Raw genomic sequence first — 57,671 nt, forward strand, 5'->3', positions numbered from 1 at the left:
GTAGCCCGGTATACTGGATCGATCCAGGTCTGGCAGATAATCTGGATACTAGCGCATATGATCCGGTTACAATGGGTCAAGATCCTTATCAATCATCTAATTCCAGTATCCCTAGCTTTTATGAGCGTGATCCGCGTAACGAGCTTGTTCCATCCAAACGCGGAACACTGACACTGTCTTACTCCGATAACGTGGCTGAAGACGCGGGTAAACTGATCACCGTATTCTTCTTCGACCGCTCGCTGGGTAACAGCTCTGGTCAATGGGAAGATATCGGTGGCGTAGTAAACGCGAAGAGTCATACTGTAACTGTGCCGTTTGATCGTTTCGGTTACTATGTAGTTGCTAAGCTCAGCTATTCTTATGCAGATATTGTTCAGCACAGCTATGCGCGTGACTATATGGAAGCTCTGTTTGCTAAAGGCATTATGAAGGCGACAGATCCAGATAGCTCCTTTGGTGCAGACCAATATGTAACACGTGGTGAGTTCACTCGTGCAATTGTAAGAGCGAAAGAAATGCCGTTTGACTTCCAGGGACCTAAGCACTTTATTGATGTGAGTAGTAATGATTCACAGATTCTCCCTGATGCATTATATGATTATCGTTATATTGAAACAGCAGCCCGTGCCGGCTTTGTTCGTGGTACACAGCCACAGGTGTTCAGCCCAGGTGAAAATATCAGCCGTCAGGATGCGGCAGTTATTATTGCCAAAGCATTGAACCTCAAGCTGGAAACCGATCAGACCAAAATCGATGCAGGTCTGCAAAAGATCTTCAAAGATGCTAGCACAGTTGATCGCTATGCAAGAGCTTCTGTTCTAGCTGTAGCGAAAAAAGGCTTCATCAACGGATCCGCGATTGATGGCGATTCGACAAAAGGCTTCAACTTTACTCCGACAGCCAAAATGCTGCGCTCTGATACAGCTGTAATTTTAGCTAAAGTCATGATCAGCGATAAAAAGCTGCCGAAGATGTAAAGGATAAGATATAACTTCGATCAAGTGATGGAGTTAAATAAAAGAGCGTTCATCTATAAAGGTGAACGCTCTTTTTATTGTTTCAGAAGATTTCGGGAATATATTTTGATAAAGGCGAGAAATGAAAAAACGCTGTTATATCAAGGGTTTTGGGCATTTTTTAGATTTTTATAATCACTAAATTTATAAAAAATCAAAAAAACTTTAAAAACGCTGCAACCTTTTTGCAACACCCCGCGTCTATAAGTTTGGAAACAGCGAGAGCAGCACTAAAAGTTCTCCTGAGCCCAAGTGTTTAAAGAACAACAAACCTGTTTAGGTACTACTTAGAGTTATTAAAAAGTAGCTTGCAGTTACAGGTGAGTGGGCGAAGTTGGTAATCTCTTTAAAAGTATAGTAAGATTAATAAGGTTGTGCTAAAAATTTTTTTGAAGGCACTGCAACTTTTAAAGAAACCCTGCGTCTATATATACGAACCTGATGAAATGACGGCAAAAAACATGCTAACAGGTTGTTGAATGACAATGAACCCTAATGGAATATTCAACAATCCCGATGTGAAAAAATGTCTTTACGGCATCATTGGCGCAAGTGTATAATACCATTGGACACTGCGGTCTTCTGATTGGCGAATGTTCCGGTTACGATTTTCTGTGATTTTCACAGATATCATCATACAATGGGATTTGCTTATACTCGGGAAGGGGGTGTAACAACATGAGTAATAAAATCCATAACAAACAAACAAACAAAAATAATGTTTATGATATTCAAGGAGGAGAAAAAAAGGTTATGAAAAAGTCTACTAAAAAAGTTATTAACGTAGCAGCAAGCGCAGCTCTGCTGGCTGGTATCGCTCCAGTTGCAGGTGTACTGGCTCCAACAGCAGCACATGCATCCGGTTCTTTCGATGTTATCAGCGTTCCAACTCTGAGTTCTTCCACTAGCGGTACTGCAGTTGATCTGGGCCGCGTAAACATCAACATCGATCGCTACACACTGAACAACAGCGCAACTGATGCAACTTACCTGACAGTTACTCTGCCTTCCGGTTTTGAGTTTGCATCTAACGCATTTGCAACAGGTGCTCCTACTTCCGTTTCTATCGTTGATGGTACTTCCCAACCAGCTGGCGTAACAGCTACTCGCATCAACGCAACTAGCGCACGTCTTGCTATCACTGGTTCTAACCAAGGTGATGATATCACTCTGGGTCTGATCCTGAACGGTATCGTATCTACTGGTCCTAGCAGCGGCGACGTTAACGTTACTTTCTCCGCAGACCCTACAAGCGGCCTGCCAACTGGTAACGTAAAAGTTGCTACAGTAGTATCTTCTGGTCAAGTAGCTCTGGAAGCACGCGATGTACAATCCAGCAGCGACAACTTTACTTTCAACCTGCGTGTTACTGAGTCCGTAGCTAACTCCCTGAAATCCGGTAACGCAGTAAAACTGAAACTGCCTAGTGGTTTTGAATGGTCTGCAGCTGGTGCAGTAACTCCACTGTACGGCACACTGTCTTCCAACAATGTAACAGCAACAGTTAATGGCGACACTTTGACTATCGCATCTAACGGTGCTTCCCGTTCTGCTGCTTCTGCATTTGATCTGGCTCTGAACTTCACAGTTCAAGACGAAGACAAAGCAAAAGATGGCGACGTAACTGCTACAGTTAGCGGTAACTCTTCTATCAACGTATCTTCTCTGGTAGTTGGTACTTACGGTCAATACGGTGGTGGTGTAACAGTTGCTTCCCCAACTACTGTAGTAGCTGGTCAAGATGAGCAAAAAATCGGTAATGTTGTAGTTAAAGAAGCTGTAGCAGGTTCCTTCATCGGTGGCCGTACAGTAACACTGCAACTGCCGGAGGGTGCTCGTTGGCAGTCTGTTTACACTGGTGGCGAAGGTACAACTGGTACAACTGGTTCTATCGACACTGCTAACGGTCTGCGTACACCAGATCAAATCAGCTACACTGGTACAGACGGACGTACACTGCGTCTGACTTGGAACGGTACTGGCGCTGTTAACACTTCTAACAAAGCTGGTTCTATCACTTTGAAAGACGTTGAAGTAGCAGTTCAACCAGGTTTCACTGGTGATCTGAACGCTACAGTAGCAGGTAGCCAAGGTCTGACTGGTACAGTTAAACTGGCAACAGCAGTATCTGGCGTATCCCTGACTGCAACTAACGCAACTTACAACATTGCAATCGGTACTGACAATGCTTCTATCGGCGATCTGATGATCAAAGAAGGCGCTGCTGGTGCACTGACTGACGATGGTACTGGTCTGGTTGAAGTTCTTCTGCCAGCAGGCGTAACTTTCGGTTCGACTCCAACTGTATCCGTAACTGGTGGCGACCTGCGCATCCGTAACGTATCCGTTGACACTTACAACAACAGCGGTACTCAAGGCGTTCTGCGTTTCTACGTAGATAGCGAGAGCACAACTGCAAGCACAATCACAGTTAGCGGCGTTAACCTGCGTATCGACCGTACTGTACCACAAGGCGACATCGTTGCTAAAGTACAAGGCGACGGCGCAGCTTACACTGCATACCATGGCTTTGGTGATGTAGCAGACGTTTGGAACTCCAGCTACAAATACGCAGCTCAAGCAGCTATCGCTACAATCGGTACTGCACCAGCTGGTGAGACTGACAACGCTGTAACTGCTATCTACACAATCGGTAGCACTGCTTACACTGTAAACGGTCAAACTCGTACTGCTGAAGTTGCTCCTTACGTTGAAAACGGCCGCACTTACCTGCCAGTTCGTTATGTAGCAGAAGCTCTGGGCGTATCCCAAGCGAACATCCTGTTCGACAAAGCAACTTCTGTTGTTACAATGATCAAAGGTGATCGCGTAGTTCAGCTGAAACTGAACACTAACCAACTGACAATTAACGGTTCCACAATCAACATGGACGTTAAAGCAGTAACTAAAGCTAACCGTACAGTACTGCCAATCGCATGGGTTGGTAAAGCTCTGGATGCAGTAATCCAATACGATGCTGCAGCTAAAACTGTAACAGTAAACAGCAAGTAATATCTCTGATATTACAAGCTAAACCATAGAAGGTAGTCATACCTTCACTGAGATACCTCGGAGTAGGCAACTGCTCCGGGGTATTTTTTATTTTCTAATTTGCTTATAAGTCTGATTCGTTAGTATGATATAGTGAGAGAAAACATGCTATTCAAGGATGAATGAAAAGTAAAAGGTTTCGTATTACAAGCAATGAGGAAGTATGAGAGATTGTCATATATACAATGGCCATTTATTTATCGAAAATAATACCAATTTATAATAGAACTTAATCTTGGAGGTACATGTTATGGGGAAAAGATCAACATGGATGCTCGCAGTAGCAACCATTGGCATTGGGGTATGGGTAGGAAGTTCGTTCACAACGGTTAGTAATGCGAGCAGTCAACTAGGTTCAGCTGATGATCCGGTGGTAACTAAAAGCTATGTCGATCAACAAATTCAGAAAGCACTGGGTGGTAACTTGAATTCTGGAACTTCGAATAGTTCTTCAGGCAGCTCGGCAAATAATAACTCCAACACATCCAGTGGAACAAAAAATAATTCGAGCTCTTCCTCCAACAATTCATCTTCTAGCTCCAATACGTCAAATTCGAATACTGGAGCCGCTATAGGAAGCTCTAGTAATTCAGCTTCGACCTCAGCTACCGCCAAAATTGATATTGTTGAGCTACGACCTGGCAAAACATTAATTGCAAAAGCAGGTACACAGATCATTGTGAGACATGGTAATGCTACTGTATATAGCGATGGGACCAATGGTATTGTCGATGTAACGGATGGAACGGATTTGGGTGGTAATCAGGCCATTGCTAATAATCACTTATTGCTATTTCCCCGTGATGGTCGTGGTGTGATGGTGACTGCTAACCAGACATCTAATGCAACACTGATGGTTATTGGAAGCTATGATGTACAATAATACAATTTGATTTACGGGTACCTTTCTTAGTTGAGCTTCTCTGTACAGTAAAGGTATCCTACATAAGTGAATGAATTTCATGCATAGAATGCAATAAATATAAAAATATTTCCTTTAATGAAGGCATAATCTCATACGCAATATATTGTAATTTTTTGGTAGTTCGTTTACTTGAAGTGTTTTTAATGGATTGTATTCTTTATGTGATTATGCAGGATATATAATGGAATTAATATTAAATAAACAATACCGACAGGATTAATTGGTTATGATGGTTTGACACCTCTAGCTAAATGGTTTATCATGACCTGTAAGGCTTGTAAAGCGACCTTTTCCATATGGGAAGGGTTCATTTTTTGTGTGGGAGCACTTTGAAAGGCTGTAATGCAATACGCATTGGTCTTACTATCCATATGGGAGGTTGAGTTTGTGTCGACAATTAAAAAGCATTTATTTACATCAGAGTCTGTAACTGAAGGACATCCCGATAAAATTTGTGATCAAATTTCTGATGCAGTTCTTGATGCGTTTTTGGCTAATGACCCTAATGCGCGTGTAGCGTGCGAGGTAGCAGTAGCAACAGGTATGGTACTCGTTATTGGTGAAATTAGTACGAAATCGGAATACGTTGATATTCCTTCAATTGTACGTAATACAATTAAGGAAATAGGTTATACACGTGCAAAATACGGTTTTGATTACAATACATGTGCTGTTCTGAGTTCCTTGAATGAGCAATCTGCTGATATTGCACAGGGTGTAAACTCAGCTCTGGAAACTCGTGATCCAGAGCAATTGAAGCTTGAAACTGAAAATATTGGTGCAGGCGACCAGGGCTTGATGTTTGGCTTTGCAACGAATGAAACGCCAGAATTAATGCCATTGCCTATCGCGATGTCTCACCGTATCGCGCGTCGTTTGTCCGAAGTACGTAAAGATGGTACGCTTGATTATCTTCGTCCAGACGGTAAAACACAGGTGACGGTAGAGTATCAGGATAATAAGCCTGTACGTATCGATGCGATCGTCGTATCTACTCAGCACGCAGAAGAAATTACGCTGGAGCAGATTCAAAAGGATATTCGTGAGCATGTTATTGCTCCTGTAGTGCCAGCGGATCTGTTGGATGCAGAAACAAAATACTTTATCAACCCAACTGGACGCTTTGTTATTGGTGGTCCTCAGGGGGATGCAGGTCTGACAGGTCGTAAAATCATCGTAGATACATATGGTGGTTATGCTCGTCATGGCGGCGGTGCTTTCTCAGGCAAAGATCCTACAAAAGTAGACCGTTCCGCAGCCTATGCTGCTCGTTATGTAGCGAAAAATATCGTTGCTGCGGGTCTTGCTGATAAATGTGAGATTCAGCTTGCTTACGCGATTGGTGTAGCTACGCCGGTATCGATCAATGTGGATACGTATGGCACAGGTAAGGTAAGTGAGGATAAACTGGTAGAACTAATCCGCAAGCATTTTGACTTGCGTCCTGCGGGTATTATTCGTATGCTGGATCTGCGTCGTCCAATTTATCGTCAGACAGCAGCTTATGGTCATTTTGGTCGTACCGATCTGGATGTACCATGGGAGAACACTGATAAAGCAGAGCTGCTGAGAACTGAAGCAGGTCTGTAAACTAGCGTTAAGGCAGAAGGTTACCATGTTTTAGCTTGAGTGCGTAATATGGGATTATACATTTGAATTCTATGTTACGACATCATGCTGTGAGACTAAACGTTAGTCTTGTATAAGCTTGATTGGTATAAAATAGTGTGTATACGTTTGTACGGAGAACGTATCGCATACAAATCTACAATTACTATATCGAAGCGATACAATTAAATAGTTAGCGAGACGAATCATGGCATGATCCATGTTATACCTCATTCCTACACACTAGCCGCCTGCAATATGCAGAGCGGCTTTTTGTGCAAGATACTATGATTGGTATGAGTATAGTATAAAGCGTATACTATAAGGATGAAAAACAGTGTATGATCATGCAAAACGAAATGTATAAAAACATATGCTAACCGTAACTTTTATGCTAAAGAGTAGTCTAATTGTATAAGGTATTTTCATTGATGAATACGTAGGTTAGTCGCATATACAAACAAGCACCACACAGGCAGCTGGAGTGAACCAGCCTGCTCGAGGAATTTTAAGGACAGGGGCGTTTTATTAATGACTGGCAAAACAAAAACAATGCGCAGATGGATTGTATTCACTCTCGCAGGTACACTTTGGATTCAGCCTGTAGTGGAGTTGGGTCTTCCAGCAAGCTCATTGTTGGCAACGCAAACAGCAGCGGCAGCATCGACCACCAAGCTGGATGAAAGCTACATTACATCCGGTGCCAAATTGCTGCAATATCGATATAAGACAACACGTTCTGGCAGAAGCATTAATGTTCTAGCGGATGTCGTTCGAGTGGATTTGCAAAATCCTTATGTGAATCTCGATGTGATGACAGGCAAGGGTGGTAAATTTACGACCCGTCAATCGGTTGAAGGCATGGCGCAGGAGACAAAAGCAGTTGCCGGCGTGAATGGTGACTACTTCAATACAAGTGCAGAGGGCGTACCGATGGGAGCGCAGGTATCTGACGGTGTGCTGATGTCGAGTCCTTCGCAGTTAACAGGAATGTATGCATTTGGCGTGACAAAGAGTGGAACGCCGATGATCGAGCAATTTACATTTGAAGGTAAGGTTACGGCTCAGGATGGCTCTACCTTTGACCTGGCTGGTATCAATCAGGCCTCCTATATGACAGAGCCGGATAAAACCTACAGTCACATGAATAAAATGTATATTTATACTGATGCCTGGAAAGCGACAGAACGTCCAGCAAATAGCTCAACCACGCCAACAGAGGTGTTGGTAGAGAACGGCGTGATTACACAGATCTCTGCGAATAAAACGATTCAGGAAGCAGTGCCTACAGGTGCATATATTTTGCGTGCGCATGGAACAGCTGCGAAATACATTCAGCAGCATATGGCAGTCGGGCAAAAGGTGACAACCGATTATTCCCTACGGGTCAAATCAACTGGTAAAACGGTAGACCCGTCCGATCTGAAAATGATGATCGGTGGTCATACCATTCTGGTTGATGGTGGCAAGCCATCCTCGTTTTCTCGTAGTGTAAGCTCCATCGGGGGTAACCGTGCACGTACATCGGTCGGTTATTCTCAGGATGGACGCTATGCGTATGTCATTGCTGTGGAGGATAATGACAATAGTGCAGGTATGTCGCTGTCCGAGCTGCAAGACTTTATGACATCGATCGGTGTATGGAAGGGTCTAAATCTCGATGGCGGTGGTTCAACGACGCTCGTAAGCCGTCCGCTTGGCGAAGATAAGGCTACACTAGCGTTTGAGACGGAATATGGCGGTACAACACAGCGTAGCGTAGTAAATGGACTCGGTGTATACACAACAGCGCCTCAAGGCAGTGTGAAGGGCTTTAGTATTAGCGGGCCAAAGCAGCTATTACTAGGTCAAACGGCAACCTATTCGGCGAAGGGCTATGACACGTACTATAACCCGATCAAAAACGATGCGATCAAGCCAACCTGGAAAGCAGGCAATAGCAATATTAAATGGACAGGTGACCAGTTCCAGGCTGTAAAATCAGGTACTGCCAAGGTCACAGCGACAAGCAATGGTATCAGCACAAGTATGAATGTAGAGGTTGTAGGCGCAGAAGCGATTCAAAGTCTGACACCAGCCAGCAAAACCGCTTCATTACAAGCAGGAACAACGATTTCTGTACCGGTAACTGCGACATTGAAAAATGGCTCCAGTCTGACGATTGCACCCGAAATGCTAAACTGGCAGTTCGTCGGCTTTAAAGGTACAGTTAAAGGTGATCAATTGACGATTAACTCGGTCGACAAGGATGCTAAAGTGGGCTATGCGATTGCTCGCTATGATGGCTTTAGTACGATGATCGTACTGGGCACAGGTGGCGCACAGGCAAGCACATGGGAAGATTTCGAAAATACAGGCTATAATATTAGCTTCCTAGGCAATCCAAGCAATGTTACAGGCTCGGCTAGTATTGTACAGGGCGCAGATGATCATGCAAGCTCCAAAGTATTGCAGCTAAGCTATGATATGACAGCTGGAACAGCGAAGAAGTATGCCTATGCGCAATTCAACGGAACCTCTGGTAAAGCATTGACAGCAGGCTCGTCATCGATGTCTCTCGATGTATACAGCGATCAGAGCTATAACTGGCTGCGTGGCGAGGTTACGGATGCAAATGGCAAAACTGTATACATTGATATTGCCAAGAGTCTGAACTGGAAGGGCTGGAAGACACTGAATGTGGATCTGTCCGGACTGAATATTGCGTATCCAGCCAAGCTGAAACGTCTGTATGTGGTGAATGTAGAAGAAGGTCAGGATGAGCGTGCAGCGACAGGCATGATCCAGATTGATAATATCAAGCTGACCGGTGCAACACAGGCGCCAAGCTTTGCGAATCCAACCGGTTCACTGGCGATGACAGTCGGCAAAAAGACGGCGACTTTGAATGGTCAAGCACAGTCAATTGATGCAGCACCAATGCTCAAAGACAGTGCCACGTATATTCCGGTAAAATACATCGTAGATGCTTTTGGTGGACAGGCAAACTGGGATCAATCGAATCAACGAGTGACGATTTTGCGTGCAGGACAATTGATCGATTTGACGGTTGGACAAAAAAATTATGTACAAAATGGTCGTTTGCAGAGTTCATCGGTTGCACCAGTTATCGTTTCTGGTAGGACTTTAGTCCCTCTAAGACTCGTATCTGAGCAGCTTGGATTGAATGTAAAATGGGATCAAACAACCAAGACGATTACTATCCAATCATGATAAGTTATAATATGATATAAAAGTATCATATAAATGACTTACAGAAATGGAGAAGATCAAGTGGAGTTCCACGCTGATGCGATAGATCACGTCATTAAGAACGCAACAAATGTAATGGAAAACAGCAAATATCAGATCTTCGAGATTTTGGACACTTCGCGGCGTGAGCTGTTGTCCCTGAATACTGAGCTTGAACTGGTATTGCGTGAGACAGCGGAGACGATCGAGAAGGTAGACAAGCTTGAGGTCGGTTATCGCAGTTCCCGAATCAGACTCACTGAAGTAAGTCGTGACTTTGTGCGGTATAATGAAGAAGATATCAAACAAGCCTACGAGAAGGCGACTCAGCTACAGCTTGATCTGATGATATATCGGGAAAAGGAAATGTATTTGAAGGCACGCCGTGACGATTTGCAGAAGCGAGTGAAGAACGTAGAAAACTCCATTGAGCGAGCTGAAACGATCGGCTCGCAAATGGGAGTTGTGCTCGAATATTTATCGGGTGAGCTGAATCAGGTCACCCGTATTATTGAATCTGCTAAAAATCGTCAGCTGATCGGCCTTAAAATTATTTTGGCGCAAGAGGATGAACGCAAGCGCATTTCCCGTGAAATTCATGATGGCCCTGCACAATTACTGGCAAATCTAGTTCTTAGGACCGAAATTGTAGAAAGAATGATCGCAAAGCAGGATTATGCGATGGTACGGGACGAAATAATAGATTTGAAGGGACAGGTGCGTTCCAGCCTGGAAGAAATGAGAAAAGTCATTTTCAATTTAAGACCTATGGCCCTCGATGATCTGGGGCTTATTCCAACTCTGCGGAAGTATGTGCAGGATTATGAGGAAAAAACTCGAATCCGTTCTATTTTTGAAACCAGAGGCAAGGAATACCGGCTCAGTTCCGCGATGGAGGCTGCCATCTACCGCCTGGTACAGGAGGCACTGACCAACGCAGCAAAACATGCCGAACCGACGTATGTCACTGTCATCATTACGTTTCAGGCTCAGATTGTGAAGCTGACCGTAGAAGACAACGGCAAAGGCTTTAATCTGGAAAAGGTAGATCAGCGTACCAAAGACCATAATAACTTCGGTCTGATTGGCATGCGCGAACGAGTCGAATTGCTTGACGGCAGAATGGAAATTGAATCTGCTGAAAATCAGGGGACAAAAATTGTCATTCATATTCCAACGAATGTGGAAAAGTGAAAGGAGTAACAGGATGGAAAACCATGATTACGGCTCTAAAAAAATTAAAATACTGCTGGCCGATGATCATCAACTGTTCCGCGAAGGGCTAAAGCGCATCCTCAATATGGAGGATGATCTGGAGGTCATTGGCGAATGTGGAGATGGTATTCAGGTACTGGAGTTCTGCAATCATACTCCACCGGAAGTTGTATTGATGGATATCAATATGCCAGTTGAGAACGGGGTAGAAGCGACTGAGAAGCTACGCGAGCTTTTCCCTGACATTAAGGTTATCATTCTGTCGATTCATGATGATGAAAGCTATGTGTTTGAGACACTGCGCAAAGGCGCTTCGGGCTATCTGCTCAAAGACATGGAGGCAGAGTCTCTTGTTAATGCGATCCGCTCTGTAGTGGAAGGGCATGCTTACATCCATCCAAAAGTAACAGGGAAGCTCATTCAGCAGCTTCGCCGGATGACGTATGTAAACGAAACAGGCACGCTGGCTGATAACAATAATAACGGCGACACTGGTGTGAAATTTGTAGCCGGTGATGATAATCCACTGACACGACGCGAGGCTGAAGTGCTGCGTCTGATGGCAGAGGGCAAGAGCAACAAAATGATTGGTGAATACCTGTTCATTAGTGAGAAAACGGTTAAAAACCACGTGAGTAGCATTTTGCAAAAAATGGAGGTTGATGATCGTACACAAGCGGTTATCAACTCGATCAAGCATGGCTGGGTTACACTGTAACTCGAATTTTGATCTGAACTAGACGTGAGTGATATACTACAATAGTAAAGTCAAAGTGAAGCACACTTTCCCTCAAACGGATAAGTGTGCTTTTTTGTTTTGCGTACTTTATTATGACTGAACGTATCTAGCTTTATACGTAGAGCTTTTTAAAGTCAGGAGCATATAGCGTAAAACAAACATATATGATAACGAGAGTAGACCGACCAACCATTACATTCATAGTATAGATTGGAGGAAATAGAGTGAAGGTAGATTTATATGCGACAGAGCATGAACAGGGCTGGAGACTACATGTATCGCTGGATATGCGTATTGATAGCTTATGGTGGACAGCTACAAATAAAAGAGGCTATTCATGTCGAAGCTTATGGCATATCGTTAGTGACTTGCCAGTGGGCTGGGCATTTGCCTGCGTACGCCATTTTAATGGTCGCTTACAGCATCAAAAAGAAGCAACTCATCCAGCCACATCCTTTGAGCAGAATAATAAAAGACATTATACCAGCGCAGCAGAAGCTACTATTGTAAATGCTTCTGCGATGATCGAGCAGATCAGACAGTGGTTGAGTGAATACATAACAGCAAGACAGTCCATTGCTAACAAATTCTACAGTAGAGGTCATTCTTTTATAACGTCTTCAGTTGGCCCGTTTGCCTCTTCCAAGTCTGCGCCGACAAGCACGCAATTACAGCTCGTCTTTCCATGTACATTATGGACGCGAGAACGAGGCTGGACGGGCAGCGGTCAATATGTGCTATCGAATCAGGGAGCAGGCCAGCTTCAAGGCGATATGCAGCAGATCGATCGTAAAAAGCAGCTCACCTGTGGAGCGATCGCGCTTACAGGCTTATTAAATGGTCGTTCGTTATTATTACCAGAGCTGCATCATTTGATGGATGAACAGCAATCACCATATGCAGCAGGCTGGAGAAGCTATCTACAGCTAGCCTATCTGCAAAAGCATATTCGTTTGCTGGATAGTGTGTATGTTAGCAGTGAAGCCTCAACAGAGGATCAACAATCGGATAGCAGCTGGTCTTTCGTGAATGCAGTTAAACATAGTATCGGATTATCTTCCTATCAGCATACAGCTTGTCGTCGCTGCGGAAGTACAAGCATTCGTTATACCTCATGTGCAGGCTGCGGCTCGTCTGCCTGTGGATATTGCGAGGAATGCTTAATGATGGGCAGAAGTCGTGAATGCGGTCTATTATTGCAATCTGTCCGTCCACCTATTGCTAGCCGAATAGCGGAGCAAACAGAGCAGAAAAGGATCAGCCAGCCCAATGTAGCACAGCCATCGCGAACGGCACATACACTTTTTGTGGTGGCGCCATTTGCTGCGCAATCGGCTAGTGCAGGTTTGCAGGGAAAACAGCAGAGTTCTCTAGCATGTACAGAAGGAAAAAAGGATATACAGGCGCGTTGGGGATTGAGTAATGCACAGACAGCCGCAGCTTTGCAGGCTCTTTCATTTTTACAGACAAAGGTGGAGTTTGTATCTTCGCAATTTACTCCATCATTACTATGGCAGATAAGCAAAGCCTACTGGCACAGATGCAAAGCGACTTTAATAGAAACAAAGGGTCATTTACAGCTGGGTTCAGATGATTCTACGCAGAGAACGAGAGCGAGTACAACGGAAATGTATCAAGAACATATTATAAATGATCAGTCTGCATACTCTATTTCCCATTCCTATTCTATAGAAGATGTTGATTCACCAGCTATTCAAGATGGTCTTATACAAATGGACAAGCTTCCACGCTCACGTCGATTTTTACTGTGGGCGGTGACCGGAGCCGGGAAAACAGAAATGATTTTCCCATTGATCGATTATATGCTTCAAAAAAAGCAACAGGTTTTAATCGCAACACCAAGGCGCGATGTGGTGCTGGAGCTGGCTCCGCGACTACGACAGGCATTTCCAAATGAGCAGGTCGTTGCTTTATATGGTGGGAGTGACGAGCAATGGACACAAGGAGCGATTACGATTGCTACAACACACCAGCTACTACGGTATCATGCTGCATTTGATCTCGTAATTATTGATGAGATTGATGCATTCCCGTATGATGGAAATCCAATGCTAGCCTATGGAGCCTATACAGCCTGTCGTCCAGACGGGAAGTTTGTCTATTTATCCGCTACTCCCTCAGACGCGCTACAACGGGCGATTCGTCAAGGACGACTGGCGCATGCAAAGGTACCTGTACGCTTTCATGGGCATCCTTTACCTGTTCCTAAGCGCATCAAGACGCCATCCTTTGTAAGCTGGTATGGTAGCGGCAAGCTTCCTACGGAGCTACTACAGCAGGTACAGCATTCGATTGAACGAGGCGCACAGCTATTTTGGTTTATGCCACGTATCGCCTGGATTGAGCCGATGGTGACATTGTTAAAAGAGCATTTTCCCATGCTTCATATTGCCGGTACTTCTTCCGAGGATGAACAGCGTGCTCAGAAAGTATTACAATTTCGCGAACGACGGATTCGTATTCTCGTAACGACTACGATATTAGAGCGTGGCGTGACAGTTCCAGGGAGCGATGTGTACATTATTGATGCGCATGACCATGTATATCATGCGTCTGCGCTTATTCAGATGGCAGGTCGAGCGGGTAGATCCAAGCAAGACCCGGCGGGAAAAGTTGTCTTTACCGCATCTGAATACGGTCGTAGCCAGAAGCAGGCGATTGGACAGATTCGTTTAATGAACCGCATTGCACGTAAACAGAACTATATTGTATCGTCTGTGGAAAGGAAGTGAATCGATGAGTCACTTTCTTCATGCACCCAGTTGGAGCAAGCTATGGCGATATCTGTACCCTCACCATCAGCAGTGTATCAGCTGTGCCCATTCGATTATAGCCTCATCCGTCTATGATGGGCTTTGCCATGCATGCGCTAGCCGTATTCCATGGATTATGAAGCCGCAGTGCAAGGTATGTGGACGAAGCATTTATTGTGAGGATTGTCAGCGTCAGGCGATGCAACGCCGTAGTTTTTTGCTTAATCGTAGTGCTGTTCGTTACAATACTGATATTCGTAGCTGGCTAGCAGCATATAAATATAGGGGCAATGAGCGGTATGAAGGTGTATTTGGGCAGCTAATGGTGGAAGGCTACTATCGTCTACAAGCAGAGCTAAGTACTCATTTCGGGTTTGAATGGTCTCCTGCCTGGATTACATCTGTGCCAGCAAGCACGAATCGATTACAGGAACGCGGCTTTGATCAGGCAGAGCAGATGGCTCGGTGGCTGGCAGCGGATATAAAATTGCCGTATCTCCCCTTATTAGAACGTACCCGGCAAACGATGAAGCAGAGCGAGCAAGGAAGACAGGAGCGCATTCGTAGTATGGCAGGAGTTTTTTCCTATTCGACTATGGCTGGCTCCCTGGTGCAGGATGTGCTACAACGACATCATGAACCGTATGGATATATAAATAGGATATCTTCCTATATAGCCTCTCCAGCTGTTCCTATGCAGGCACCATCGCTACAAACTAACCAGTCGCTTCGAGTACCTGTTCAGCTGGAGGATGAACGAGACGCTAATCGGGTGATTCCGATCCTGTTAATTGATGACATTTATACAACGGGAAGTACCATTCATAACTGTGCATTAGCCTTACATGAATTAGGCGCTCAATGTTGTGTAAAATTTCAGGTGATCTCGCTTACCTGTGCACGCTCCTAATTCTCATATCGCTGAACCAACGATCTATATACTAAATACGCTTAAGGTAAAGCCGGATTGCCCGTGAATATGACCAAATCATAAGCAAATTGTTAACAAAACGCTTAATTTATTAAGTAATGCTAACAAAATGCGTGTTTGTTTACGATATAAATAAAGACATCTTCATTTAAATAACCTTAGAGCTTGGACAACATAGATGGGATAACACTTACAGGAGGCGAGCAGTTTATGAATTTAGGAAATTGTCCTCAATGCGGGAAACTGTATGTACTTAATCTAAAAGGCATGTGCAGCGATTGTATCAGGGATATTGAAAGACAATATGAAGACTGTAATCACTATTTAAAAGAGAACAGAGGAACTACAATTACGGAATTGTCCGAAGTAACAGGAGTATCGATCAAGCAGATTACGACCTTCATTCGAGAAGGACGAATCTCCATCGCGAATGCACCAAATATGGGATATGCATGCGAGGTGTGCGGAACGCTTATTCGGGACGGCAATATGTGTGATTCCTGTCGTGCGCGTTTAACAAAAGATATTCGTAACGCATATAACGATGGGGATGCTGGCAAAAGTAATCAAGCGGAGAAGACGCAGGGGGCCTATAGAATTGTCGACAAATTCCGGGATAACTAGGAACACTTCCTATTCCTAGTCAAATAACGACAATTCCTAGTACATTTTGAGTGTTAAAACTTGCATAGCTGTGCAGGTTTGGGACTTAAGGAACGAAAAAAATTACTACACAATTAACCACTTTAAGACTATAAAAAATAAGGAAAAAGTGGTCGATAATCTTAGTAACAACAATTCGGTTGCCTTAATGATACCAGGAAATGCAATATTCCGAATATCACCCAACATTCCTGTTATCTCAAAAAGGACTTCCTAATTTTGAAAAGACGATCTATCTTCCCGAAGCAAATGACTCTAAGGAGTAGGAACTCTTTCTCAAATTTACTAAGGAGTGTGTAAAAAACCATGAAAATTAACGATACACAACGTGTAGGCGCTGTTAACCCATACCAACGTACAAACGAAGCAAAGGCCGTAACTGGCGAAAAGAAAACAAGTCGTAAGGACGAAGTGTCCATCTCTCCAGAAGCTATGGAAATGCTGCAAGCGAACACTGCACAAGCAACTGCTGATGCAGAGCGCGCTCAAAAAATTCAAAGTCTGAAAGAGCAGGTAGCTGCAGGCACATACAAAGTCGACGCTGGTGCGCTGGCTGACAAGCTCCTGCCTTTCCTAAAAGGAACGGGGAATTAATAAATGAATGGAACTGTGCAGCCGCTGGTGGCTAAGCTAAATGAACTGAATGATAGCCATCTGCAATTAATCGAACTGGGCGAAAGCAAAAAGCGAGCCGTTATTGACAATCAAATCAATGAATTGATTGCCGTCATGAATCAGGAATCCAAGCTGGCCAAACTGGTCGAGCAATTGGAAAATGAGCGCGAGCAGCTCGTTTACGAATTCCTGCTGGAACGGGGCATCAAGTCCAAGCTGCGGCTTAATCTGACTGAGCTGGCGCGGCTGGTGTTTGATCCCGATGAGAAACAGCAGTTGCTTGACGCTCGCTCTACTCTGTTCGATACACTGCAACGGTTCCAGCAACTTAATGACCTGAACAAACAGTTGATTCAACAGGCTTTGGAATACGTAGACTTTTCATTGGAAATGATGGCGCTTGTTCCAGAACAGGAAGCGACCTATCAACATCCGGCTGAGAAAGCTTACGGTTTTACTCGTTCCGGATTGTTTGATACAAGAGGCTAATATTTAGGAGGTTCCTATGACATCAACATTTCATTCCATTGAAACGGCTCGCCGGAGTCTGGCTACAAATACAACGTCACTGAGCACTGTCTCTCACAATATCGCTAATGCCAATACAGCAGGATACTCGCGCCAAGTGGTACATACCAGTGCCACGAATCCATTGGAAGCCGTGGCTTTTCGTAATTCGACAAACTCCGGACAACTGGGTACAGGCGTCGAGGCGACTTCGATCAAACGTGTGCGTTCGATGTTTTTGGATACACAATATCGCGGTGAGAATTCTTCACTTGGAAGCTGGACCGTACGCTCAGACACCCTGGGCAAGCTGGAGAAGGTAATTAACGAGCCTTCCGATACAGGGATGCAGACCGTAATGAATAAGTTCTGGAGTGCATGGTCAAACCTGAGTAAAGACCCTCAGAGCACGACTAACCAGAAGGTCTTGAAAGAAACGACACTGGCATTAACTGATGCAATGAATCAGACCAGCCAGCAACTGGATGCATTGAGCACGGATCTGACCTCCAGTGTTTCGTTGGATGTATCCACAGTAAACTCCTTGTTAAGTACAGTAGGCACCTTAAATCAGAATATTATGAAGATCGAAGCGCAGGGCAATGATGCGAATGACCTTCGCGATCAGCGCGATTATGCGATCGATCAGATTTCTAAATATGGTAATGTCACTGTGACTGAGCTGAATACAGGCTATCAAGTGAACTTTGGCGGTCAACAGGTCATTACTGGCGGTACCGTTACTCCTCTTACAGCTGCTGGCGTACAGACAGCATTTGAGGGTGGAACGTTGAACAGCGGAGAAATGTATGGTCTTATGTATTCCCGTGATGTTCATGTTGCAGGTCAAAAAGCACAGCTCGATCAGCTGGCGAATACACTCGCTAACGGCGAATTCAATGTCACATTGCCAGCCGGCTCAGTTATTCCAGAAGGAACCGTGTTAAACGGTGTAACCTACTCGGATGCCGCTGGTAATCGTACGTTAACGTCCGATCTGACCACAACCGTTAAAGGGATTAATGGTCTGCACAAGCTGGGCTACAATAGCTCCAGCCAGCAGGGTGGAGATTTCTTTGGTACCTCGGATAATAGTGGCACGATTACAGCCGGCAATATTACGCTGAACAAATCGTTACAGGATGATCCAAGTAAAATTGCATTCTCTTTGCGTACTTCCGGTACAGGCAGTGGTGAAAAGGTCGTAGCTGGTAACGGCGGACTTGCTCTGATCATGTCTGAATTGAAGGGTACAAAAATGGACTTTGGTGGCGTAACGCCAACGACAGTTCAGGATTATTTTAACGGTATTGTTGGTCAGCTTGGTGTAAGCTCACAGGAAGCGAGTCGTCAAACAGATAACTCGCAGACACTTACAGATCAAGTGGAAGCGAACCGTCAGTCGGTAAGCGGCGTATCCCTTGATGAAGAGATGTCTGATCTTATCAAGTTTCAGCACGCCTATACTGCATCTTCCCGTTTCATGACTACGATGGATCAGTTGCTCGAACGTTTGATTAACAGCACAGGTCGTGTTGGACTCTGATAAATGAGGAGTAGATAATAATGGCAATTCGTATTACTTCAAATATGGTGTCCAATCAGACACTTAGCAATCTGAACAAAAACAGAAACACGATGAGTGACCTGAGCATGCAATCCTCTACAGGTCGCAAAATCAATAAAGCATCGGATGATCCAGTAGGAACAACGTATGCGCTCCGCTACCGTGCGGAGCTGGCTGCTACGGATCAATACAAAACAAATACCGATGCAGCGCAGAGTTGGCTGGATTATTCAGATACGGTTATGGGGCAGTCAACCGATATTATGAAGCGCGTCAAAGAGCTTGTTATTCAGGCAGGTACAGGTACAACTGATGGTAGCGGTCTGGAAGCGATCAAAGATGAGCTTGGTGAATTGAAAAGTCAAATGGCCGATATCGGAAATAGCCAGCTGACAGGTCGTTATATTTTTAACGGCGAGAAATTCGATGAGCGACCTTACGAGCTTAATGCTACAACAACAAGCTATGGTGATGTGGTGACTGATACTGGAAAAGTCACTTATGGAATCAGTGAAAAGGTTTCGATTGGCGTAAGTACAGATGGTAACGAATTTTTTGGTAAGCCATCAGATAATGATAATGCATTTAAAATTTTGGATCGCTTGACGAGTGCGATTGATGGAGCGATTGCTGCAAAGGATGGCAATTATTCCGCAATTAGTGGTGAGCTGGGTAATATCGAGTCTCGTATGAGTACGATGGGAGCAGCACGTGCGGAAGTTGGTGCCAAAACGAACCGTGTTGAATTGGTAAACAGTCGGTTAGGTGATCGTGAGCTCAATGTAAGTGACCTGCAATCCAAGGTTGAGGATGCTGACATTTCTGAGGTTATGATCAAGGCAACAACAGCGCAAACCATCTATCAAGCTGCTTTACAAACATCAGCTTCCACAATGAAGCTGTCCCTCGTTAACTTTTTGAGTTAAAATGGAAATATAAAGGAATCATAATAAATTTAAAAGGCTATGGACTACCTCTGTCCGTAGCCTTTTGCTGAAAATAGGGAGGAATATGTACCATGTCCGATTCACAGCCCAATCCATCTATCGTCTCTGAGCATGATGAAAAAGTATTTACATTCGCTAAAGGTATTCCCGGGTTCTCTGAAATAACAAGCTATACGTATGTTCAACAGATTTCCCCATTCAGCATTTTACAGTCAGTGGAGCAATCTGATATTAGCTTTATCCTGCTAGATCCTTTTTCGTATTTTCAGCAATATGAGGTTGAGATTCCAGAGGATGTTATTGACGAGCTTGGAATCACGAACGAAGAAAAGGTGGTCGTCCGTAATATTGTGTCGTGGAATAAAGTACCGCAGCATCGTACTGTGAATCTAGTAGCACCGATTATTTTTAATCTGGATACGATGCGAGCAAAGCAAATTATTCTACAAAATACAGATTATACGATTCGTCATCCACTACAACCAGCAAAATCGGAAGGGGATGAAGGCTAATGCTCGTTTTATCACGCAAAAAAGGCGAATCGATTATCATTGACGATCATATTGAAGTTACGATTCTATCAACGGATGCAGATACAATCAAAATCGGCATTAGTGCCCCGAAAAATATAGACATTTACCGTAAAGAGATCTATCATGCCATTCAATTGAGTAATCAAAGCGCTGCTGTGAATGTAGCGGATATTCAGGATTTCCTGAACGAGAAGCAAGAGTAGGATCAATAAGCAGATTGGTTTTATCATCCTAAATTTTGTTATTTATTTTAGAAAAAATATCAAAATGCTATAAAGTAAACCAATCATATGGTCGATATATATTTTAGAGCAAGAGCAGGTAATTACTTCTAGTATAAATACTTGTTAATCGCTCAAAAAAACCACATGGATGTGGAATAAACAATTTCAGGGAGGAAACACCAATGATTATCAATCACAACATTCCAGCACTGAACACTCAACGTAACTTGAATCTGAACAGTGCAGCAGCAAGTAAAAACATGGAGAAATTGTCTTCGGGTCTGCGTATCAACCGTGCAGCGGACGATGCAGCGGGACTGTCGATCTCCGAAAAAATGCGTGGTCAGATTCGTGGTCTGGAGCAAGCACAACGTAACGTTCAAGACGGTATCTCTTTCGCACAAACAGCAGAGGGTGCAATGAACGAAGTCAGCTCCATGCTGGGACGTATGAAAGAACTGAACGTACAGAAAGAAAACGGTACGTACAGTGCTGGCGACAAATCGAACATCAATGCCGAGTTGAACCAACTGGGTAAACAGATCGATTCGATCATGAGTAACACAACGTTCAACGGTATCAAAATCACTTCTTCTGTAACTGTACAAGCAGATGATTCTAAATTCCAGATCACTGTATCCGGTGTAAGTACATCTGGTTTCAGTGCACTTGATTCTTCGAGCAGCCTGTCCAGCATCAGTACAGCAATCGAGAAGGTAGCAACACAACGTGCGAACCTTGGTGCGGTACAAAACCGTTTGGAATACACTTCGAACAACCTGGGTACAACTGTAGAAAACCTGACAGCATCCGAGTCCCGTATTCGTGATACTGACATGGCGAAGGAAATGGTTGCTCTGTCCAAGAACAACATCCTCGTACAGGCTTCCCAATCGATGCTGTCCCAAGCAAACTCTGCGCCACAAGGCGTACTTTCCCTGCTGCGTTAATCGTAAGCCTGGAAATCTCAAAAAGGACCCTGATCCAATCAGGGTCCTTTTTATTTTGCATAAATAGATAATGGATCAATATATACTATGTTCAATATTGTAGAATATATATTTATCAATATTTAGAATTAACTATACATAATCACGAGGATACAGACGATATATTATTTAGGAAAAGAAATTCAAAGCGCGGCCGGCTTTGAATTCTTAATCCGTACACTAACCACATGGATGTGGAATAAACAATTTCAGGGAGGAAACACCAATGATTATCAATCACAACATTCCAGCACTGAACACTCAACGTAACTTGAATCTGAACAGTGCAGCAGCAAGTAAAAACATGGAGAAATTGTCTTCGGGTCTGCGTATCAACCGTGCAGCGGACGATGCAGCGGGACTGTCGATCTCCGAAAAAATGCGTGGTCAGATTCGTGGTCTGGAGCAAGCACAACGTAACGTTCAAGACGGTATCTCTTTCGCACAAACAGCAGAGGGTGCAATGAACGAAGTCAGCTCCATGCTGGGACGTATGAAAGAACTGAACGTACAGAAAGAAAACGGTACGTACAGTGCTGGCGACAAATCGAACATCAATGCCGAGTTGAACCAACTGGGTAAACAGATCGATTCGATCATGAGTAACACAACGTTCAACGGTATCAAAATCACTTCTTCTGTAACTGTACAAGCAGATGATTCCAAATTCCAAATCACTGTATCCGGTGTAAGCACAGCTGGTTTCAGCGGCTTGACTTCTACGAGCAGCCTGTCCAGCATCAGTACAGCAATCGAGAAAGTAGCAACACAACGTGCGAACCTTGGTGCGGTACAAAACCGTTTGGAATACACTTCGAACAACCTGGGTACAACTGTAGAAAACCTGACAGCATCCGAGTCCCGTATTCGTGATACTGACATGGCGAAGGAAATGGTTGCTCTGTCCAAGAACAACATCCTCGTACAGGCTTCCCAATCGATGCTGTCCCAAGCAAACTCTGCGCCACAAGGCGTACTTTCCCTGCTGCGTTAATCGTAAGCTATGTATTTTCGCGAAAGACCCTGATTTTATCAGGGTCTTTTTGCTTATTTTAGGCGATAGAAGTTAAAGAAAGCGTACAGCTAACCGATAATAATAGTACATAGTTGAATACCAGCGTGAATTTCACGTATACCATCCATACTCATACATCAAGATTGAAGGAGGTTATGAAATGAATCCTATTAACAATACGAGCAGTATTGCGGCTACGAATTCATACTCCAATGTTCTCAAAGATAACACTCCCAAAAATACAGATACTCCTGCCGAGCTTATTGCTGCTGCGAATACAGGTCCTCAAAAAATGGCCGATTCTCAAGCTGTTTTACAAGAATTCCAAAAAACAGTGAATGCAATTCAAGGCCCGGCAAAGTCGTTGGAAATTTCGATGCATAAAGAAACACATTCGATCATGATCAAAGTAAAAAATAAAGATACCGGTGAATTAATTCGTGAAGCACCTCCAGAAAAAGTTTTAGATGCTTTAGCAAAACTTATGGAAATTACCGGTCTAATTGTCGATAAAAAGGTATAAGGGGATGAAGAAATGGCAGTTACAAGAATCTCAGGTTTAGCAAGTGGATTGGATATCGATGCAACAGTCAAAAAATTAATGACTGCTGAGAAGGCACCGCTAGATAAGCTGAATCAACAGCGACAGCTGGTATCCTGGAAGCAAGAAGGGTATCGTGATGTCAGCTCCCAGCTCGTTACATTTCTGAATGACAAGCTTGCTAATCTGAGCTTGAGTAGTGCAATCAATGCTCAAAAGGCAACGGTCAGCGGTGATACAAACTCTGTATCGGCTACTGCAACCGGAGCATCCGGTGGTTCAAGTATGAATGTGACGGTATCGCAGCTGGCAACAGCTACACGCGTCACTTCCAGTGCAGGTGTTTCTGCTACCGATGCAAATGGTGGTAAGGATGGATCCTTGCTCAAAATGTCAGACGTAACAGGCAGTAGCAGTGATGGATCTGTATCGATTAAGCTTGGAAATGGTTCAGCGGTTACAGTCAACTACAGTGCGACTGATTCGATCAATGATTTCGTGCAAAAAATTAATACCAGCAAAGCAGGGGTTACAGCGATCTATGACTCCGGCTCAGGCAAAATGTCAATCACAAGTAACGCTACAGGTAGTAGTGCCATCAACTTATCCGGTGCAGCATTTGGTAACTTTAATATCGCAAGCTCTACCGCTAGCGATTCAGCGAATAGTGTTCTTGGTAAAGACGCTAAAGTAAATATCAACGGTCTGGATATGACCCAATCATCGAACCAGTTTACAGTTAATGGTGTTCAATTATCACTTAACGCTGTAACTCCTGCTGGTCAATCTTCCCAGATTAATATTACTTCGGATACCGATAAACTCGTTAGCTCAGTACAAAGCTTTGTCGATGCATACAACAGTGTTCTCTCCCTGATGAATGGTAAAATAGGCGAAGAGCGTTACTCCAAATACCAGCCACTAACAGATGATCAGAAAAAGGATATGAGTGACGACGAGGTGAAGCTTTGGAATTCTAAAGCAAAAAGCGGGATGCTCAAGGGAGATAGTATTCTCGAGCAAACCATTTCCAATATGCGTACAGCAATGGTTCAGGGTGTGAAGATGGATAATGGAACAACGATCAACTTCGCACAATTAGGAATTAGCACAGGCACGTATGAAACAAAAGGTAAGCTCATTCTGGATACGAATAAGCTTAAAAGCGCTCTGGAGCAAGATCCGAATATCGTTAATAACTTCTTTGGTACGAACAACTCAAAAAGTACGCTGGACAATAAGTATACCGAAAATGATGGCATTCTCGCCAAAATGAAAAAGATAACTCGCTCTTCTCTAGAAAGTATGGCGAGTACAGCCGGTACATCAAAGGTCAGCAGCGATACCAATGCTTCATTCCTGGTTAACAGCTTGCTTGGAGGCCAGTTAACTACGCTGGATCGCCAGATTAGTGATATGAACAGCCGACTCAACGACAAAGAGACGAATTATTATAAGAAATTTACTGCAATGGAAACCGCCATGAACCGATATAATAGTCAAGCGTCAGCACTTGCAAGTTTCAGCTAGAAATAAGGGGGCAATAAAGTGATTCAATCACCTTACCAAAAATATCAACAGGCACAGGCGCAAACTGCTTCTAAACCAAAACTGCTTATCATGTTATATGATGGTGCCATTCGTTTCGTAAAAGCCGGCATAGAGGGAATTGAAGAACGTAATTATGAAAAAGCCAACAACAATCTGTGCAAAGCACAAGCGATTGTACACGAATTGATTTCGGCTTTGAACTTTGATTTTGCGATTGCAGGCGACCTGCTCATGATCTATGAATATATGCTGCATTGTCTGATCGAATCCAATGTGAAAAAGAACCGCGAGCTGGCTGAAGAAGTTCTAGTTCATCTGAGTGATCTGCGCGAAACCTGGATAGAAGCGAGCAAGCTTCCTGACGTGGCAACAAGCGTATGACGCATCCAAATGAAGAAAGCATGTCCTCCCTGCTAACGCAGCTGTATGCGTTAACGATCAGCATAATAGAGCGCTTGAATATCATAAGTGATGAAGAGTTATTCACCTTTATTGACGAGCGCGGTATGATTCTTGAGAAGATGGAGCTATATCGCTCAGAGCTTACAGAACAGCATAAAGCGCAAATTGCTGAACTGATGAATATGGATCCGATCATTTTGAACAGAATGGATCAGATCAAGCAGGAAGCAGGCCAATGGCTGGAACGACAAGGAACGATCCGTAACCAGCATCATGCTTATCATCAGCATCATGTGACAGATAGCTTTTTCGTAGATCATCGTAAATAAAAAAGCATGTGATCCTAAATTGGGTCACATGCTTTTTTTATGAAGTAGGTAAATAGACTAGTTTTTTACAAAATACTTATAGAAGCTTTGGTAAATCCGATATATTGTGTATAAGAAATACCAGTCTTGTCTATATACTAGGGGGATATAACATTGAACGTAGCTTTGTACGGTGCAAATTTTTCGGGATATTATGCTATTGAAGCAGCAAAATTACAAGATCATAATGTGATTTTTATTCTAGACCGACAGCCTGAAAATAAGCATGCTCAGATTAGTGATCAGCTTCCTATTTTTAAGGATATTGATTCGGTTCCAGAGCATTTAAAGCAAAGTATCGATCTGATGCTGATCGCACTGGGAGACGAGCAGTCTGCACAGCAAAAAAAGCTGGAGCTCGCTGAGGAATTAAGCTGTACTATCCAAACGGTGCATGAAGCACCTTATGCCTCATTATATAAGCTATTTAAAAAGACACAATCGCCGATGGTATATCTTGAAGAGGAAGGCTATTACCGTAGTGCAGATGAAGGCCAATCTGTTGATCAAGAGGGGAATGCGATTCCGTGGGTTAACTATGGAATGATGCATTTTTTGAGAAACAGAATTCCATATAATCTGGTTGTGTTCGAATATGGAGCAGGACATAGTACATTATGGTGGAGCACACATGCAAAGCGGTTGATGACCGTGGAGCATAATAAGGAATGGTATGAATATATCCTTAGCAAAATAGATAAGGATAACACCGAGTTAATTTATCAGGAATTGGAGTATGATGGTGCCTATTCCAAAATGGTGAATCGCTTAGATGATATCGATATCGTCTTTATTGATGGTAGAGATCGTATAAATTGTGCGAAGCAAGCAGTAGAACGCTTAAATGAAGCAGGTGTAATCATCTGGGATAATACAGACCGAGAAGATTACAATCAAGGTTATGAATATCTCATCGATAAAGGATTCAAACGACTTGATTTTAAAGGTGCAACAGCTTTTATGAATCAGGCCTCCTGCTCAAGTATCTTTTATAGAGAGCAGAATTGTCTTGGATTATAGACGAATTGGAAGTAAAATATAATTCTCGCTAAGTGGTAAAAAATAGAAAGCGCGTATGACCGGTAATTTGCTGGAATACGCGCTTTTTGCTGTAAACTAGGCAAAAAGACTGGTTTTTTTACAAAACATTCATAGAAGTTACCAGAAATCCGATATACTGATAGAAGAGATAATAGGAAACTGGACTAACCAAAGGGTGGTGTAATTGTGTCTACGTTACAAGCGAATATAAATTTCTTAAATAAAAAATTCCCTCATGTTGTTCAATCAATTACAAATATGAAGGCTGATGAATCTAGCGTCTATACAGAACGTGTGGAGAAAGACGAAGCATGGTTAGAGGCTGTAGAAGGATCAGTTGGAAGCTTCAAGCTTATTTTTATGTACGGATTTGGGCAGGGGCTGGCTTTGATCGATTTATTAGAAAAGTATCCTGATCGCTGGATTTTTGTATATGAGCCTAATGTAGCAACCTTTTATGATACGATTGAAAAATTTAATTTTGTCGAGTTGTTTCAGCATCCTGGATTTAAAGGACTAGCTGTTGGCGAAGAGCACTTGAAAATGCTATTTTCCTCGATTCTTAATTATATGGAATCGGATTTGGCATTTGTTGCACATCGACATTATCTGGAGCAGGATAGCAATCAGCTATATGAGTTGAAAGAGGAATTTTTGAAATATAATCAGACTTTTGAAGTCAACCAACAAACAATGAATCATTTTCGTGTGCAATGGATGCAGAATAGCATGTATCAGCTAGCAAATGTATTGACTTCTCCATCTATTGAAAATCTGGCAGGATCACTTCCTGGCTCTACAGCTGTCGTTGTAGGCTCGGGTCCTTCTCTGCAACAGGATATCGAATGGTTACAGCGTATGAAGCCACATGCTTTGATTATTGCGGCAGGCTCCAGTATTCAGGTATTAGCTAAGCATGGCATTGAGCCGCATTTAACAGTAGTGATGGATGGCGGGGAAATCAATACGACAATCTTCAATAATCCAGAGACATTGGTAGCACCACTTTTGATCACTTCGACAGCTTATCATGGTATTAACCCGCAGCATGAAGGTCAGACCATTTATAGCGTATTACGTAATGATTTTGTATCTCAATATTGTATAGACAAGCCGAAGGAAGCCTTTTTGATTGAGCCTACTTCGACTGTAACAGGTACTGCTATGCAGGCTGCCATCGCGCTTGGAGCGAAACGTATCATTATGATGGGACAGGATTTATCTTTCCCTAATAACCAGTTCTATGCGGAAGGTGTCAATCATGCATATTTACCTTATTTGCAAATGAAGGTAGATGAGGCTGTGTCCAATCAGCTAAGGGTCGAGAATGTACATGGCTCATTGAATACAACCACAGCAAGCTTTATGTTTATGAAAGAGGGTCTGGAAGAATTGATCGCCAGCTGCCCTAATGTACAATTTATCAATTCGACACGTAATGGTGCTAAAATCGCAGGCTCGATTTTTATGCCTACAGAAGATGTATGGCCGCTGCTTGAAAATGAGAGTATGGAAGAAGCCGCTATTCGCAATTTGATAAACAACCAAAAAGTATCTGTTCAGTCACAAAACATCGTAGAGATACGAGAACGGATTACCGATACAGTAAAGGATTTTGGTGTCGTGAAGCAAGAATTGCAGGCGCTTAAGAAGCTGCTGGCTAAAGCACAGGATCTAAGCCGCTCCAAACCGTTAAAGGCACAGCAGGTCACAGAACAAATTGAACTTGCCTGGACGAAGATTGTAAATCGGAGCTGGTTTGAGCCTGTAGCTGATTGTATGATTCCAATTGAGCTATCCCAGTTTGATAAGCAATTGCCAGTCATCGTAACTGAGAAAAATATCGTGACTAAAACTAGATTGATCTATGTTCATCTAGGTGAATTGGCGGATCGCATTTTAAATATGCTAACTGAGATCGAGGATATTTTCTATGTGTCAATTGAGCGTCTTGAAAAAATAAGCATAGCTTGATACGGACGGGAGGCCAATCCTTAATGGGGATATATCACAATAAAAAAATACTTGTTACTGGCGGTACAGGAACGATCGGTAATCATTTGATCAAGCATCTGCTCAAAGATAATCCTCAGGTGATACGCGTTTTTAGCCGGGATGAGTATAAGCAATATGAAATGGGGTTGCAATTCAAGGAGCATTCCTCAAAATTACGATTTTTGATCGGTGATGTAAGAGATCAGAGTCGACTGATCCGAGCAATGGAGGATATTGATTACGTGTTTCATCTAGCTGCGATGAAGCATGTCCCTTTTTGCGAATACAATCCCTTTGAGGCTGTGCAAACAAATGTGATTGGAACGCAGAATGTCATTCAGGCAGCGATTATGAACAATGTTGAGAAGGTGTTGTTCACAAGCACAGATAAGGCGATTTCTCCGACGAATACGTATGGTGCAACCAAGCTTACAGGAGAGCGTCTGATACTGGCTGCTGAATATCAAAAAGGCTCAAAAAAGACTACCTTTTCCGCTGTACGCTTCGGTAATGTAATGGGGTCTAGAGGCTCAGTTATTCCGTTATTTCATAAGCAAATCAATGAAGGACAGAATATTACGATTACCGATCCGAAAATGCTACGCTATATGATGACGCCAACACAGGCGATCGAATTGATTTTGGAAGCAAATGAAATCGCGAAGGGTGGCGAGGTATTTGTACTTAAAATGCCTGTTATCCGTGTAGGTGATCTGGCAGAAGGCATGATCGAGCTAATGAATGAGAAGAGCGGCGGTCGTGTTTGTTCCAACATCGAATATATTGGTTTACGACCTGGTGAAAAGCAATTTGAGGAGCTCATGACATTGGATGAACAGACGATTGTACTTGAAAAAGAGAATATGTACATCATCCCATCCATCTTCAAATTCCGAAATGCTGAGGAAAGTAAACCTCTTATTGATCTGGAGATGAAGCCTGTAAGTAAGGAAACAATCAAGCAATGGTTGGTAGAGGAAAGCTTGGTCTAAAAATTGTGATAGGTGAGTGAATATCATTGGAATTTATCAGGTTGCGTGAAACGCATTTGGAGCTGGTTATGCATTGGAGAATGCAACCACATGTAACAAAATATATGTTCAGTGATATTCAGGCAGATATGGACAGGCAAAAACAGTGGTTTGAAGCAGTTTCTAAGGATGATACACAGTGCTATTGGATCATTATGGTGAAGGATAAGCCGGTTGGCTTGCTCTCATTGAATGATATAAACAGGGTACATCGACGTTGTAGCTGGGCTTTTTATATTGGAGATGAGAGTGCTTCAATGATCGGTATGATGCTAGCGCCTTATGTGTATCATTATGTGTTTGAAGAACTCGGTTTTCATAAGATAACTGGAGAAGTAATGGAGGGAAATGATAAGGTTCGAAAAATGCATGTGAGCTATGGCTGTACGGAAGCAGGCTGTCAGCGTCAGCATATTTTTAAATATGGAGTATTTCATGATGTGTATGTGTATGAAATGCTGAACGAGCAGTGGCAGCAGCATAAAGGCAGATTTGCCCGCAAGCATGCACGATTCGAGTAACGGGGGAGATTTAAAATCATGAATACCATCGTTATCATTCAAGCACGAATGGGATCAACACGTCTTCCAGGCAAGGTATTGCTGCCCTTAGGCGATAGTACAGTACTGGATTACGTCGTATCCAGATGTCGTAAGATTCAAGGTGTGTCGCATGTTATTGTAGCTACCTCGGATTTGACAGAGGATGATCAGATTGCACACTGGTGTCAGGAGCATGAAGTGGATGTTTTTAGAGGCTCACAGCTGGATGTTCTAGAACGATATTACCGATGTGCTCAAGCATATCAGCCTGAATATGTCATCAGAGTCACCTCGGATTGTCCCTTTGTAGACTATAAGCTGGCAGAGCAAACCATTCAAGCAATGAAGACACAGCCGTCTGATATTGTTATAAATGATGGACAGGAGCAATTAACGAGAGGCTTATCGGTGGAAATGATCTCTTATACTGCACTTGAAAAAATATATCAGCAGTCATCAGAGCTAAGACATCGTGAGCATGTTACCTATTATGCGTATGAGTATTCAGAGCAATTTACAAGTACGACGATCATACCTCCAGCAATATTATTACATCCACAACTAAGAATGACAGTTGATACAATGGAGGACTACGAGCTTTGCAGAATTTTGGCTAATCGTATTGAGGATAGTAAAAATGCACCGTCTGAGGCTTACATTGATTACCTGCTTCAGCATCCAGAAGTAGCTAGCATCAATGCGCATATTCAGCAAAAGCCTGTTCAATAATAAAAAGGCTGTGTTGCGCGATGAACACAGCCTATTTGATATATTATGCTCTCATGGCTGATGATGAAGGGGAAATAAGATGTCTACGAAGCAACTTGAAACGCCAGTTGTATTGATTATTTTTAATCGGCCAGATACAACACAAGTCGTATTCGATGCGATCAAGCGAGCACAGCCACAGCAATTATTTGTGATAGCTGATGGACCACGTGCTGACCGTACGGGAGAAGCAGAGCGATGCGCTCAAACGCGTAAAATTATCGAGGATATCGATTGGCAATGCGAGGTATACACTGATTTTTCTGATACTAATCTAGGCTGTAAGCAACGCATAGCCTCAGGCCTGGACTGGGTATTTGAACAGGTAGAAACAGCAATTATTCTGGAGGATGATTGTTTACCGAATGCTTCATTTTTTGAATACTCTCAGCAATTATTACATGAGTATTACGATGATGCGCGTATTATGGGGATATCGGGAACGAAAGCATTACCAGATGCCATTGGTACAGAGAATAGCTACTACTTTTCAAGATATGCCTACATTTGGGGATGGGCGACATGGCGTCGAGCTTGGAAGCTATTTGATAAGGATATGCAGGCATGGCCAGCCATGCGCGCTCACAACGGACTGTTGCCGATTTTAAATGATATCGATATGGTCAAATATTGGGAGCGTATGTTTGGAGAAACCTATGAAGGTAAAATTGACTCTTGGGCCTATCCATGGCTACTTTCCTGCTGGGTGCATCGCGGTCTGTTCATCATTCCAGGTGTTAATATGATCTCTAATGTCGGGTATGGCGAGCAGGCAACACATACGACCGAGGTAGACCATCTTGCGAATATTCCAGTAGAGGAGATAAGATTTCCACTGACGCATCCTACAGAGGTGCTTCAGCATACGGAGCTTGATCATCGCCTCGACTACTATCAGTACAACGTCAAAACTACGCAGCAACTAATGACGGAAAAATTAAATGGCTATTATAAAGAACAATGGCTACAGCGTCTGCTATTAGAAAAGCAGGGAATTACCTCCCCTTTGAAAAGTAGAAATATTCAGAAGGTGTGCATTTTTGGGACAGGGACGATTGGTAAGTATTTATTGGAAGATATGAAGCTGGAGCAGCTGCACGTTGTAGCCTTTATCGATAATAAATGGTCGGATAAAAGAAAAGAGCAATTTGAAGTACCGGTTTATTCGGAGGATTGGATACTGAATGCAGATTTACAGATTGATGCCATCATCGTCTCGGTTGAAGGTGATCATGATACCCAGGTTGTAGAGCGTTTACAGAATAAGTTTGCTGAGCGTGAATTAACAGTATTCTCATGGAAAAGCTTATTTCAAAATAAATAAACACTCACCTACATTTCAAATATGAAGGAGAACCAATGATTATCAAAATTCAGCAGGCTATTGAACTGGTCAAAGCTAAAGCTCAGCATCGCTCTATTGTTATATTCGGTACTGGAAGCGGTGCACAAAAGGTCAAAGCGTTCTGTGATCATTGTGGAATCAGGATCGATTACGCTGTCGATAACAATGAGCATAGCCAGCAATTTAACGAATCATTAGAGTTAGATGTGAAGTCACCCGCTATTCTGGAGCAGCTTCATGGACGGATATACGTATTGCTTGCGAGTACGTATTATCGTGAAATTTCTGCACAGCTACAAGCGTATGGTCTAGAGGAAACAGAGGATTTTAGTGACTTTATTCATTTCTCCAATCTGACTCCAGATGGACGATATGGATTTTTTGGCAATTATTCTTCTTATGAGGAAGCGCTAGAGCAATGTACAGGGTATGAGAATCCAGCTATCGTTGAGAAGATTACTCACTCTACTGAGGCTCTTATTAGGAATCCAAAGCCTGATTTGGATTCTCGTAGCCAGCAGCTTTTGGCGAGCTTTGCTCATATTCAAGCTGCGCTGCCTAAGAGTGAATATCGTGTGCTTGATTTTGGTGGTGCTCTTGGCGCGCATTATCATACCTTTAAAGCCCATTTACCCCCAACCCTTCGATTCAAATGGTTTGTATTTGAAACTCCACCAATGAGTGTAGCAGGTAAGAAGCACTTTGCTAATGAAGAGCTTGACTTTATAACCAAATCAGAGCTGGAGCAGTATATTGCACAGGGGAATTTTGATTTTATTATTGCGAGCAGCTTTATTCAGCATACCGAAGAGCCTGAAGCATACTGGGATATCATTAAGCGCTTTAATGCTCCATATGTATTAATGAATCGATTGCCCTTAATTGATAAGGAAGCCGATATTTTATCCATTCAATATGTAGAGCCAACGATTTACGATGCTTCGTATCCAGCCTGGTTTTTGGCAGAGCATAAATGGCTTAAATTAATGCAGCAAGAACATCATATGCTGCTGCGCTGGACTATTCCTGAGGATGAGGTATATCTGGACAACAAGCATAAAGTGATTGGTCAGGGAATGCTTTTAAAGGCTACAGCTATGGATGCGTAGAGGCCTGGAATTCATCATTGTAGAGAATATGTAATTACGATTGGGGAGATACGATGAACCATTATTGTACACTATTTGACTCTCACTATATGTCCAGAGGATTGGCTATGTATGAGTCTCTCAAGAAAACAGGAGAAAGCTTTACGTTATACGTGTTCTGTTTCGATGAATCCTCGTACCGCATTATCACAGAGATGAATATAGAGCATCTAGTTGCGATATCACTCCAGCAGTTTGAAACAGAAGAGTTGCTACGTGTAAAAGGCGAGCGCAATGTAGCAGAGTACTGCTGGACATGTACCCCTTTTGTAATTGGTCATGTATTAAAGCATTACGAGGTCGATGAAGTGACTTATGTTGATGCAGACCTACTATTTTTCCATAAGCCTTCCATTTTACTGGAAGAGTTCAGAGTGTCCAATAGTTCTGTTTTAATCAATAGCCATAAATATGTGCCTGAATACGATCAATCGCGTACGTCAGGTATTTATTGTGTTGAATTTATCACATTTAGAGCAGATCAAAAGGGTACGCATGTGCTGGAATGGTGGCAACAGCGGTGTCTAGAATGGTGTTATGATCGTCTAGAGGACGGAAAGTTCGGCGATCAAAAATATCTTGATCATTGGCCTGAGCAATTTGAGGGTGTTCATGTGTTAGAGCATATTGGTACTGCTGCTCCATGGAATGTTCAACGTTATCAATTGACTGAGGATATGAAGGTCGATGGTCAGCAGCTAGTATTCTATCACTACCATGGCTTCAAATGGATCGGACCTGATCGCTTCAGTGTGTCGACTATGTACCGTATTTCTATGCATGTGATGAATCTAATCTATGCACCTTATATTGAAGCGCTGGAAGAGCAGGAGCAACGTCTAAAGGCCTATGCGGACGATGCGATCATTCAGCGTCATTATTCGAAGGCGGATCCGGCTGGGCGATATAATCAGTATTATTTAATGCAGGATCAATGGATCAAAAATCTGCATCAGCAGCGATATATTCAGCAATATTTTCAACAGCAACATATTCAAAAAATTGCGATTTATGGAGCTGGTAAGCTTGGTGAGAATTTGCTGGCAGAATTGCAGCAATCGGATATTGAGATTGTTTGCTTTATCGACAATGCGAATGCTCATGGAGATATACATGGAATTCCTAAAGTATCGCTGGCGGAAAAGGAAATACTGCATGATGTAGATGCGATTATCGTTACGCCTGTATATGATACGATCAATATTTTTATCGCTCATTTTAAACATACAGATCTGGAAAAGAAGTTTTTATCATTGGAGGATCTTATTTTTGCTCTCTCTTAACCCATTAATGATAGCAGGAGGCAAAATGAAAATTACAGTAGTAGGAACAGGCTATGTTGGTTTGGTTTCTGGTGTTTGTTTTGCCGAAATTGGGAATACCGTCATCTGTGTAGACAAAGAGCTTGAAAAAATTCAATTGCTCAATCAGGGCACCATCCCTATTTTTGAACCGGGACTACAGGAAGTCATGGTGCGCAATGTGGAGCAACAACGCTTATCCTTCACTGATCGATTAGGTGAATCCGTGAAGGAAGCAGATATTGTGATTCTTGCTGTAGGCACTCCTTCGTTACCAAGTGGAGGCGTGGACATGAGAGCAATTGATGCCGCCGTGTCTGAAATTGCCAGAGCGATCGAAAAATATACGATCATTATTGTTAAAAGTACGGTTCCCGTAGGTACAAATAATGCGATCAAGCGCAAAATTTCTGGAGAAACAAAACAGCCATTTGATGTGGTATCTGTACCGGAGTTTTTACGAGAGGGCTCTGCTTTGAGTGATACGATGAAGCCTGATCGAATTATTATCGGTGCCGATAATGACAAGGCAGCGACTATTGTGGCTCGTCTGCACGAGCCGTTTAATGCACCGGTTATGATCACAGACCTTCATAGTGCTGAGATGATTAAATATGCTTCCAATGCATTTTTAGCTACAAAGATATCTTTTATTAATGAGATTGCTAATATATGCGAAAAGGTTGGGGCGCAGGTTGAAGAAGTAGCTAGAGGTATGGGAATGGACGGCAGGATCGGCCCTCAATTTCTGAAAGCAGGTATCGGCTATGGGGGTTCCTGTTTTCCTAAGGATACCAAGGCACTTATTCAAATTGCTGGTAATGCTGAATATGATTTTAAATTACTAAAATCGGTGGTTGAAGTGAATCAGATGCAGCGGCAAGCTGTCATCACAAAACTAGAGCAGGCATTAGCAGGCGACTTGAGCGGGAAGACAATTGCGCTATGGGGACTTGCTTTTAAGCCTAATACTGACGATGTCAGAGAATCGCCAGCTATCGATATTGCTATCCGGCTATTGCAGCAGGGGGCGAAGCTAAAAGTATATGACCCAGTGGCAATGAGTAAGTTTCGTGATTTGCCAGACATTGAGCATGAGCGCATTTATTATGCTCATAGCGAATGGGATGCAGCCGCTGATAGTGATGCCCTGTGTCTATTGACGGAATGGGAAATATTCAAGCAGGCCGATTTACAGAAGCTACAGCAGACGATGAAGCATTCGGTTGTGATTGATGGGCGTAATGTATTGGATATTGACCAAATCCGTCAACTCGGTATTCTCTATTATCCAATTGGAAGACCGCCATTATCCATCAATTAATAGTCATAATCAGGAGCTAAACTCAGCTATCCTAGCTAGCCATTATGCATTCAGGTCAAGATATTTATTATGATGTTTGTAAAGGAGTCGCTGATCAATTTGACTGTTAAAAAAGCGCTAATTACAGGGATAACAGGTCAGGATGGTTCATATTTGGCCAGATTTTTACTCGATAAGGGCTACGAGGTGCATGGACTTCGCCGTCGGGCGTCTTCCTTTAATACAGATCGTATTGATAATCTGCATGACTATTCCTTACCTCCAGATCATAGATTGCAGCTGCACTATGGCGATATGACAGATTCGACGAGTCTTATTCGTATTTTGCAGATGGTACAGCCGGACGAAATTTATAATCTGGCTGCGCAGAGTCATGTGAAGGTATCCTTCGATACTCCAGAATACACAGCGAATTCAGATGCTGTAGGTACACTTCGATTGCTGGAGGCTATTCGCATTCTAGGTATGGAGTTGAAGGTGCGTTTTTACCAGGCATCGACTAGCGAGCTATATGGTAAAGTACAGGAAACTCCTCAAAATGAAAATACTCCGTTCTATCCAAGAAGTCCCTATGCAGCAGCTAAAATCTATGCATATTGGATTACAATCAACTATAGAGAAGCGTATGGTGTATACGCATGTAATGGAATTCTGTTTAATCATGAATCGCCCGTTCGCGGCGAAACATTTGTTACTCGTAAAATAACGCGTGCAGCTGCACGTATTAAGCATGGCTTACAGGAAAAGCTATCTATGGGCAATCTTGATTCCAAACGTGACTGGGGCTATGCAGGCGACTATGCAGAAGCAATGTGGCTGATGCTACAGCAGCAAGAACCAGAGGATTTTGTGATTGCTACTGGAGAAACGCATACTGTTCGCGAATTTTTAGAGCTATCTTTCCAAGCTGTAGGCATTACGATTCAATGGCAGGGTGAAGGTGTGAACGAGGTCGGCGTTGATGCTGAGAGCGGCAAGGTGATTGTGGATATTGATCCACAGTATTTTCGACCGACTGAGGTCGACCTGTTGCTGGGCGATCCTACCAAAGCAAAGCAACGGTTAGGCTGGCAGCCACGTACAACATTTCGTTCATTGATCGAAATGATGATGGATGCAGATCATAAAAAGGCTGAGCTGGAGCTAATGCAGAAGCAGCAAGGCATACAAACATTCGAACGTTTTGAATAAGGCTCTGTACGTATAGAAGGAAAAGAGGAATGCTGATGTTAAAGGATTCGCGAATTTTTGTGGCTGGTCATACCGGATTGGTAGGGTCAGCTATTTATCGTCAATTGCAGTCTTCAGGCTATACTAATGTGATTGTGAAATCGAGTAAAGAGCTGGATCTGCGTCAGTCTGAAGCCGTGAATCACTTTTTTGAGAACAATCAACCAGAGTATGTCTTTATGGCAGCAGCAAAGGTTGGGGGCATTTATGCAAATTATCGCTATCCTGTAGAGTTTATTACGGATAATCTGTCAATTCAGCTGAATATCATTCAGGCTGCTCATCGATATCAGGTGACCAAGCTATTATTTTTGGGAAGCTCCTGCATTTATCCGAAGCATAGTGAGCAGCCGATTCGAGAAGAATATTTGCTTGATGGTAAGCTGGAGCCTACGAATGAGCCGTATGCTATCGCAAAAATTGCTGGTATTAAAATGTGTGAGGCGTATAACCGACAGTATGGGACTGATTTTATTTCAGTTATGCCAACAAATATCTATGGTATTCAGGATAATTTCAATCTGGAAAGCGCGCATGTGCTTCCTGCATTGATTCGCAAAATTATAGAAGCTAAACAAAGCAATACGGAGACGGTTGAGCTGTGGGGAACAGGCAAACCGAGACGGGAGTTTCTATTCTCTGACGATTTAGCAGATGCATGTATATATTTAATGCAAAAGTATTCGAACCAGGATATCGGAGAGTTTGTTAATGTTGGTACTGGTGAGGATATTGCAATCGCTGATCTGGCAGATATTATTGCACAGGCGGTTGGGTATACCGGTCGCTTTGTATACAATGACAGCAAGCCAGATGGTGTTAGTCGAAAAAGGTTAGATGTAGAGCGTATGAAAAAGCTAGGCTGGGAAGCACAAACTTCATTAACTGAAGGTATTGCTCGTACAGTCCGCTGGTATGAGCAGCAAAGTGAACAAGCAGGAGCTATACGCATATGAAAATTGTATTGTTATCAGGCGGCTCTGGAAAACGATTATGGCCTTTGTCCAGTGATTCGCGTTCTAAGCAGTTCCTTAAAATATTGCCGGGTGAGGCGGCAGAGCAATATGAGTCTATGGTGCAACGTATTCTGCGCCAGCTTCATACAGTTGGCTTGAAGGATAATGTGTTCATTACAGCCAGTGCTGGACAAATCGAAATATTGCAGCAACAGTTAGGGGATCAGGTTCAATTTATTGTAGAACCCGAACGTAAGGACACTTTGCCTGCGATCTGTTTATCGGTTTTATATTTAAATGAACAGCAGCTTGTCTCATCAGATGAGGTTGTTATTGTATTACCGGTAGATTCGTACGTAAATGAAGCTCTATTTTTAAAGCTAGCAGAGCTAGAGCAATCGCTTCGTAAAGCCAAAGCAGATATCGCCTTGATTGGTGTCGAGCCTACTTATCCTTCTGCCAAATATGGCTATATCATTCCAGAATCCTCATCAGAGAATCAGTCGTACCGAAAAGTTACTCATTTTGTAGAAAAGCCAAGTGAGCAAAAAGCAGAGAAACTTATTGGAGAAGGCGCACTATGGAACTGCGGAATTTTTGCCTTTCAGTGCTCTTACTTGCTGGAGAAGATGCAGGAGCGAGGGATGACTACGCAATATCATTCATTTTTCGATGACTATGCTCAGTTGCAGGCGCAAAGCTTTGATTATGAAATATTGGAAAAAGCGGATCATATCATTACTGCTACGTATAAAGGTTATTGGAAGGATCTAGGAACATGGAATACACTAACCGAAGAGATTGCGGACAGTTTTATCGGTAAAGGTAAGATGAGTGCAGATTGTAGTAACACTCATGTTATTAATGAGCTTGGTGTGCCTATCTATGTGCTGGGTATTTCCGATGCCGTAGTGGCAGCAAGTCCAGAAGGAATTATTGTGACGGATAAAGTATCCAGTCCACGCCTGAAGGAGCTGCTCGGTGATTTTCATCAGCGTCCAATGTATGAGGAGAAATCATGGGGGCATTATAAAGTGATTGATCATACTGTACGAGAAGATCAGGAATACACCATTAGTAAATTTAAAATTTTTAAGGATCATCAGCTGCCTACTTCTTATTTATACTCAATTTTTAAGCAGGGACATACAACGATGCGTCTAACGATTTTATCTGGACAGGGTACACTGGTAGCAGAGCAGCATAGTGAATCACTTCATACAGGCATAACGGTTGAATTGGACTATAGTTCTATAAACTTTATAAAGGCATTAACCGAATTAGAATTTATGATAGTTAGCATAAGCGATACCCATGAATGTAAAAATTGAAGCATCGATTTCGCCTACTACGAGGTTATGCAATATAAATATGCAGATGATGAGAAGTGTCTGTCGCGAATGCTGGAGGATTATTAATGAAAATTTCTGTTATTACGGCATGTTTGAATAGTGAGCAGGATATTGAGCAAACGATACAAAGTGTAATTCGGCAGCAAAATTGTAGCCTGGAATATATTATTGTAGATGGTGGCTCTACAGATGCGACATTATCGATCATTCAACAGTATGCTTCATCCATCGATCAGGTGATTTCTGAAAAGGATCACGGTATTTATGATGCTTATAATAAAGGTGCCCGTTTGGCTACCGGTGATGTTATATATATATTAAATTCAGATGATCATTTTTATGATGATCATGTTCTGGAGAGAATCACAGCTGTATTTGAACAAAATCCACAGCAGGTTGCTGTATATGGTAATGTTCTTCAAGTGAATCAACGTACAGGCACAAGGCGTGTAGCAGGACATGAGCTAACCTGGGACAGATTAAGACAGGGAAATATGATCCCTCATCAGGGCTTATTTGTAAAGACAGCATTATTCAAAAAGTATGATTACTTTGATGATACCTTTAGGATTGCAGGAGATTTCGACTTTTTTGCCAAGGTTTTCAAGGACTACGAGCAGTATACAATGTATGTGAACGAAACGATTGCCATTTATAAAATGGAAGGAATTTCGAACACGGTTCGTGGCAGGCTGTTAATGAATACAGAGTTTAGAGCTGTCATTGCAAAATATAATGAAACACAGCAGGTACAAGCTAGTCTGGCACCTACAGATGTGAATCGGGAATATTTTAAAAAATGGATTGAGCTGCTGTTGTTTCAGCCAGAAGGCTGTGCTTCTGCTGTATTGAAGCATCGCGGTATTCAGCATGTTGCACTATTTGGTAGTGGCGATCTAGCAGCCTATATGCAGCAGGATCTGCAAAAGAGCGGTATTGCCCTGTATGCTTTTTTAGATAATAACTCAGCTACACATACTTCACTGTTGAATGGAGTAGCGATTCATTCACCAGAATGGCTTCGGGCGAATAATGAAAACGTAGATGCGATTATTTTTGCGTTTGAAGGCAATCATGATGAAGCGATCAAAAAGCAGCTGTCCGATATGAACATATCTCCACTACCTTTATTGATTTCATGGAAAGAAGTGCTGGATTGGAATCAATAGGCTGACCATCATGGTACACTTTTAAATATGGGAGGGACTTAATGTCAGGCATATCTGTAATTATGCCGGTCTATAACCGGGAGCAATATATCGAGGCAGCAGTGGAAAGTGTGATGAAGCAGGATTACGAGCAGTTTGAACTAATCATCGTAGATGATTGCAGTCAGGATCAAACACCGCTCATCATTAAAGAGCTGACCGAGAAATATCCAGGACGTATCATATGGATTCGTCATGAGACAAATACAGGTGTAGCACAGGCTAGAAATACGGCGATACAGCATAGCCAGTATGATATATTGATGATGGCAGACAGCGATGATATTCAGCATTCTACGCGTATGCGAATAATGTATGAAAAGCTATTGAGCACGTCTGCAGATATTATTTTCAATGATTGTGAAATGATTGATGATCAGGGCTATTCTCTTGGGCGGTATAAAGGCTACCCTAGCGATTTGAATACAGATACGGTGCTCGCCAAGCTGCTGGAGCGCAATTATTTTTGGATGAGTTTAGCGATGCTACGTAAAACGTCGTCTATTTATTTTGATAAAAATATTCCTACATCTGAAGACTATGAATTGTTTTTGCGAATGGCTTTAGAACAGAAGCGTTTTGTTATTTGTCAGGATGTTTTAACATATTATAGAATTCATGGTAATAATTTATCTTCTAATGGAAATTTATCACTACAGGTGACACGAGATATATTTAAAAATTTAGATGTACAACATGTATATAAGCAGCTATCTGATCGTTACGATTCATCTACGACAATGCGAGTGATGGCTTCAGTATATGCATGGCGTGAAGAGCCAGAGCAGGTTGTACGTATCCTTCAGCACCAGCCGTATCATATGGAAAGTTTTTTTACTCTGGCTATGGCCTATGCTCAAACGGGGAATTATAACGATAGTCTGGCTACATTTGAGCACATTCGCAAGCAGCAGCAGATGCCGAACGCGGCTGTACTAAATAATATTGGCGTTATTAGTCATCAGCTCGGGTATCCGTCTGATCAAGCAATGCAATGGATACAACAGGCGCTGCAGGTTCGAGAAGACTATATGGATGCTCTAAACAATTTGCGTATTTTGCAAGGAGAAGCTAACGGCACGTTACAATTAACAGTAAGACCTTTGCGTACCGAAATTGTACACACTGTTGCATCGGATTCGCAGCATAAATAGAGAAAAGAGGGAGCACATGTCCACAATTGCTGTAAGAGTGGATGCATCCGTTCAGCTTGGCATTGGTCATGTGATGCGTTGTATCACGTTAACTCGTATGCTGGTACAAGTATTAGATACTTCAATTACTTTTGTATGCAATGATGATCTGCCTGCTGAAATGGCTGAAATGATTCAGCAGTACGGTTACCATCTACGCCGCATAGCTGTTCCTAAAGATGAATCAGTTTACAGCTGGGAGCAGGATGCTGAGCAAACGATCGCTTGCTTGAGTGAACAGTCCATAGATTGGCTGATTGTAGATCACTATCAGTTGGATCAGCATTGGGAGCGGGAGCTTCGCCCATATACAGGTCATATTCTAGTGATTGATGATCTAGCTAATCGTGTTCATGATTGCGATGCATTGCTGGATCAAAATCTGCATCCATCTATGTATAGTCGCTATGAAGCACTTGTGAAGCCTGATTGTCGCCTATTTATAGGGCCAGCCTATATTTTATTAAGACCAGAATTTGTAAAATATCGTGAGCAGCGACAAAGCGTGGAGCATTGCCGGCATATTTTAATTAATTTTGGTGGTAGTGACCCAACTCATGAAACGGAAAGACTGGTGCAATTATTACGACGCTTGTCTTTTGAAGGTGCTATGCCTACTTTTCATATCGTTGCAGGTCCAGCTAATGCACGTAGAGAGCAGGTCAAGCAGCTTTGCTCCAATATGCCGCAAATTATATATTATGATCAAGCCAATATGGCTGAACTACTCGTACATACCGATCTGGCCATTGGAGCTGGAGGAATTACGATGTGGGAGCGTTGCTTTATGGGAGTACCTTCAGCCGTTATTATTGTGGCAGATAATCAAATCGAATCTGTGCAGGAAGCAGAGCGTCTTGAGCTGATTTGGAATCTTGGTAAAAGCAATGAAGTGGATGAAGAGCGATTAATTCGCTTTTTGACTGAAGCTATACATCATGTTGAGATGCTTCAACAGCAACAACAGCATTGTATGAATTTTATTCCTGATCGTAAGCAGGGTCTGCATCCTATAGTCGAATATATCAAGGGGGAACTGTAATGGAATTTCAAATCGGGGAACGATGGATCGGAAAAAATCATAAACCATTTATTATAGCTGAAATGTCCGGTAATCATAATCAATCGTTAGAGCGTGCACTTCAAATTGTAGAGGCTGCTGCTGCATCTGGTGTGGATGCATTGAAGCTGCAAACCTACACAGCAGATACGATGACACTCGATATTCACGAAGGGGACTTTTTCATCGAGGATGCGAACAATCTGTGGAAGGGAAGCTCTCTATACAACCTATATCAGGAGGCATACACACCCTGGGAGTGGCACGAAACGATCTTTAAGCGCTGTGCTGAGCTGGGAATTCTTGCATTTAGCACGCCTTTTGATGAAACAGCGGTTGATTTTCTGGAAAGCCTGAATGTTCCAGCTTACAAAATTGCTTCATTTGAAAATACAGATATTCAGCTCATTCGTAAAGTAGCAGCAACGGGTAAGCCTATGATTATTTCTACTGGAATGGCATCGATAGCAGAGCTGGATGAAACGGTACGCGAGGCACGTCAGCATGGCTGCAAGGAGCTCGTGCTGTTGAAGTGTACGAGCACTTATCCAGCAACACCGGAGAATACAAATATTTTGACACTTCCCCATATGGAGCAGCTATTTGGATGTCCAGTGGGCATGTCAGATCATACGATGGGCGTCGGTGTATCCGTTGCAAGTATAGCGCTGGGTGCTACTGTAATCGAGAAGCACTTCACCCTGCGGCGTGCAGATGGTGGAGTCGATGCTACATTCTCGATGGAGCCAGAAGAAATGAAGTCGCTGGTTGTGGAAACAGAGCGAGCCTGGCAGGCACTTGGGCAGATTCGCTACGGAGCAACAGAGCGCGAGCAAGCTTCGCTCAAGCATCGTCGGTCATTATATATTTCGCAGGATCTCAAAGCAGGCGATGTACTGACGCGTGATAATGTTAAAGCCATCAGACCAGGTCTGGGTTTGCCGACGAAATATCTGGATCAATTGCTTGGTCGTACCGTAACAGGTGATATTGCCAAAGGAACACCTTTGACATGGGAGGTTATATAATTGGAACAGGCACGTATTCTTTTAACGGGTGGAGCAGGTTTTATCGGGCGCTGGGTAGCGAAAAGTCTACTTGATCAAGGGCATCAGGTATGGATACTGGATGATCTATCGAATGGTCGAGAGTCGAATATTCAAGAGCATATGGAGCATCCGAATTTTCAGCAGTTTATTAAAGGAACGATTTTGGACGAGAAATTGTTGGCTGATCTTTTTGAAAAGCATCGGTTTACGATCTGTTATCATCTGGGAGCATCTATCAATGTGCAGGATTCGATTGATGATCCAAGAACAACATTCAATAATGACACGCTGGGAACTTTCTATATTTTGGAGCAGTGTCGTCAATATGGAACAAAGGTTGTGTTTATGAGCACCTGTATGGTCTATGATCGCTGTAATGATGCGACAGGTATTCATGAAAGCCATCCGACGAAGCCAGCTTCTCCATATGCTGGCGCCAAGGTGGCAGCTGAAAATATGGTACTGTCTTACTATTATGCGTATGAATTGCCAACGGTCGTTATTCGTCCGTTCAATACCTACGGACCTTTTCAGAAAACCGGCGGTGAAGGTGGCGTAGTTGCTATTTTCTTAAAGAATGATCTGGATGGAAATGTACTGAATATTTATGGTGACGGTACACAAACGCGTGATCTGCTATATGTAGAGGACTGTGCGCGCTTTGTCGTGGCAGCGGGCTTCAGTGATGAAGTAAATGGTGAGATTGTGAATGCTGGGCTTGGTAGAGACATCACGATCAACGATCTTGCATTGAAAATTACAGGCGATGCTGCTCGCATCAAGCATGTAGAGCATATTCATCCACAAAGTGAAATTCCAAAGCTACTGTGTGATTCTAGCAAAGCTGAGCGTTTACTGGGCTGGAAGCCAGAGGTATCGCTGGAAGAGGGAATTGCTCGTACAAGAGAATGGATTCGCCAGGGTGGATTAAACACTAACTCGTAAGCAGAAGGGACGGGTCGATATGGATCATAGTCATGATGCTCCAGCATCTTTAAAAAGAGAGGCTATGCTGCCCTATGGCCAGCAATGGCTGGATGATGCGGATATTGAAGCGGTTGTAAATGTACTGCGAGGTGACTTTATTACTCAGGGTCCATCGATTCTTGCATTTGAACAGAAGGTGGCTGATTATGCTGGCACCACCTATGCTGTAGCATTTACTAATGGTACAGCTGCTTTGCATGGAGCATGTTTTGCAGCCAACATCGGGCCGGGCGATGAAGTAATCACTACTCCGCTTACGTTTATTGCAAGCAGCAATTGTGTCTTATATCAGGGAGGAACGCCAGTATTTGTGGATGTTGATCCACACACATACAATATTGATCCTGATCACATCGAGCAGCATATTAATGAGAAGACGCGAGCTATTATTGGCGTCGATTTTACAGGACAGCCTGTTCAGGCAGATCGTATCAAGCAGCTTGCCGACACACATAATCTGGTCTTTATTGAAGATGCTGCGCACTCACTGGGAGCAGAATATAAAGGGATTAAGATTGGGAAATGGGCACATATGACGATGTTCAGCTTTCATCCGGTTAAGCATGTGACTAGCGGTGAGGGTGGGATCATTGTTACAGATGACGAGCACTATTATCGCAAATTGCTGCACTTCCGTAATCATGGAATGACCCGAGATCCGGCTGAATTACAGCGTAATGATGGCCCATGGTATTATGAAATGCAATCTCTAGGCTATAATTACCGTATGACTGATTTGCAAGCGGCACTGGGTGCTTCGCAGATGGATAAGCTGGATTCATTTATTGAACGTCGCCGTGCAATTGTGGAGCAATACAACCATGAGCTGGCAGGGTTGGAGGGGGTTGTACTTCCTTATCAGGCACCGGAAGCTCATTCCAGCTGGCATCTGTATGTAATTCGCTGGGAGCCGGAATACTTCTCCGTATCACGTCGAGAGTTGTTTGAACAATTCAGAGCTATGAATATCGGAGTGAATGTGCATTATATTCCTGTTTATTTGCAGCCTTATTATCAGGAAAAAGGGTACCGCCAGGGGCTGTGTCCCGTAGCCGAGCATTACTATGATACCTGTATCACATTACCACTGTTCCCGAAAATGACAGATGAAGATGTAAAAGATGTTTGCAATATTGTACGTTTTGTTTACGAGCAAAATCGAATAAATCGCTAAGGATGCGGAGGGACAATAATGAATAACGAACAAAAGCTAAAAGCAGCATTTATTGAAGCATTGGGCCTGAACGAAAGCACCAATGTGGAAGCATTAACCTATAACAGTATTCCAGAATGGGATTCGATCGCGCATATGGCGCTCGTCGCACAACTGGATGATCAATTTGATATCATGCTAGATACAGATGATATTATCGACATCAGCTCTTTTGAAAAGGCAAAAGAAGTATTGAGCAAATACGAGGTTGAGTTTGTATGATATCGCTGAAAGGCAAATGCATTTTCGTAACAGGAGCGTCGAGAGGAATCGGACGTCAGGCTGCGATTATGCTGGCAGCAGCCGGCGCCGATCTGGCTCTGGCTGCACGCGATCAGGAAGCACTCACTAGCTTGCAGCAGCATATCGAAGCGACATACGGCTCGCATGTGCTGACGCTTGCTTACGATATACAGGATGAACAGGCGACAAAGGAAGCCTTTCGTCAGATTAAAAAGCAATTTGGACGTCTAGATGGACTTGTGAACAATGCAGGTATACTGGAAAGCCGACTGCTAGGTATGATTGACGATTCTTCGATTCAACAGACATTATCTGTGAATCTCGCTGCTTCCATCATTCATCTACAATATGCTGCACGCTTAATGAAGCCACAGCGCAGTGGAAGTATTGTTAATCTGTCTTCGATCATGGGTACACACGGTAGCGAGGGACAGGTATTATACAGTGCAAGCAAAGCAGGCATTATTGGTGCTACACGCTCAGCCTCCAAAGAACTCGCTCCATATGGTATACGTGTCAATGCGATTGCACCGGGCTTTATTCGCACAGATTTGGCTACTGGTTTATCGGAAGAAAAATATAATGAACGTCTGGATAGTATCAAAATGGGACGCATTGGTGAACCAGAAGATGTAGCTGGTACGATTCTATTTTTGTGCTCAGAGCTATCCACATATATAACCGGACAAATTATTGGAGTTGATGGGGGGATGGTCATCTAATGTTCTGGCAACTTCAGCATGGTGATGCTCCTGCTCTGATTGAGCTTCAATCACAACGTACACTCACCTATCGTGAGCTTTCCGCCGAGGTGAGCGCGTTCGCTAATCTTCTGCTATCGCATTCAGAACAAAAGCGATTCGGTATTATCTATATGCGTAATTCAATCTCCTGTATGATTGCCTACCTCGGCGCTTTACAGAAGCAAGATGCTGTGTTGCTGCTGGATGCGGGCTTATCTGAGCCACTCAAGCAGCAATTTGCTCAGCATTATAAGCCGGATTGGATTTTCGATGATGAATGGCTAGATATGGGGCAGGAGTCGCAGACTCCCTGTCATGAACAACTCGCAGTGTTGTTATCTACCTCCGGCTCGACGGGTAATCCCAAGCTCGTCCAGCTTTCCTATCAAAATATACAATCCAATGCTTCCTCAATTGCCCGTTATTTAAATATAACTGCGGCTGAACGTCCTATTACAACACTTTCGCCTGCCTATTCTTATGGACTGTCTGTACTAAACAGCCATTTATTACAGGGAGCAACGATCCTACTCACCGATGAATCGGTAATTAGCGGTGCATTCTGGAAGGCCTTTAAACAGTATGAAGCGACTTCGTTTGCAGGTGTCCCTTACATGTATCAGATGCTGCATCGTCTCCGTTTTGCCAGTATGGAGCTACCTTCGCTTCGTTATTTCACTCAGGCAGGTGGACGATTATCTCAGTCATTAACGGCTTATTTTAGTGAATTTGCTAAAACACATCATATTCCTTTTGTTGTGATGTATGGTCAGACTGAAGCAACCGCACGAATTAGCTATGTACCACCAGATCAACTCGAAGCCAAGCAAGGTAGCATCGGTATTGCTATTCCAGACGGAGAGCTGGCAATTGATCCAGCTACAGAGGAACTGGTGTATCGTGGTCCCAATGTGATGCTCAGCTATGCCGAAACGAGAGCTGACCTGGCACTTGGTGATCAGCAACACGGCGTGTTAAAAACAGGGGATCTTGCCAGACAGGATGAGGACGGATATTTCTGGATTCTGGGACGTATGAAGAGATTTATTAAGCTGTACGGTTTGAGAATGAATCTGGATGATCTGGAACGTTTCCTGGAGCAGTCTTTGGAGTTGTCAGTGGCATGTAGTGGTCAGGATGAGCAGCTTCTAGTTGCGCTTGAAGCATCGCATGATGATACAATCCTTCAAACGATCCGTCAGCAGTTAAAGCTTCGATATGGTATTCATCATACAAGTCTTCGGATTCGGTTTATGGACGAATTGCCTAGACTAAGTAGTGGCAAAATGGACTATATTCGATTAGCAAATGAGGTGGAGCAATGATTGAAGAGTTATTGTCCAGCGAAAATCCGTATCAGCAGTCTCGACTAGAAAAGCAATCTATGTTGCTAGAGCAATTGAATGAGCTGACTTCGTTTCATTATCAGCATTGCATGCCATATCAACGCATTATCGATAAAACGGATATGTCCAAACAAGCTGCACGGCTAGAGGATATTCCTTACTTGCCTGTGCAGCTCTTTAAAATGCTGGATCTATTCTCGATGCCACCCTCAGAGCATTTCAAAACGTTGAATTCTAGTGGTACTACAGGTCAGCAGGTGTCACGAATTCACATTGATCGCACTACTTCGGTTTTACAGACAAAGGCTTTGAATACGATTGTACGTAGCTTCCTTGGCAAATCTAGATTGCCGATGATTATTGTAGATAATAACTTTCTCAAAAATCGTCTTCAATTTAGCGCAAGATCGGCAGGGACGATTGGCTTTTCTCAATTTGGTCATCATCATTTGTATCTGTTAGATGATGAGATGAAAGTGCAGGAACAGGAGTTGGAAGCATTTTTAGAGCGTTATAATGGCCAGCCGATTTTCTTATTTGGTTTTACTTTTATTCTATGGGAGTATCTGCTTCAATATTATCGCGCACGAAACCGTAAGCTGGATCTGTCAGGAAGCAAGTTAATTCATGGCGGAGGCTGGAAAAAGCTACAGGAGCAATCTGTATCAGATGCGGAATTCCGTCGCCTATTAAAAGAGCAATTCGGACTTACAGAAGTGTACAACTATTACGGAATGGTAGAGCAAGTCGGGTCGATTTATATGCAATGCGAGCAAGGACATTTGCATACGCCTGATTTTGCTGATGTGCTTGTTCGTGATCCAGATACGCTGGACGTCGTTCCATATGGACAGAAGGGTCTAATTCAGGTTCTGAGCATATTACCGCGTAGCTATCCTGGACATAGCTTGCTCACAGAGGATATGGGAACTATCGTAGGGGAGGATGATTGCCGCTGTGGTCGCAAAGGCAAATACTTTACGATTGAGGGACGATTGCCTAAAGCAGAGCTGCGTGGCTGTAGCGATACCTTTACGCTACAAACTTAATTTAGGATAGCGCTGGGATAGTGAATGGTCTGAACAGAGCACTTCGTTAAGTTTGAGCTGGAAGCGACCGATACTATAACTAGATTGGTCTTGAACTGAACAGTGACTGTATCGAATCGTTGCGTAGCAGGTAATATGATGGCGAAGGGGACAAGTATGGATGGAAAATAAACAGTGGTTTATTTATGGGACAGGGTCTTTTGCACAAAAACTAACTACATTAATGGAAAAGAGAGAAATGACCATTGCAGGTTACATCGATTCCAATCCAAACATAAAAGAGTTTGAGGGTAAGGAAGTTATTCCGCTACAGCAGGTGTTAGCTCATTTTGAGCATCGTTATATTATTATCGCCTCAAGCTACTATGCTGAAATAGCACGGACATTAGCCGAACATGGTCTTTCTGAATATAAAGATTACTGTCAGGGTGACTCCTTTATTGATGATTTTCATGCTCATACCGTATATTCACAATACGGCGAAGATATTCTGATCGAAAGCGTGATGTATCAAATCGATAAAGATAAGACGGGCTTCTTTATCGACATTGGAGCATATCATCCTTATAAATTTTCTAATACGTACTTGTTCTATAAAAAGGGCTGGAACGGGATTAATGTCGAGCCAACTCCTCATAAGGCTCAATTATTTGAAATTTTCCGTCCGCGAGATATTAACCTATCCATTGGGATCTCCAATTCCTATACTGAGAAAACATTTTATATTTATGATGAGAATGCTTATAACACAGTGACCAAAGAATTAGTAGATGAGAGAAAACACGAGCTGAATCTATCTCCACGCGAAGAGCTTATTATTCAATTTCAACCGATGAATCAGATCATTTCGCAATATGTACCGGAAGGTAAACAGGTGGACCTACTAACGATCGATGTGGAGGGAAGTGAAATGGAGGTTTTAAGCTCGATCAATTGGGAGCAAACGAAGCCTTCTATTATCGCTATTGAAATGTTCGATACAGAAAATGAGATCGCCCACTATATCGTTAACAAAGAATACAAGCTGGTGGCAAAAACAATCGGAACAGCTATTTTTGTACGTTCCGAGTTATGGAATTAATATGGATTCTGTAAAGTAATCCCTATCGATAGGGTCGATAACAGGTGGAGTAAGGTGGGTGAATCATGCAGATTATTGCTCCTGATCTAAGAGTGGAGACGATAGATTGGAAAACGGCTATTGACCATGTGGTGGATCAGTCTAGTCTTCATCCCTTCCAGGATACAGCCATTCAATTTCTGGAGGCACTGTCCAAGCATATTTTGCTGGATCGCTCCATGCGAGCATATCCGGAGCTGATGGCGATGGCGCATTGGCTACGTAAAGCACATATTTTTGAATTGAAAAGAGAATATGAGCAGCGTACGAGCGACAGATATGTGCTACCACGTGGGACGATTATTCATTTTGCGCCTGCTAATGTGGATTCTGTGTTTATCTATTCATGGATTTTGTCGATGCTGGCGGGAAACAAAAATATTATTCGTCTATCTCGCCGCACGAATGAGCAGACCGATATATTGATGCGTAAGATCAATGATGTGATCACTCGTCCTGAGTTTACAGCTATAGCATCACGTACCTTGCTCGTCCGCTATGGATATGAGCAGGAATATACCGCTTATTTATCGGAGCATTGTGATGTTAGAGTACTATGGGGTGGCGATCAATCGGTGAGATCGATTCGGGCGATTCCACTCGCACCCAATGCAGTAGAGCTTGTATTTCCTAATCGCTATTCCAAATCGGTTTTGTCGGCTGATGCTGTTATACAAGCGGATGAGCAAGCTATGGCAGTGCTCGGCAAGCAGTTTTACAATGACGCTTTGTGGTATGGACAACTGGCATGCTCCTCTCCGCGCGAGCTATTTTGGGTAGGCACTTTAGAGTCGATTGCTACGGCTAAAGAACGCTTCTGGAATAGTCTGAAGCAAGTGCTGCATAAGGAGCACTATAAAAATGAGCCTGCGCTGAATATGTTGCGTCTGACAACCTCGGATTATTATGCAGCTCAGGAGCAAACGGGACAGGTCTCGGCCGGTTATGCATCTGCACCAGTACGTGTAGAAGTGAAGGAAGCAGATTTCCAATTGCGTGATATGCATTGCGGGGGCGGATTGTTTCTGGAATATAGCCTGCCTGAGCTACAGCAGCTTCACCAGCATATTCATGAACGTGACCAGACGCTGAGCTATTTTGGCTTTGAACGTCAGCAGCTTGCAGCATGGGCGATGCAGATTCCCAACCGTGGAATTGATCGAATCGTTCCCGTTGGTCAGGCGCTTGATTTTGGATCGGTATGGGATGGATATGATCTGTTCACCTACTTTTCCAGAGAGATTGCTATTTTATAAATGACAGATGGATAAGCGTAGATAGACATATTTAGAGGAGGGTCATCGAGACCGAGAAGTGTCATCGATGATCCTTTTCTTTTTGCTCATTTCACACCATAAGTCAGACTTGATTATGCTAAAATCACTAGGTGTATAATTATGATTCGAATTGGATAACAGTGGTTAAAAAAGTAGCGATATTTGCTGACTAGCTCTGGGATAATAGCTGAAAAGATAGAGTGAAAAGGAAGGATTAATTACTTTTTCTTTTATGTAATATAATTACAGGAAAACCTTTACTTTTCCAATTGACAATTTCAATCCAGAGATGGTATATTCAGAAATGTAGGCAATGTCTTACTTTATTTGATAACGAAGGGAATGTTATTGCATGCAAGGTAAAGTGAAATGGTTTAACGCAGAAAAAGGTTACGGCTTCATCGAAACTGAAGAAGGCGGCGACGTTTTTGTACACTTCTCCGCAATTCAGTCTGAAGGCTTCAAGACGCTTGAAGAAGGCCAATCCGTAGAATTCGACATCGTCGAAGGCGCGCGTGGACCTCAAGCAGCTAACGTTATCAAATTATAATCATCCCTTGGCTATTGCCGGCCTTACATAGGTAATCTGATGGTTACATTTGAATAATTAGCTAAGACTCCGGAATGTTTTCCGGGGTCTTTTTCTGGTTAAAATTCATGTTGAGACAAGTAATCGGCTGTTGGTATCGGATAACGGACTGCTTTTTTGTAAGGCGTGATCGAGCGCTAAATCGCTTGTAGCAATTTAGTGTTATTTTACAATCACTTTTCAATTGTGACTATTTATCGACTTACAATGATTGCGCTTTAAACATTTGTGGTAATCCGTTAACAGTCCTTTTACTTATACCTGACACCTATGTTATAATTCCATAAAGGAGGAATGCCACATGAATTTTGCCACTCGAGGTCAGCACTTTGAAGTAACAGATGCAATTAAAGATTATGTGGATAAAAAGCTAAGCAGACTGGAAAGATATTTTGATGCACCGCCCGTTTCTGACGGTATGGTGACACTTAGTTCCAATCGTGGACGCTTTACCGTAGAGGTAACCATTCCACTCCCAGGATTGTTGCTGCGCGCAGAGGATCGCAGTGAAGATATGTATGCTTCCATCGACTCTGTGGTCGATAAGCTCGAGCGCCAGATCCGCAAGCATAAAACCAAGCTGAACCGCAAATTCCGTCAAAACGACGAGAATTTGAAAGCATTTTTCGTGGAAGATCCAATCAGTGCAGCGCTTGCTGTAGATGAAGATGCGGATGTAGAAGTGGAAAATGACGAATACGAAATCGTCCGTAACAAACGCTTCCTCCTGAAGCCGATGGACGTCGAAGAAGCTATTTTACAAATGAATCTAATTGGGCATACGTTCTTCGTATTCTCCAATGTGAACACACAGCAGGTCAATGTCGTATATCGCCGTGATGACGGTAAATACGGTCTGATCGAGCAGGAATAATGATTCGCATCATTCCACTCGGCAATATGCTGTGATGGTCAGTAGATTAAGCATTTTGAACATCGTTCGTTTCTACATGGAGTGTGTGAATCAACGATACTGAGATGAATGATTGAATTGGACAATGTAAGGTGAGCCCTATCCGTCATGGCGGGTAGGGCTTTTTTGATCATAAGCTGTAGCAAAAATGGTATTCCATCGCTAATTTTAAAAGTGTCATTACATACATATTCTGTATTGCTACGGTGAATCCTAGAAAATGGAAGAAGCTTTAACAAACGAGTGCATTCCTATGTAAAGTAGAGTATACTGTTTAGAGTGCTACATACGTCTGTTTACTGCGTTAATTACCTTTATAACAAGCCTCTACAGCAGGTTGCCACATGTCCTGAGACAATGAAGTCGGCTGCCTACTTTTGCTATTGATCTGAACTCTATTCGGTAATGAATTTGGAATTTGTAGAAACATATCGGTCAGGTTATACGTATGTATACCAGAGTAGCTTATTTATAATTGGATGTATGCTGGTTTACACGGCTGATCTCCTGTAATGGAGAGGGATCGTTGTAACCAACTTCATAAGTATAAATGAAAGCACGGGAACTGATTTTCCTGGGCTGTATCGAGCTGATTACGACCAGCTACAGAAGCTTGAGCTTAGAGCCGCTTTGTTGCGGGGCTTCTGCGAAACTGGTACAATTTATTGCAACTGAGATTATTGAATAATCCCCCGGAAGCGTCGTGTGAATTCCATTATTCAATAATCTATCTCTTTAATTGCGCGAAAGGGGTTAACCATGCTAGGACTCGTTAAGAAAATTTTTGGTGATTCAAATGACCGTGATGTCAAACGGATCATGAAAACCGTGGACATCATCAATAATATGGAAGCGGAATTTGAGGCTTTGTCCCACGATGAGCTTCAAGGGAAGACAGCCGAGTTCCGCGAACGTCTTGAGAAAGGTGAGACGCTTGAGCAGTTGCTGCCGGAAGCCTTTGCCACTGTGCGCGAAGCATCCAAACGCCAACTGGGCATGCGTCATTTTGACGTTCAGATGATCGGTGGTATCGCTCTGCACGAGGGTAAAATCGCAGAGATGAGAACCGGTGAAGGTAAAACGCTGGTAGGTACACTGCCGGTATACCTGAACGCTCTTGAAGGTAAAGGCGCGCACGTTGTTACCGTCAATGACTATCTGGCACAGCGTGATAGCTTGCAAATGAGCCGTATTTATAACTACCTCGGTATGACGGTCGGCATCAACCTGAGCGGTATGCAGCACGAGGAGAAGCAAGCAGCTTATGCTTGTGATATCACATACGGTACGAATAATGAATTTGGCTTTGACTATCTGCGCGACAATATGGTGCTGTACAAGGAACAAATGGTACAGCGTCCACTGCACTTCTGTATCATTGACGAGGTGGACTCGATTCTGATTGACGAAGCGCGTACACCGCTGATCATTTCCGGTCAGGCTCAAAAATCGACGGAGCTGTATTTTGCAGCTGATCGTTTTGTGAAGAGTTTGAAGGCAGAAGATGATTATAGCGTCGATATCAAAGTAAAATCCGTAGCACTGACTGAAGCTGGTGTGGAAAAGGCAGAGAACTTCTTTGGCCTTGAAAACCTGTATGATAATAAAAATGTAACGATCAACCACCACGTGGTACAGGCGCTCAAAGCGAATGTGATCATGCACCGTGACGTTGATTATGTGGTATCCGAAGGCGAAGTACTGATTGTCGACGAATTCACTGGACGTCTGATGTCCGGTCGTCGTTATAGCGATGGTCTGCACCAGGCGATCGAAGCAAAAGAAGACCTCAAGGTACAAAACGAAAGTATGACGCTGGCAACGATCACGTTCCAGAACTACTTCCGTATGTATCGCAAGCTGGCGGGTATGACCGGTACAGCGAAAACCGAGGAAGAAGAATTCAAAAAGATCTACGGTCTGGAAGTATTACAAATTCCAACAAACCGTGTAAATCAACGTCAAGATGCACCTGACGTTGTGTATAAGAGCGTACAGAGCAAATTCCGTGCGGTAGTGAAGGAAATCGAAGAGCGCCATGCGAACAACCAGCCGGTGCTCGTTGGTACGGTATCGATCGAGAACTCCGAGTTGCTGTCCGAAATGCTGAAGCGCAAAGGCATCAAGCACCAGGTTCTGAACGCGAAATACCATGCCGAAGAAGCGGAAATTATCGCACGTGCGGGTCAACCGGGTACGGTAACGATCGCTACGAACATGGCGGGGCGCGGTACCGATATTATCCTGGGTGAAGGCGTAGCTGAAGTGGGCGGTCTGCACATTATTGGTACAGAACGTCACGAATCTCGCCGGATCGATAACCAGCTTCGCGGTCGTGCTGGTCGTCAGGGTGACCCAGGTTCTACGCAATTTTACCTGTCATTGGGCGATGAGCTGATGAAGCGCTTTGGTGCGGATAACGTGATGAACATGATGGAGAAGCTGGGCTTTGAAGAAGATCAGCCGATCGAAAGCCGTATGATCACACGTGCTGTAGAATCTGCACAGCGCCGTGTCGAAGGTAGTAACTTTGATATGCGTAAAATCGTCCTGCAATATGACGATGTTATGAATAAGCAGCGTGAGATCATTTACAAGCAGCGCCGTGAGGTACTGGAGTCCGACAACATTCGTGAAGTTGTCCTGCAAATGATCAAGCCTTGTATCGAGCGTGTCGTTGAGGTTCACTGTGGCGACGATATCCCTGAGAACTGGGAGCTGCAAGAGGTTGCTGATTACGTGAACAACAACTTCCTGGTCGAAGCGAAGCATGTATCCAAGCAAGAGCTGGAAGAGAAAGAAAAAGAAGAGATGATCAACTATCTGTTTGAGCGCGTTGAGTTGTACTATCTGCAACGCGAAAAAGAAATCGGCGAAGTTACGATCCGTGAGTTTGAAAAAGTCGTTGTGCTTCGTGCGGTTGACCGCAAATGGATGGATCATATCGATGCGATGGAGCAGCTGCGTCAAGGTATCCACCTGCGCGCTTACGGCGGTACTGACCCACTGCGCGAGTATCAATTCGAAGGCTTTGAAATGTTCAATCAGATGGTTGCCGACATTCAAGAAGAAGTTGCTGGCTATGTGATGAGAGCACAAATTCAAAGTGAGAGCCAACAGGAGCGTCAAGCTGTTGTAGATACAAGCAAAGTGAGCACCAACAGCTCCGAAACGGCTGAGAAGCGTCCTTCCCGTGAAGAGCGTCGTCGCAGACGGAAATAAGTACAGTGGAGTGAGGTTGGATGCCTGCTGTTAGGATGCTATATGTTATATGGTATCCAATGAGGATCGTTTACCTGTAATGATCCTCATTCGCTTGTAAGGTATGTACACGATAGAACTTGCCTTAATGATATGTTATCCAGGGCGAACACATTGCCAGGAAGGTCATGTATAGCGAATAACGTAGTGCGAACGAGCAGGCATTCACTAATATGTTATATAGTAATCCAAGCAAGACACTCACAGACGACAAGCGTCCCTGTGGGTGTCTTTTCGCGGATAACGGTTCTCCACTGTTGGTAACGGTTATGGTAAAGTATAATAAGCAAATGGCTCGGCTATCGGCTGGAGCTGTATATTTTAAATGAGGTGACGTTCATGATCGAACCAAATGTAAAGCACGATCTGCGCGAAATGGCGCAGAAACTATCAAATCTTAGGGGGTCTCTTTGACTTAGATCTCAAAAATGAGATGATCGAGAACTTTGAGGTGAAAATGTCCGCACCGGATTTCTGGGACGACAATGAAGCTGCACAGGCGGTCATCGCTGAGATGAATGCAGTCAAAGGATCTGTAGATCAGTATAATAAGCTCCAGCAGGAGTATGATGATGTGAGCCTGATGGCGGAGCTGGCCGATGAGGAGCAGGACGCTGATCTGGCACAGGAAGTGACCGCAGGTGTAGAAGCACTGGTGAAGAAGATCGAGGAGTTCGAGCTGCAATTGCTGCTGAATGAGCCGTATGATAAACTGAACGCGATTTTGGAGCTTCATCCAGGTGCAGGTGGTACAGAGTCCCAGGACTGGGCATCGATGCTGCTGCGTATGTATACACGCTGGGCGGAGAAAAGTGGCTTCAAGGTTGAGGTTATGGACTATCTGCCAGGCGATGAGGCTGGTGTGAAGAGCGTAACACTGTTGATCAAGGGCTATAACGCCTACGGTTACTTGAAGGCGGAAAAGGGCGTACACCGTCTGGTGCGTATTTCACCATTTGACTCGTCCGGTCG

At 43.3% G+C, this 57,671-nt stretch carries 50 protein-coding genes (2 of these 50 only partly in view); all 50 read left to right on the plus strand.

The genetic code is table 11. The annotated features are described in order from the left end of the window. A protein-coding gene (locus SK066_RS03280; protein WP_320543630.1) for an S-layer homology domain-containing protein crosses the window boundary here: on the plus strand, positions 1-980 show its 3' portion. 3,049 nt of this gene lie to the left of the window's left edge; the window shows 980 of its 4,029 coding nt (coding positions 3,050-4,029); its start codon lies off the left edge, out of view; it ends in the stop codon at positions 978-980. A 717-nt stretch (positions 981-1,697) separates the two neighbouring features. After that, a complete protein-coding gene (locus SK066_RS03285; protein WP_320543631.1) occupies positions 1,698-4,031 on the plus strand; it encodes a copper amine oxidase N-terminal domain-containing protein in 2,334 nt (777 codons plus the stop codon). A 289-nt stretch (positions 4,032-4,320) separates the two neighbouring features. Next, positions 4,321-4,953: a hypothetical protein gene (locus SK066_RS03290; protein WP_320543632.1), complete on the plus strand. Its 633-nt coding sequence runs from the start codon at positions 4,321-4,323 to the stop codon at positions 4,951-4,953. A 384-nt stretch (positions 4,954-5,337) separates the two neighbouring features. Further along, positions 5,338-6,585 (plus strand): methionine adenosyltransferase, encoded by a 1,248-nt coding sequence (gene metK, locus SK066_RS03295; protein ID WP_407673738.1) that lies wholly within the window; start codon positions 5,338-5,340, stop codon positions 6,583-6,585. A 549-nt stretch (positions 6,586-7,134) separates the two neighbouring features. Further along, positions 7,135-9,816: a stalk domain-containing protein gene (locus SK066_RS03300; RefSeq protein WP_320543634.1), complete on the plus strand. Its 2,682-nt coding sequence runs from the start codon at positions 7,135-7,137 to the stop codon at positions 9,814-9,816. Between the two features lie 60 nt (positions 9,817-9,876). Continuing rightward, positions 9,877-11,028, plus strand: a complete 1,152-nt coding sequence (locus SK066_RS03305) for a sensor histidine kinase (protein ID WP_188774141.1) — start codon at positions 9,877-9,879, stop codon at positions 11,026-11,028. Positions 11,029-11,041: 13 nt separating this feature from the next. Then, on the plus strand, positions 11,042-11,767 hold the full coding sequence (locus SK066_RS03310; RefSeq protein ID WP_188774140.1) for a response regulator: 726 nt from the start codon (positions 11,042-11,044) through the stop codon (positions 11,765-11,767). Between the two features lie 245 nt (positions 11,768-12,012). After that, a complete protein-coding gene (locus SK066_RS03315) occupies positions 12,013-14,541 on the plus strand; it encodes a helicase-related protein (RefSeq protein WP_320543635.1) in 2,529 nt (842 codons plus the stop codon). Positions 14,542-14,545: 4 nt separating this feature from the next. Further along, complete coding sequence (locus tag SK066_RS03320; protein ID WP_320543636.1) at positions 14,546-15,472, plus strand: ComFC family protein; 927 nt, start codon at positions 14,546-14,548, stop codon at positions 15,470-15,472. 231 nt (positions 15,473-15,703) lie between these two features. Further along, on the plus strand, positions 15,704-16,117 hold the full coding sequence (locus SK066_RS03325) for a TIGR03826 family flagellar region protein (RefSeq protein ID WP_320543637.1): 414 nt from the start codon (positions 15,704-15,706) through the stop codon (positions 16,115-16,117). A gap of 345 nt (positions 16,118-16,462) precedes the next feature. Then, on the plus strand, positions 16,463-16,750 hold the full coding sequence (flgM, locus tag SK066_RS03330) for a flagellar biosynthesis anti-sigma factor FlgM (protein ID WP_188774137.1): 288 nt from the start codon (positions 16,463-16,465) through the stop codon (positions 16,748-16,750). A gap of 3 nt (positions 16,751-16,753) precedes the next feature. Then, positions 16,754-17,260 (plus strand): flagellar protein FlgN, encoded by a 507-nt coding sequence (locus SK066_RS03335; protein WP_188774136.1) that lies wholly within the window; start codon positions 16,754-16,756, stop codon positions 17,258-17,260. A 16-nt stretch (positions 17,261-17,276) separates the two neighbouring features. Then, on the plus strand, positions 17,277-18,824 hold the full coding sequence (flgK, locus tag SK066_RS03340) for a flagellar hook-associated protein FlgK (RefSeq protein ID WP_320543638.1): 1,548 nt from the start codon (positions 17,277-17,279) through the stop codon (positions 18,822-18,824). 20 nt (positions 18,825-18,844) lie between these two features. Then, a complete protein-coding gene (gene flgL, locus SK066_RS03345) occupies positions 18,845-19,771 on the plus strand; it encodes a flagellar hook-associated protein FlgL (protein WP_320543639.1) in 927 nt (308 codons plus the stop codon). A gap of 92 nt (positions 19,772-19,863) precedes the next feature. Further along, entirely contained in the window at positions 19,864-20,304 is a 441-nt protein-coding gene (fliW, locus tag SK066_RS03350; protein ID WP_320543640.1) for a flagellar assembly protein FliW, read from the plus strand. Then, positions 20,304-20,528 (plus strand): carbon storage regulator CsrA, encoded by a 225-nt coding sequence (csrA, locus tag SK066_RS03355; RefSeq protein ID WP_320543641.1) that lies wholly within the window; start codon positions 20,304-20,306, stop codon positions 20,526-20,528. The genes fliW and csrA overlap by 1 nt, the downstream gene beginning before the upstream one ends. A gap of 203 nt (positions 20,529-20,731) precedes the next feature. Further along, positions 20,732-21,499, plus strand: coding sequence for a flagellin N-terminal helical domain-containing protein (locus SK066_RS03360; protein WP_320543642.1), 768 nt, complete (start codon positions 20,732-20,734; stop codon positions 21,497-21,499). A gap of 265 nt (positions 21,500-21,764) precedes the next feature. Beyond that, on the plus strand, positions 21,765-22,532 hold the full coding sequence (locus SK066_RS03365) for a flagellin N-terminal helical domain-containing protein (protein WP_320543643.1): 768 nt from the start codon (positions 21,765-21,767) through the stop codon (positions 22,530-22,532). A gap of 181 nt (positions 22,533-22,713) precedes the next feature. After that, entirely contained in the window at positions 22,714-23,076 is a 363-nt protein-coding gene (locus SK066_RS03370) for a flagellar protein FlaG (protein ID WP_250345251.1), read from the plus strand. A 12-nt stretch (positions 23,077-23,088) separates the two neighbouring features. Beyond that, positions 23,089-24,624, plus strand: a complete 1,536-nt coding sequence (gene fliD, locus SK066_RS03375; protein ID WP_320543644.1) for a flagellar filament capping protein FliD — start codon at positions 23,089-23,091, stop codon at positions 24,622-24,624. A gap of 18 nt (positions 24,625-24,642) precedes the next feature. Beyond that, a complete protein-coding gene (gene fliS, locus SK066_RS03380) occupies positions 24,643-25,026 on the plus strand; it encodes a flagellar export chaperone FliS (RefSeq protein ID WP_320543645.1) in 384 nt (127 codons plus the stop codon). Then, positions 25,023-25,376 (plus strand): hypothetical protein, encoded by a 354-nt coding sequence (locus SK066_RS03385; RefSeq protein ID WP_320543646.1) that lies wholly within the window; start codon positions 25,023-25,025, stop codon positions 25,374-25,376. Before fliS ends, SK066_RS03385 begins: the two co-directional genes overlap by 4 nt. 153 nt (positions 25,377-25,529) lie before the next feature. After that, entirely contained in the window at positions 25,530-26,435 is a 906-nt protein-coding gene (locus SK066_RS03390) for an O-methyltransferase (RefSeq protein ID WP_320543647.1), read from the plus strand. A gap of 207 nt (positions 26,436-26,642) precedes the next feature. Further along, positions 26,643-28,430 (plus strand): motility associated factor glycosyltransferase family protein, encoded by a 1,788-nt coding sequence (locus tag SK066_RS03395; protein ID WP_320543648.1) that lies wholly within the window; start codon positions 26,643-26,645, stop codon positions 28,428-28,430. A gap of 23 nt (positions 28,431-28,453) precedes the next feature. Beyond that, a complete protein-coding gene (locus SK066_RS03400) occupies positions 28,454-29,443 on the plus strand; it encodes an SDR family NAD(P)-dependent oxidoreductase (RefSeq protein WP_320543649.1) in 990 nt (329 codons plus the stop codon). A gap of 68 nt (positions 29,444-29,511) precedes the next feature. Continuing rightward, positions 29,512-30,003, plus strand: a complete 492-nt coding sequence (gene pseH, locus SK066_RS03405; RefSeq protein WP_320543650.1) for a UDP-4-amino-4,6-dideoxy-N-acetyl-beta-L-altrosamine N-acetyltransferase — start codon at positions 29,512-29,514, stop codon at positions 30,001-30,003. A gap of 18 nt (positions 30,004-30,021) precedes the next feature. After that, entirely contained in the window at positions 30,022-30,753 is a 732-nt protein-coding gene (locus SK066_RS03410) for a glycosyltransferase family protein (protein WP_320543651.1), read from the plus strand. Between the two features lie 79 nt (positions 30,754-30,832). Continuing rightward, positions 30,833-32,116 (plus strand): hypothetical protein, encoded by a 1,284-nt coding sequence (locus tag SK066_RS03415; protein ID WP_320543652.1) that lies wholly within the window; start codon positions 30,833-30,835, stop codon positions 32,114-32,116. Positions 32,117-32,151: 35 nt separating this feature from the next. Beyond that, entirely contained in the window at positions 32,152-33,246 is a 1,095-nt protein-coding gene (locus SK066_RS03420; protein ID WP_320543653.1) for a methyltransferase, TIGR04325 family, read from the plus strand. A 53-nt stretch (positions 33,247-33,299) separates the two neighbouring features. Then, complete coding sequence (locus SK066_RS03425) at positions 33,300-34,568, plus strand: nucleoside-diphosphate sugar epimerase/dehydratase (protein ID WP_320543654.1); 1,269 nt, start codon at positions 33,300-33,302, stop codon at positions 34,566-34,568. Between the two features lie 25 nt (positions 34,569-34,593). Next, positions 34,594-35,910: a UDP-glucose dehydrogenase family protein gene (locus SK066_RS03430; RefSeq protein WP_320543655.1), complete on the plus strand. Its 1,317-nt coding sequence runs from the start codon at positions 34,594-34,596 to the stop codon at positions 35,908-35,910. Between the two features lie 72 nt (positions 35,911-35,982). Beyond that, complete coding sequence (gene gmd / locus SK066_RS03435; RefSeq protein ID WP_320544791.1) at positions 35,983-37,101, plus strand: GDP-mannose 4,6-dehydratase; 1,119 nt, start codon at positions 35,983-35,985, stop codon at positions 37,099-37,101. Between the two features lie 35 nt (positions 37,102-37,136). Further along, positions 37,137-38,096 carry a GDP-L-fucose synthase family protein gene (locus SK066_RS03440; protein WP_320543656.1) on the plus strand — a complete coding sequence of 320 codons (960 nt, stop codon included), beginning with the start codon at positions 37,137-37,139 and terminating at the stop codon, positions 38,094-38,096. Next, positions 38,093-39,427: a sugar phosphate nucleotidyltransferase gene (locus SK066_RS03445; RefSeq protein ID WP_320543657.1), complete on the plus strand. Its 1,335-nt coding sequence runs from the start codon at positions 38,093-38,095 to the stop codon at positions 39,425-39,427. Before SK066_RS03440 ends, SK066_RS03445 begins: the two co-directional genes overlap by 4 nt. Before the next feature lie 86 nt (positions 39,428-39,513). Beyond that, the gene (locus SK066_RS03450; protein WP_320543658.1) at positions 39,514-40,617 is read left to right on the plus strand and encodes a glycosyltransferase family 2 protein; all 1,104 of its coding nucleotides are present in this window, start codon (positions 39,514-39,516) and stop codon (positions 40,615-40,617) included. Positions 40,618-40,727: 110 nt separating this feature from the next. Next, the gene (locus SK066_RS03455) at positions 40,728-41,810 is read left to right on the plus strand and encodes a glycosyltransferase (RefSeq protein WP_320543659.1); all 1,083 of its coding nucleotides are present in this window, start codon (positions 40,728-40,730) and stop codon (positions 41,808-41,810) included. Positions 41,811-41,826: 16 nt separating this feature from the next. Beyond that, positions 41,827-42,891 carry a UDP-2,4-diacetamido-2,4,6-trideoxy-beta-L-altropyranose hydrolase gene (gene pseG, locus SK066_RS03460; RefSeq protein WP_320543660.1) on the plus strand — a complete coding sequence of 355 codons (1,065 nt, stop codon included), beginning with the start codon at positions 41,827-41,829 and terminating at the stop codon, positions 42,889-42,891. Continuing rightward, a complete protein-coding gene (gene pseI, locus SK066_RS03465; RefSeq protein WP_320543661.1) occupies positions 42,891-43,937 on the plus strand; it encodes a pseudaminic acid synthase in 1,047 nt (348 codons plus the stop codon). Before pseG ends, pseI begins: the two co-directional genes overlap by 1 nt. Beyond that, on the plus strand, positions 43,938-44,903 hold the full coding sequence (locus tag SK066_RS03470) for a dTDP-glucose 4,6-dehydratase (RefSeq protein WP_320543662.1): 966 nt from the start codon (positions 43,938-43,940) through the stop codon (positions 44,901-44,903). A gap of 19 nt (positions 44,904-44,922) precedes the next feature. Continuing rightward, positions 44,923-46,119 (plus strand): UDP-4-amino-4,6-dideoxy-N-acetyl-beta-L-altrosamine transaminase, encoded by a 1,197-nt coding sequence (gene pseC, locus SK066_RS03475; RefSeq protein ID WP_320543663.1) that lies wholly within the window; start codon positions 44,923-44,925, stop codon positions 46,117-46,119. 18 nt (positions 46,120-46,137) lie between these two features. Further along, positions 46,138-46,380, plus strand: coding sequence for an acyl carrier protein (locus SK066_RS03480; RefSeq protein ID WP_188774116.1), 243 nt, complete (start codon positions 46,138-46,140; stop codon positions 46,378-46,380). Next, positions 46,377-47,123: an SDR family NAD(P)-dependent oxidoreductase gene (locus SK066_RS03485; RefSeq protein ID WP_320543664.1), complete on the plus strand. Its 747-nt coding sequence runs from the start codon at positions 46,377-46,379 to the stop codon at positions 47,121-47,123. Before SK066_RS03480 ends, SK066_RS03485 begins: the two co-directional genes overlap by 4 nt. Continuing rightward, entirely contained in the window at positions 47,123-48,469 is a 1,347-nt protein-coding gene (locus tag SK066_RS03490) for an AMP-binding protein (RefSeq protein WP_320543665.1), read from the plus strand. The genes SK066_RS03485 and SK066_RS03490 overlap by 1 nt, the downstream gene beginning before the upstream one ends. Then, the gene (locus SK066_RS03495; RefSeq protein ID WP_320543666.1) at positions 48,466-49,539 is read left to right on the plus strand and encodes a LuxE/PaaK family acyltransferase; all 1,074 of its coding nucleotides are present in this window, start codon (positions 48,466-48,468) and stop codon (positions 49,537-49,539) included. Before SK066_RS03490 ends, SK066_RS03495 begins: the two co-directional genes overlap by 4 nt. A 160-nt stretch (positions 49,540-49,699) precedes the next feature. After that, positions 49,700-50,620 carry an FkbM family methyltransferase gene (locus SK066_RS03500; RefSeq protein ID WP_320543667.1) on the plus strand — a complete coding sequence of 307 codons (921 nt, stop codon included), beginning with the start codon at positions 49,700-49,702 and terminating at the stop codon, positions 50,618-50,620. Between the two features lie 65 nt (positions 50,621-50,685). Further along, positions 50,686-51,915: an acyl-CoA reductase gene (locus SK066_RS03505; RefSeq protein ID WP_320543668.1), complete on the plus strand. Its 1,230-nt coding sequence runs from the start codon at positions 50,686-50,688 to the stop codon at positions 51,913-51,915. Between the two features lie 373 nt (positions 51,916-52,288). Next, positions 52,289-52,486: a cold shock domain-containing protein gene (locus SK066_RS03510; RefSeq protein ID WP_046216421.1), complete on the plus strand. Its 198-nt coding sequence runs from the start codon at positions 52,289-52,291 to the stop codon at positions 52,484-52,486. 340 nt (positions 52,487-52,826) lie between these two features. Then, positions 52,827-53,399 carry a ribosome hibernation-promoting factor, HPF/YfiA family gene (gene hpf, locus SK066_RS03515; protein WP_188774111.1) on the plus strand — a complete coding sequence of 191 codons (573 nt, stop codon included), beginning with the start codon at positions 52,827-52,829 and terminating at the stop codon, positions 53,397-53,399. 798 nt (positions 53,400-54,197) lie between these two features. After that, positions 54,198-56,660 carry a preprotein translocase subunit SecA gene (gene secA, locus SK066_RS03520; RefSeq protein ID WP_188774110.1) on the plus strand — a complete coding sequence of 821 codons (2,463 nt, stop codon included), beginning with the start codon at positions 54,198-54,200 and terminating at the stop codon, positions 56,658-56,660. Between the two features lie 378 nt (positions 56,661-57,038). Then, positions 57,039-57,671 (plus strand): peptide chain release factor 2 gene (prfB, locus tag SK066_RS03525; protein WP_188774109.1). Its coding sequence is split into 2 segments (ribosomal slippage): positions 57,039-57,110 and positions 57,112-57,671, totalling 1,113 coding nucleotides (it continues 481 nt past the right edge of the window); the frame shifts between segments, so codons are not numbered across the junction.

This window comes from Paenibacillus hunanensis (genome assembly GCF_034055775.1).
GTDB lineage: Bacteria > Bacillota > Bacilli > Paenibacillales > Paenibacillaceae > Saccharibacillus > Saccharibacillus hunanensis.

Coding starts and splice junctions, on each gene's coding strand:
- SK066_RS03485 (WP_320543664.1), top strand. CDS start 46,377: ATGATATCGCTGAAAGGCAAATGCATTTTCGTAACAGGAGCGTCGAGA.
- SK066_RS03480 (WP_188774116.1), top strand. CDS start 46,138: ATGAATAACGAACAAAAGCTAAAAGCAGCATTTATTGAAGCATTGGGC.
- SK066_RS03290 (WP_320543632.1), top strand. CDS start 4,321: ATGGGGAAAAGATCAACATGGATGCTCGCAGTAGCAACCATTGGCATT.
- SK066_RS03505 (WP_320543668.1), top strand. CDS start 50,686: ATGCAGATTATTGCTCCTGATCTAAGAGTGGAGACGATAGATTGGAAA.
- metK (WP_407673738.1), top strand. CDS start 5,338: ATGCAATACGCATTGGTCTTACTATCCATATGGGAGGTTGAGTTTGTG.
- SK066_RS03415 (WP_320543652.1), top strand. CDS start 30,833: ATGTCTACGAAGCAACTTGAAACGCCAGTTGTATTGATTATTTTTAAT.
- SK066_RS03500 (WP_320543667.1), top strand. CDS start 49,700: ATGGAAAATAAACAGTGGTTTATTTATGGGACAGGGTCTTTTGCACAA.
- pseC (WP_320543663.1), top strand. CDS start 44,923: ATGGATCATAGTCATGATGCTCCAGCATCTTTAAAAAGAGAGGCTATG.
- SK066_RS03425 (WP_320543654.1), top strand. CDS start 33,300: ATGAACCATTATTGTACACTATTTGACTCTCACTATATGTCCAGAGGA.
- SK066_RS03325 (WP_320543637.1), top strand. CDS start 15,704: ATGAATTTAGGAAATTGTCCTCAATGCGGGAAACTGTATGTACTTAAT.
- SK066_RS03450 (WP_320543658.1), top strand. CDS start 39,514: ATGAAAATTTCTGTTATTACGGCATGTTTGAATAGTGAGCAGGATATT.
- SK066_RS03400 (WP_320543649.1), top strand. CDS start 28,454: ATGGGGATATATCACAATAAAAAAATACTTGTTACTGGCGGTACAGGA.
- SK066_RS03370 (WP_250345251.1), top strand. CDS start 22,714: ATGAATCCTATTAACAATACGAGCAGTATTGCGGCTACGAATTCATAC.
- SK066_RS03335 (WP_188774136.1), top strand. CDS start 16,754: ATGAATGGAACTGTGCAGCCGCTGGTGGCTAAGCTAAATGAACTGAAT.
- SK066_RS03410 (WP_320543651.1), top strand. CDS start 30,022: ATGAATACCATCGTTATCATTCAAGCACGAATGGGATCAACACGTCTT.
- SK066_RS03445 (WP_320543657.1), top strand. CDS start 38,093: ATGAAAATTGTATTGTTATCAGGCGGCTCTGGAAAACGATTATGGCCT.
- fliW (WP_320543640.1), top strand. CDS start 19,864: ATGTCCGATTCACAGCCCAATCCATCTATCGTCTCTGAGCATGATGAA.
- pseI (WP_320543661.1), top strand. CDS start 42,891: ATGGAATTTCAAATCGGGGAACGATGGATCGGAAAAAATCATAAACCA.
- SK066_RS03385 (WP_320543646.1), top strand. CDS start 25,023: ATGACGCATCCAAATGAAGAAAGCATGTCCTCCCTGCTAACGCAGCTG.
- SK066_RS03420 (WP_320543653.1), top strand. CDS start 32,152: ATGATTATCAAAATTCAGCAGGCTATTGAACTGGTCAAAGCTAAAGCT.
- pseG (WP_320543660.1), top strand. CDS start 41,827: ATGTCCACAATTGCTGTAAGAGTGGATGCATCCGTTCAGCTTGGCATT.
- pseH (WP_320543650.1), top strand. CDS start 29,512: ATGCATTGGAGAATGCAACCACATGTAACAAAATATATGTTCAGTGAT.
- hpf (WP_188774111.1), top strand. CDS start 52,827: ATGAATTTTGCCACTCGAGGTCAGCACTTTGAAGTAACAGATGCAATT.
- flgM (WP_188774137.1), top strand. CDS start 16,463: ATGAAAATTAACGATACACAACGTGTAGGCGCTGTTAACCCATACCAA.
- SK066_RS03360 (WP_320543642.1), top strand. CDS start 20,732: ATGATTATCAATCACAACATTCCAGCACTGAACACTCAACGTAACTTG.
- flgL (WP_320543639.1), top strand. CDS start 18,845: ATGGCAATTCGTATTACTTCAAATATGGTGTCCAATCAGACACTTAGC.
- SK066_RS03285 (WP_320543631.1), top strand. CDS start 1,698: ATGAGTAATAAAATCCATAACAAACAAACAAACAAAAATAATGTTTAT.
- SK066_RS03440 (WP_320543656.1), top strand. CDS start 37,137: ATGTTAAAGGATTCGCGAATTTTTGTGGCTGGTCATACCGGATTGGTA.
- SK066_RS03430 (WP_320543655.1), top strand. CDS start 34,594: ATGAAAATTACAGTAGTAGGAACAGGCTATGTTGGTTTGGTTTCTGGT.
- SK066_RS03490 (WP_320543665.1), top strand. CDS start 47,123: ATGTTCTGGCAACTTCAGCATGGTGATGCTCCTGCTCTGATTGAGCTT.
- SK066_RS03495 (WP_320543666.1), top strand. CDS start 48,466: ATGATTGAAGAGTTATTGTCCAGCGAAAATCCGTATCAGCAGTCTCGA.
- SK066_RS03365 (WP_320543643.1), top strand. CDS start 21,765: ATGATTATCAATCACAACATTCCAGCACTGAACACTCAACGTAACTTG.
- gmd (WP_320544791.1), top strand. CDS start 35,983: ATGTTTGTAAAGGAGTCGCTGATCAATTTGACTGTTAAAAAAGCGCTA.
- flgK (WP_320543638.1), top strand. CDS start 17,277: ATGACATCAACATTTCATTCCATTGAAACGGCTCGCCGGAGTCTGGCT.
- SK066_RS03300 (WP_320543634.1), top strand. CDS start 7,135: ATGACTGGCAAAACAAAAACAATGCGCAGATGGATTGTATTCACTCTC.
- SK066_RS03320 (WP_320543636.1), top strand. CDS start 14,546: ATGAGTCACTTTCTTCATGCACCCAGTTGGAGCAAGCTATGGCGATAT.
- csrA (WP_320543641.1), top strand. CDS start 20,304: ATGCTCGTTTTATCACGCAAAAAAGGCGAATCGATTATCATTGACGAT.
- fliD (WP_320543644.1), top strand. CDS start 23,089: ATGGCAGTTACAAGAATCTCAGGTTTAGCAAGTGGATTGGATATCGAT.
- SK066_RS03310 (WP_188774140.1), top strand. CDS start 11,042: ATGGAAAACCATGATTACGGCTCTAAAAAAATTAAAATACTGCTGGCC.
- secA (WP_188774110.1), top strand. CDS start 54,198: ATGCTAGGACTCGTTAAGAAAATTTTTGGTGATTCAAATGACCGTGAT.
- SK066_RS03510 (WP_046216421.1), top strand. CDS start 52,289: ATGCAAGGTAAAGTGAAATGGTTTAACGCAGAAAAAGGTTACGGCTTC.